The 57671-nt window shown below is 45.0% G+C and carries 53 protein-coding genes and 2 other annotated features (1 of these 55 running past the window's edge); of the genes, 42 read left to right on the forward strand and 11 right to left on the reverse strand.

Features of this window, described 5'->3' with window-relative positions; genetic code table 11:
- Positions 1-149: 149 nt before the first annotated feature.
- The 5 genes from TV75_RS21170 (at position 150) to TV75_RS09560 (ending at position 7656) form a co-directional block, all read left to right on the forward strand.
- Positions 150-2591, forward strand: a complete 2442-nt coding sequence (locus TV75_RS21170) for a PAS domain-containing protein (protein ID WP_172655692.1) — start codon at positions 150-152, stop codon at positions 2589-2591.
- 281 nt (positions 2592-2872) lie between these two features.
- Entirely contained in the window at positions 2873-4189 is a 1317-nt protein-coding gene (locus TV75_RS09545; RefSeq protein ID WP_044338538.1) for an FAD-dependent oxidoreductase, read from the forward strand.
- Positions 4186-5175 carry a class I SAM-dependent methyltransferase gene (locus TV75_RS09550; RefSeq protein ID WP_044338539.1) on the forward strand — a complete coding sequence of 330 codons (990 nt, stop codon included), beginning with the start codon at positions 4186-4188 and terminating at the stop codon, positions 5173-5175. The genes TV75_RS09545 and TV75_RS09550 overlap by 4 nt, the downstream gene beginning before the upstream one ends.
- 575 nt (positions 5176-5750) lie before the next feature.
- Entirely contained in the window at positions 5751-7058 is a 1308-nt protein-coding gene (locus TV75_RS09555; protein ID WP_253275506.1) for a lysine N(6)-hydroxylase/L-ornithine N(5)-oxygenase family protein, read from the forward strand.
- 82 nt (positions 7059-7140) lie between these two features.
- Positions 7141-7656, forward strand: a complete 516-nt coding sequence (locus TV75_RS09560; RefSeq protein WP_044338541.1) for a type 1 glutamine amidotransferase domain-containing protein — start codon at positions 7141-7143, stop codon at positions 7654-7656.
- An 83-nt stretch (positions 7657-7739) separates the two neighbouring features.
- On the opposite strand, the gene TV75_RS09565 is transcribed toward TV75_RS09560, so the two are convergent.
- On the reverse strand, positions 7740-7961 hold the full coding sequence (locus tag TV75_RS09565) for a DUF1128 domain-containing protein (RefSeq protein WP_044338940.1): 222 nt from the start codon (positions 7959-7961) through the stop codon (positions 7740-7742).
- Positions 7962-8127: 166 nt separating this feature from the next.
- Here TV75_RS09565 and TV75_RS09570 point away from each other — a divergent pair, with 166 nt between their 5' ends.
- The 12 genes from TV75_RS09570 (at position 8128) to TV75_RS09615 (ending at position 19736) form a co-directional block, all read left to right on the forward strand.
- Positions 8128-8622 carry a low molecular weight protein-tyrosine-phosphatase gene (locus TV75_RS09570; RefSeq protein ID WP_044338542.1) on the forward strand — a complete coding sequence of 165 codons (495 nt, stop codon included), beginning with the start codon at positions 8128-8130 and terminating at the stop codon, positions 8620-8622.
- Positions 8609-9028, forward strand: a complete 420-nt coding sequence (locus TV75_RS09575) for a hypothetical protein (protein WP_044338543.1) — start codon at positions 8609-8611, stop codon at positions 9026-9028. The genes TV75_RS09570 and TV75_RS09575 overlap by 14 nt, the downstream gene beginning before the upstream one ends.
- Before the next feature lie 17 nt (positions 9029-9045).
- On the forward strand, positions 9046-9888 hold the full coding sequence (locus tag TV75_RS09580; protein ID WP_044338544.1) for a YihY/virulence factor BrkB family protein: 843 nt from the start codon (positions 9046-9048) through the stop codon (positions 9886-9888).
- Positions 9889-10006: 118 nt separating this feature from the next.
- Positions 10007-11746: a sensor histidine kinase gene (locus TV75_RS09585; RefSeq protein ID WP_044338545.1), complete on the forward strand. Its 1740-nt coding sequence runs from the start codon at positions 10007-10009 to the stop codon at positions 11744-11746.
- Positions 11743-12465: a LytR/AlgR family response regulator transcription factor gene (locus tag TV75_RS09590; protein ID WP_044338546.1), complete on the forward strand. Its 723-nt coding sequence runs from the start codon at positions 11743-11745 to the stop codon at positions 12463-12465. The genes TV75_RS09585 and TV75_RS09590 overlap by 4 nt, the downstream gene beginning before the upstream one ends.
- A 274-nt stretch (positions 12466-12739) precedes the next feature.
- Positions 12740-14188 (forward strand): carbon starvation CstA family protein, encoded by a 1449-nt coding sequence (locus TV75_RS09595; RefSeq protein WP_044338547.1) that lies wholly within the window; start codon positions 12740-12742, stop codon positions 14186-14188.
- A gap of 347 nt (positions 14189-14535) precedes the next feature.
- Positions 14536-14733, forward strand: coding sequence for a hypothetical protein (locus TV75_RS09600; protein WP_044338548.1), 198 nt, complete (start codon positions 14536-14538; stop codon positions 14731-14733).
- Between the two features lie 203 nt (positions 14734-14936).
- Positions 14937-15188: a binding site (T-box leader), on the forward strand.
- 62 nt (positions 15189-15250) lie between these two features.
- On the forward strand, positions 15251-16474 hold the full coding sequence (locus TV75_RS09605) for an MFS transporter (protein ID WP_044338549.1): 1224 nt from the start codon (positions 15251-15253) through the stop codon (positions 16472-16474).
- Positions 16475-16644: 170 nt separating this feature from the next.
- Positions 16645-16849, forward strand: a binding site (T-box leader).
- 343 nt (positions 16850-17192) lie between these two features.
- Positions 17193-18623 carry a proline--tRNA ligase gene (gene proS / locus TV75_RS09610; protein ID WP_044338550.1) on the forward strand — a complete coding sequence of 477 codons (1431 nt, stop codon included), beginning with the start codon at positions 17193-17195 and terminating at the stop codon, positions 18621-18623.
- Positions 18624-18718: 95 nt separating this feature from the next.
- Positions 18719-18892: a hypothetical protein gene (locus TV75_RS21815; RefSeq protein WP_156142375.1), complete on the forward strand. Its 174-nt coding sequence runs from the start codon at positions 18719-18721 to the stop codon at positions 18890-18892.
- Between the two features lie 104 nt (positions 18893-18996).
- On the forward strand, positions 18997-19146 hold the full coding sequence (locus tag TV75_RS21820; RefSeq protein ID WP_156142377.1) for a hypothetical protein: 150 nt from the start codon (positions 18997-18999) through the stop codon (positions 19144-19146).
- Positions 19147-19175: 29 nt separating this feature from the next.
- The gene (locus TV75_RS09615) at positions 19176-19736 is read left to right on the forward strand and encodes a GNAT family N-acetyltransferase (protein ID WP_044338551.1); all 561 of its coding nucleotides are present in this window, start codon (positions 19176-19178) and stop codon (positions 19734-19736) included.
- 39 nt (positions 19737-19775) lie between these two features.
- Here TV75_RS09615 and TV75_RS09620 read toward each other — a convergent pair whose 3' ends face one another.
- Complete coding sequence (locus tag TV75_RS09620) at positions 19776-21455, reverse strand: UbiA family prenyltransferase (protein WP_044338552.1); 1680 nt, start codon at positions 21453-21455, stop codon at positions 19776-19778.
- Between the two features lie 178 nt (positions 21456-21633).
- Between TV75_RS09620 and TV75_RS09625 the strand changes: the two genes are divergently transcribed.
- Both TV75_RS09625 and TV75_RS09630 read left to right on the forward strand, forming a co-directional pair.
- Complete coding sequence (locus TV75_RS09625; RefSeq protein WP_044338553.1) at positions 21634-22659, forward strand: LacI family DNA-binding transcriptional regulator; 1026 nt, start codon at positions 21634-21636, stop codon at positions 22657-22659.
- A 155-nt stretch (positions 22660-22814) separates the two neighbouring features.
- Positions 22815-25775, forward strand: a complete 2961-nt coding sequence (locus TV75_RS09630; RefSeq protein WP_052504507.1) for a carbohydrate binding domain-containing protein — start codon at positions 22815-22817, stop codon at positions 25773-25775.
- Positions 25776-26101: 326 nt separating this feature from the next.
- Here the strand turns inward: TV75_RS09630 and TV75_RS09635 are convergent, their stop codons facing one another.
- From TV75_RS09635 to TV75_RS09650, 4 genes are all read right to left on the reverse strand, one after another.
- Positions 26102-26905 (reverse strand): endonuclease/exonuclease/phosphatase family protein, encoded by an 804-nt coding sequence (locus TV75_RS09635; protein WP_044338554.1) that lies wholly within the window; start codon positions 26903-26905, stop codon positions 26102-26104.
- Between the two features lie 3 nt (positions 26906-26908).
- Complete coding sequence (locus tag TV75_RS09640) at positions 26909-28543, reverse strand: PTS transporter subunit IIBC (RefSeq protein WP_044338555.1); 1635 nt, start codon at positions 28541-28543, stop codon at positions 26909-26911.
- Positions 28544-29028: 485 nt separating this feature from the next.
- Positions 29029-30945 (reverse strand): heavy metal translocating P-type ATPase, encoded by a 1917-nt coding sequence (locus tag TV75_RS09645; protein WP_044338556.1) that lies wholly within the window; start codon positions 30943-30945, stop codon positions 29029-29031.
- Between the two features lie 214 nt (positions 30946-31159).
- Entirely contained in the window at positions 31160-32344 is a 1185-nt protein-coding gene (locus TV75_RS09650; RefSeq protein ID WP_044338557.1) for an MFS transporter, read from the reverse strand.
- Positions 32345-32473: 129 nt separating this feature from the next.
- Here TV75_RS09650 and TV75_RS09655 point away from each other — a divergent pair, with 129 nt between their 5' ends.
- Positions 32474-32857 (forward strand): OsmC family protein, encoded by a 384-nt coding sequence (locus tag TV75_RS09655; RefSeq protein WP_044338942.1) that lies wholly within the window; start codon positions 32474-32476, stop codon positions 32855-32857.
- Positions 32858-33044: 187 nt separating this feature from the next.
- Here TV75_RS09655 and TV75_RS09660 read toward each other — a convergent pair whose 3' ends face one another.
- Positions 33045-33464 (reverse strand): pyridoxamine 5'-phosphate oxidase family protein, encoded by a 420-nt coding sequence (locus TV75_RS09660; RefSeq protein ID WP_044338558.1) that lies wholly within the window; start codon positions 33462-33464, stop codon positions 33045-33047.
- Positions 33465-33554: 90 nt separating this feature from the next.
- Between TV75_RS09660 and cax the strand changes: the two genes are divergently transcribed.
- The 3 genes from cax (at position 33555) to TV75_RS09675 (ending at position 35970) form a co-directional block, all read left to right on the forward strand.
- Positions 33555-34610, forward strand: coding sequence for a calcium/proton exchanger (gene cax, locus TV75_RS09665; protein ID WP_044338559.1), 1056 nt, complete (start codon positions 33555-33557; stop codon positions 34608-34610).
- A gap of 217 nt (positions 34611-34827) precedes the next feature.
- Positions 34828-35679: a YfkD famly protein gene (locus TV75_RS09670; protein ID WP_044338560.1), complete on the forward strand. Its 852-nt coding sequence runs from the start codon at positions 34828-34830 to the stop codon at positions 35677-35679.
- Positions 35680-35784: 105 nt separating this feature from the next.
- A complete protein-coding gene (locus TV75_RS09675) occupies positions 35785-35970 on the forward strand; it encodes a hypothetical protein (RefSeq protein WP_044338561.1) in 186 nt (61 codons plus the stop codon).
- 223 nt (positions 35971-36193) lie between these two features.
- Here TV75_RS09675 and yfkAB read toward each other — a convergent pair whose 3' ends face one another.
- Entirely contained in the window at positions 36194-37321 is a 1128-nt protein-coding gene (gene yfkAB, locus TV75_RS09680) for a radical SAM/CxCxxxxC motif protein YfkAB (protein WP_044338562.1), read from the reverse strand.
- A 115-nt stretch (positions 37322-37436) separates the two neighbouring features.
- On the opposite strand from yfkAB, the gene TV75_RS09685 reads away from it, so the two are divergent.
- The 8 genes from TV75_RS09685 to TV75_RS09725 all read left to right on the forward strand — a co-directional run bounded on the left by TV75_RS09685 (position 37437) and on the right by TV75_RS09725 (position 45310).
- Positions 37437-37619 (forward strand): SE1561 family protein, encoded by a 183-nt coding sequence (locus TV75_RS09685; protein ID WP_034761313.1) that lies wholly within the window; start codon positions 37437-37439, stop codon positions 37617-37619.
- A 165-nt stretch (positions 37620-37784) separates the two neighbouring features.
- Positions 37785-38231, forward strand: a complete 447-nt coding sequence (locus TV75_RS09690; protein ID WP_044338563.1) for a GNAT family N-acetyltransferase — start codon at positions 37785-37787, stop codon at positions 38229-38231.
- An 84-nt stretch (positions 38232-38315) separates the two neighbouring features.
- Positions 38316-39872: a fumarate hydratase gene (locus TV75_RS09695; RefSeq protein WP_044338564.1), complete on the forward strand. Its 1557-nt coding sequence runs from the start codon at positions 38316-38318 to the stop codon at positions 39870-39872.
- Positions 39873-39993: 121 nt separating this feature from the next.
- Positions 39994-40557, forward strand: a complete 564-nt coding sequence (locus tag TV75_RS09700) for a DUF4825 domain-containing protein (RefSeq protein WP_044338565.1) — start codon at positions 39994-39996, stop codon at positions 40555-40557.
- 260 nt (positions 40558-40817) lie between these two features.
- Positions 40818-41594, forward strand: a complete 777-nt coding sequence (gene pdaA / locus TV75_RS09705) for a delta-lactam-biosynthetic de-N-acetylase (RefSeq protein ID WP_044338566.1) — start codon at positions 40818-40820, stop codon at positions 41592-41594.
- A gap of 551 nt (positions 41595-42145) precedes the next feature.
- A complete protein-coding gene (locus TV75_RS09715; protein ID WP_052504508.1) occupies positions 42146-43540 on the forward strand; it encodes a glycosyltransferase family 2 protein in 1395 nt (464 codons plus the stop codon).
- A gap of 53 nt (positions 43541-43593) precedes the next feature.
- Positions 43594-45018, forward strand: a complete 1425-nt coding sequence (locus TV75_RS21175; RefSeq protein ID WP_052504509.1) for a DUF1510 family protein — start codon at positions 43594-43596, stop codon at positions 45016-45018.
- A 103-nt stretch (positions 45019-45121) separates the two neighbouring features.
- The gene (locus TV75_RS09725; protein WP_044338568.1) at positions 45122-45310 is read left to right on the forward strand and encodes a hypothetical protein; all 189 of its coding nucleotides are present in this window, start codon (positions 45122-45124) and stop codon (positions 45308-45310) included.
- 73 nt (positions 45311-45383) lie between these two features.
- Here TV75_RS09725 and TV75_RS09730 read toward each other — a convergent pair whose 3' ends face one another.
- Positions 45384-45827: a DUF4362 domain-containing protein gene (locus TV75_RS09730; protein WP_156142381.1), complete on the reverse strand. Its 444-nt coding sequence runs from the start codon at positions 45825-45827 to the stop codon at positions 45384-45386.
- A gap of 155 nt (positions 45828-45982) precedes the next feature.
- On the opposite strand from TV75_RS09730, the gene TV75_RS09735 reads away from it, so the two are divergent.
- Both TV75_RS09735 and rlmD read left to right on the forward strand, forming a co-directional pair.
- Positions 45983-46852 carry a DNA-3-methyladenine glycosylase family protein gene (locus TV75_RS09735; RefSeq protein WP_044338569.1) on the forward strand — a complete coding sequence of 290 codons (870 nt, stop codon included), beginning with the start codon at positions 45983-45985 and terminating at the stop codon, positions 46850-46852.
- A gap of 15 nt (positions 46853-46867) precedes the next feature.
- The gene (gene rlmD / locus TV75_RS09740) at positions 46868-48265 is read left to right on the forward strand and encodes a 23S rRNA (uracil(1939)-C(5))-methyltransferase RlmD (protein WP_044338570.1); all 1398 of its coding nucleotides are present in this window, start codon (positions 46868-46870) and stop codon (positions 48263-48265) included.
- A gap of 60 nt (positions 48266-48325) precedes the next feature.
- Here the strand turns inward: rlmD and TV75_RS09745 are convergent, their stop codons facing one another.
- A complete protein-coding gene (locus tag TV75_RS09745) occupies positions 48326-49099 on the reverse strand; it encodes a TerC family protein (RefSeq protein ID WP_044338946.1) in 774 nt (257 codons plus the stop codon).
- Positions 49100-49358: 259 nt separating this feature from the next.
- Between TV75_RS09745 and TV75_RS09750 the strand changes: the two genes are divergently transcribed.
- The 5 genes from TV75_RS09750 to TV75_RS09770 all read left to right on the forward strand — a co-directional run bounded on the left by TV75_RS09750 (position 49359) and on the right by TV75_RS09770 (position 53672).
- The gene (locus TV75_RS09750; RefSeq protein ID WP_052504511.1) at positions 49359-50057 is read left to right on the forward strand and encodes a YetF domain-containing protein; all 699 of its coding nucleotides are present in this window, start codon (positions 49359-49361) and stop codon (positions 50055-50057) included.
- 12 nt (positions 50058-50069) lie between these two features.
- Positions 50070-50783: a YetF domain-containing protein gene (locus TV75_RS09755; protein WP_044338571.1), complete on the forward strand. Its 714-nt coding sequence runs from the start codon at positions 50070-50072 to the stop codon at positions 50781-50783.
- A 326-nt stretch (positions 50784-51109) separates the two neighbouring features.
- Entirely contained in the window at positions 51110-52741 is a 1632-nt protein-coding gene (gene abc-f / locus TV75_RS09760) for a ribosomal protection-like ABC-F family protein (protein ID WP_044338572.1), read from the forward strand.
- Positions 52742-52948: 207 nt separating this feature from the next.
- A complete protein-coding gene (locus TV75_RS09765) occupies positions 52949-53212 on the forward strand; it encodes a hypothetical protein (RefSeq protein WP_044338573.1) in 264 nt (87 codons plus the stop codon).
- 133 nt (positions 53213-53345) lie between these two features.
- Entirely contained in the window at positions 53346-53672 is a 327-nt protein-coding gene (locus tag TV75_RS09770) for a YnfA family protein (RefSeq protein ID WP_044338948.1), read from the forward strand.
- Positions 53673-53740: 68 nt separating this feature from the next.
- Here the strand turns inward: TV75_RS09770 and TV75_RS09775 are convergent, their stop codons facing one another.
- Complete coding sequence (locus TV75_RS09775) at positions 53741-53932, reverse strand: hypothetical protein (RefSeq protein WP_044338574.1); 192 nt, start codon at positions 53930-53932, stop codon at positions 53741-53743.
- A gap of 654 nt (positions 53933-54586) precedes the next feature.
- On the opposite strand from TV75_RS09775, the gene TV75_RS09785 reads away from it, so the two are divergent.
- The 4 genes from TV75_RS09785 to TV75_RS09800 all read left to right on the forward strand — a co-directional run.
- Entirely contained in the window at positions 54587-55708 is a 1122-nt protein-coding gene (locus tag TV75_RS09785) for an NADH-dependent flavin oxidoreductase (RefSeq protein ID WP_044338576.1), read from the forward strand.
- Between the two features lie 248 nt (positions 55709-55956).
- The gene (locus tag TV75_RS09790; protein ID WP_044338577.1) at positions 55957-56385 is read left to right on the forward strand and encodes a DUF6526 family protein; all 429 of its coding nucleotides are present in this window, start codon (positions 55957-55959) and stop codon (positions 56383-56385) included.
- Between the two features lie 61 nt (positions 56386-56446).
- Positions 56447-57373 carry an ABC transporter ATP-binding protein gene (locus tag TV75_RS09795; protein ID WP_044338578.1) on the forward strand — a complete coding sequence of 309 codons (927 nt, stop codon included), beginning with the start codon at positions 56447-56449 and terminating at the stop codon, positions 57371-57373.
- Positions 57370-57671, forward strand: the start of a protein-coding gene (locus tag TV75_RS09800) for an ABC transporter permease (RefSeq protein WP_044338579.1). 790 nt of this gene lie beyond the right edge of the window; the window shows 302 of its 1092 coding nt (coding positions 1-302); the start codon lies at positions 57370-57372; the stop codon falls past the right edge of the window. The genes TV75_RS09795 and TV75_RS09800 overlap by 4 nt, the downstream gene beginning before the upstream one ends.

Genomic DNA, 57671 nt, shown 5'->3' on the forward strand with positions numbered 1-57671 from the left:
AAATCATTAGCGGTATTAAGAGCCTACACTGAAATAGTTCGTATCTACACGACTGTGTTTTACTTTGTCCCAAAATATATTGGACATTTATATGTAAGAAGAGGTAGGGTAAAATGGTGGTAAATAACGTTATAAAAAAGGAAGGTACTATGACTGATATGCAACCCTATCATGCATTGAGTGTTGATTCGATTCCAGTCCCGGCTGCAATAATAGATGTGAAAGACCATTTCTTTATCGAAGAGAATGAAGAATGGAAAGGATTGACCCTTCAAGAAGATAATCTTCTTCAGAGAATGGTAGAAAAAGAGGATTGTTCCATTCGCTTAAATCATTATACCTACAATGTTAAACGTAAACAGATAGATGAACAAAAAGAATTAGTGATGATTGTTCCAGAGGCCTGTGGAGAAAACCATGTTTCCCATGACTATACAAATAATTCCCGTTCGGCCATATACGAGTCTCTCATTTATAACACCCCCACTTGTGTATGTATCCTTGATAAAAGAGGGAAGGTAGTGGAAATGAATCAGTCCTTTCAGGAGCTGTTTCATATTTCCGATACCGTTCTGGGTGAGTCCCTGTGCAATCAAACCCCACTTCAGAATCAATCCTTTATCAATCTGGTGATGAACGGTTTAAAAGGCTTGAATATAACCGGGGAAGAAGTAACCTTCAAGATGAACAATCAAAGGAAGATCACCTGCAATATCACCATCTCTCCAGCAAATTACAAAAGTGACGGAACGGTAGACAGTGTAGGAATCATCCTGCACGACATCACGGAGAAGAAAAACTATGAAAACGAACTGGTCTCATTAAAAGCGGAACTTGAAAACACACTCCGTCTCCAAAAGACGATCACCTATAAGATCAATAAGAGAGACAACGAATTTGTGATCGAAATGGCAGCTGGAGAGCTATTAAAAAAACTAAACCTGACTCCTTCAAAGGTGATTGGTAAAACCATTGAAGAAGTATTTGATTCCCACCACTTAGGAAAAATCCAGCCGAAACTCCAGCACATCTGGGAAACCGGTGAAGAGTTGACCTATGAGGATGAATACAAGGATTTAGAATATATCGCTTCCATCGTTCCAGTTGTACAAGAGGGAAAAGTAGTGGAAATCATCTGCTCCATATCAGATATTTCCCTGATCAAAGATATTCAGAGAAAACTGATTGAAAGCGAGCAAAAGTATAAATCGATTGTGAAATACAGTCCTGATAATATTTATATGGTCGATACAAAAGGGATCATCCAGGAAGTGAACCCCGCTGTGAAAACGCAGTGGAATCATATATCTCCTCATATGATCGGAAGTCACTTCAGTGAATTCATCGCGGAAGGCAGCAGGCAAACAGCCGTCAATCACTTTGAAGTCGCCCTTAAAGGAGAAGCGTCAAGATTTGTCACTACCTTCGAAAATGGAGAAGGTGGCAAAAGCCATGTAGCGGTCACCAATATCCCGATCCGGGTCAAAAACAAGGTGATCGGAATTTATGGATTTGGTCAGGACATCACAGAAAAACTGAAGATGGAAGAAGAACTAAAGGAGGCAAAAGAATTACTCGAAGCGTACTTCGAGCATGCCGGCGACGGAATTGTCCTTTTAGATCCAGAGGGAAGCGTATTAAAGGTCAATCAGCAGTTTGAATCGATGTTCGGTTGGAATAAGGATGAAATTACAGGAAATAAAATCACCTTTATTCACCAAGAGGAACAGGTAGGACAATTCAAACAGAATTTAATGACCATCAAGGCCGGAAAGCGCATAAAGGATTATGAGACGGTGCGTTACCGAAAAGACGGCACGCCGATCGAAATCGCCTTTAACATGAACCCGATCTTAAATGATGAGGGAAATCTGATAGGTATTTCTGCCATCATCCGGGACTTGTCCGAGAAAAAACGAAATGAAGACTTACTGAAGAAATCGGAACAGCTAGCGATGATCGGACAGCTTGCAGCAGGAGTGGCCCATGAAATCAGAAACCCGCTGACGACGCTTAAAGGCTTCCTTCAACTGATGAAAGAAAATGCGAAGGATGACTTTTACTTAGGGGTCATCCAGGGAGAGCTCGATCGAATCGAAATTATCACCAATGAATTTCTGGCCTTGGCGAAACCTAGAGCGGTTCAATTTTCCCTGACGTCCCTGACTACACTCCTCACAAGCTCTGTTGAATTCATTAAGATGGAATGCCTGAAGCAAGGAGTCGATGTAAGGTTCTCTGTGGAAGAAGCGGAAATTTATTGTGACTCCCATCAAATGAAACAGGTCATTTTAAATGTCATGAAAAATGCTTTGGAAGCCATGCCAAGCGGTGGTGTCCTTAGTGCTCAACTTGAAAAAGAAGACGGTTATGCGAAAATCTCCATCCAGGACAACGGAAATGGAATCCCACCTGAGCGCATGAAGCATTTAGGTGAACCGTTCTACAGCACAAAAGAAAAAGGGACCGGTCTCGGACTGATGATCTGCCAAAAAATCATCAAGGAGCATCACGGCTCACTATCCATTCAAAGTAATGTAACGGAGGGAACGACCGTTACGATCTTACTGCCGATTGCAAAAGAAAAATAGAAAGAACTCCACATGGGAGAGGAAACTCTCATTGTGGAGTTTTTTTATTTCCTCAGCTATTGTCGATTTAACCAAGGGAATCATCCGACAAAAACTGTAAATAGTTCAAGGGTTAGAAGCTGCTAGCGCTGTTATTTTCCGGGAAATAGAACATTCTACAAATTTCTTCATTCTCTTTTCGTACCTAAGAACTTGTCTACTCATGGCGATTGGATGGGAGCACATCGCCACGTTTCAACATCCTGGAAAAAGGTTAAAGAGGAAGAAAGAGGTGAGGAGAGATGAAGACGAATGTCTTTATTAGTGGTGGAGGAATTGGCGGATTGACACTGGGCTTGAAATTGGCCCGGTGCAATATAGACGTAACGGTTGTGGAACGGTTACCAGGGCCAAGCTCCGTATACAAGGGAGAGCTCCTCCAGCCAAAAAGCTTGGAAATATTCGATTCATTGGGGGTCATTGACTCCGTATTCGAAAATGGCCACATCATTTCCGATTTGGAACTCATTGAATTGAAAAATGCGAAATCAAAAGCGGAGAACTCCACGATGAGCTACTCGATTCTTCCCAGTCGATACCCCTATTCATTGATGATCCATCATGAAACGTTAAAGGAACTTCTACGAAAAAAAGGGGAGGAATATCCAACATTTCATTATCGATCGAATACAGTTTGTAAGAATATAGATGGCCATACCGTGATCACCGAGGATCGCGAGACGAAAGAGGCTCAAGAGATTCATAGCGACTTTATTATCGGTGCGGAAGGAAGGAGCTCTGTCACACGTGACTATATGGAAGTGAATGTGAAGGAAAAAAAGTACAACCATCATTTCTTGACTGTGACATTTCCGAGGCCAAAGGAAATGGTGAAGGGACGTATCATTTCTACATATCAATCATTCCTGGGTCTATTCCCCTTACCAAACGATGAAGTACGATCCGTCTATCTCATTCCAGCGGGGGAATACAAGACCCTTCGGAAAAAACCGATTTCAGAATTTCATAAACTCTATATCCAAATGTGCCCGGATCTTGATGGGTATGTCAATCAAATAGAAGACTGGAAGAAGATCCAGCTGATGGTTCCACTCAAATATCATGCGGAAACCTATGTGAAAGATCATCTTGCCCTCATAGGCGACGCCGTCCACACGGTTCATCCCATGGCAGGAGAAGGAATGAATATGGCGATCCAGGATGGAAGCATTCTTGGAGAGTTACTGTGTGATATGTATTCGGCCGGTAAATTAGATCCCTCCAATTTGGAGTGGTACCCAAAGGTGCGGAAGAGAAGGGTTGCCCATCAAATGCATCTCAGTCATTTATCGGCCCTCGTTTATTCGTATCCGTACCGCCCGGTCGGCTGGCTTCGAAATAAGAGCCTTCAACGAATGGAGAGGGATTCGATTTCCCATTACAAGCAGATGCTGAACATATCCGGCCTCGGCATGTGGAGAGAAACCCTTTACGACCGGATGGTCCAGGGGGGAGTGCTCCCGATCAGAAATGATTCGCTGACTGAAGAAGAGAAATCTAACACTAAATTTAAGGAAATCCAGGATTATCCTTGGAAAGGAAAGGAGGCACTACGATGATCGGAGAAATGGTGAAAGTATGGCGGGCAAGAACATGGATGAAAAAGAATGTCCCATTTCTGTACAGCTGGCATGCCTATGTAGGGTACGAAATGGATTTGTTTGATCGTTTTACAAATCCTGCCTCGATTCAGGAAGTGGCGCTTGAAAAAAATATCGAAATGGACCTCCTTGAACAGTGGGTAGAGGTCGGCATCACCATTAAGCATTTGAAACGTGTGGAAGATGAGAAAGTGACAACGAAGAACCGCTGGAAGCTGCCGACTTCAAAAAGGGACCCTCATTCCTCAGGTATTTTACTGAAGGAAATGATGGAACTTCACATACCTGCACTGTTATCGTATCCTCAATTATTGCGCAATCAAACGAAGCAGCATTTCAATTCCGATGTCCATGGCTCGACTGTAGCCAAAACGTCGATCCTGTTAGAACGCTTTGCCTTTCCAAAGGTGCAGAAAGCGATTAAAAAATACAATGTGAATTCAATATTGGATCTGGGCTGTGGGGAAGGCGGGTATGTGAAAAGAATAGGAGATCGCTTTCCTGATAAGAGAATGGTAGGGATCGAGATTCATGAAGCTGTCGCAAAAGCTGCAGAAGAGTCGCTTAGTGACTATGAAAATATTGAAATCCTCTGTAAAGACCTGCATGAATATGAGCCCGGACAACAATTTGACATGATCATGGCCAATAACCTCTTTCACTATATCGATCCGTCCGAGCGCCTGCAATTCTTTGAAAAAGCATCGACGTGGCTGGAATCGGAAGGCTTATTCTTTGTCCTGACCCCGATGCAAAAATCAAAGCATGGGCAGCAATTTTCCAGTGCCTTCAACAGCTTTTTCATGACATTTCAGAACCTGTATCCGATACCATCGCAGAAGGAGATGGAGACATTGGCAGGTAAAACAAATTTCAAAGTGGAGTCCGTCGAACCGATCGTAAAAGAAGGCGGGTGGTATGTGATGATATTCAGGAAGAACTGATCCTCGTAGTGGGGATCGGTTTTTTTTGTCTGGGTCTGTAGTGCCGGGCGTGTGGCGGAGAAGGTGTTTGTCGGTTTGTGTCATTTTATGTTGAGTCGATAATAAAGGTGGCAAAGTCGATAATATATTCGAAAAGTCGATAATATAAGTGTCGAAGTCGATAATATATCTGGAAAGTCGATAATATATGGGGCAAAGTCGATAATATAATCCGAAAGTCGATAATATAGAGAGGAAACTCGATAATAAAGATCTCCCCACCCCCTTTGAAGCACCGCATCAAGACATGTTTTTCCCTTTTCCGAACCCAATATTCAATCGCTAATAATAAAAAACACCGTTGAGGGTGCAATTCTTAAGGTAAATCAATCTAAACAGTTCAGCAGCTGAATATCCGGTCTATTTTAACAGTCAAATTCCGATTGAAAATCAACTGTTAAATATTAAATGAAATTCAACAGTCAAATTAATCACCTACCACACATCCGTCACAATTAATTTCACTAAAGAGGGTAATCACCCATCGTTTTAGGGTAAAAATAGAAAAGATGATTACAGATGTGGAGGAGTGTCAATTGAGTAGACAGGATGTATATGATTGTATCGGTATTGGGATCGGGCCGTACAATTTAAGTTTGGCGGCGTTGATGGAGGAGAAGACGGATCTGAAGGTGAAATTTTTCGATCAGACTCCTGAGTTTCAATGGCATCCGGGGATGCTGATCAATTTGACGGATCTGCAGGTTCCGTTCATTGCGGATTTGGTGACGTTTGCGAATCCACAGAGCCGGTACAGCTATTTGAATTATTTACATACCCATAATCGTTTATATAAATTTTTCTTTTTTCAAAAGTTCGAGATGCCGAGGCAGGAGTACAATGATTATGCCCGTTGGGTGGTGAGTCAGCTTAGCTGCTGTCAATTTCATAGTGAAGTGATCGGGGTCACGGATGAGGGCGACCGCTATAAGGTTGTGATCGATAACCGGTTGACCGACGAGCGTGAGATTTATTATGCGAAGCATGTGGTGATGGGTACGGGAAGCAAGCCGTTGATTTTAGACGGAATGGATGGTCTGCCGGATGTGGATGTCCATCATACGAGTAAGTATCTGTTCCATAAAAATACGACAATGGAAGGGTCTGCGATTACAATTGTAGGTTCCGGACAAAGTGCTGCCGAGGTGTTCTTTGATTTATTGAAGGAACAGCAAAATCATTCATATCAGCTTACATGGCTGACCCGTTCTGAAGGGATCTTGCAGCTTGAGTCCTCAAAGCTTGGTCAGGAATTCTTTGCCCCTGACTATGTGGATTATTTTCATGGGCTGACGTATGAGAAGCGTGTGGAGGCCCTAGAAACATTGGATCAGCTGCGGAACGGAATTGATCCCGATACCCTCAACAATATTTACAACATCCTTTATAACCATTCGGTCAGTGCTAACTCGCCGGACATTACGATACAGCCGCTAACAGAAGTGAATAAGATCCGGAAAGAGGAGGATCAGTACGTCCTGAATTGCCGTCAATGGCAGGAAGAGCGTGATTTTTCATATCAGGCGGATAAGGTGATTTTGGCGACGGGTTATAAGCCGAATATCCCCGGATGGTTTTTTGAAGAGTTCGAGGACAAAATCGTCTGGGAAGATGATAAGAAATATAAAGTCTCCCGAAATTATAAGCTGGAATTTAAAGAGAATAGAGACCGGGATCATCATTTCTATACGGTCACGAGCCTGGAGCATTCTCATGGTGCAGGGGCAACGAACTTAGGGCTGGCTGTGGACCGTAATATTCAAATCATCAATGACATCGTGGGTGAAGAAGTGTATGAAGTACAGAGGAACACGATTTTTTCTCAATTCACGATGGATAAATAAGGGAGTCGTGTTTGAACTTATGTACAAAGGGTAAAGTACACCTGTGATAAAAAACAAACGATAACTGGGAGTGTTTCATTTTATGGCTAAAATAGCAACGTTAATTACAGACATGTTTGAAGACGTAGAATTTACAGATCCTGAAAAAGCGTTTAAAGAAGCAGGACATGAAGTTGTGACGATTGAAAAAGAAAGAGGAAAATCAGTCAAAGGGAAGCAGGGCGATGCAACAGTCAAGATTGACGAAAGCATCGATGACGTCAACCCTTCAGACTTCGATGCCTTATTATTACCAGGCGGATTCTCCCCGGATCAGTTGCGTGCAGATGACCGTTTCGTAAAATTCACGAAGCATTTCATGGATGAAAAGAAACCGGTATTCGCGATCTGTCATGGTCCACAATTATTAATCACGGCAAAAACACTGGAAGGACGCAAAGCGACAGGCTTCAAGTCCATTAAAGTAGATATGGAATACGCAGGCGTTACGTACGAGGATAAAGAAGTCGTCGTATGCGGCAATCAGCTTGTGACAAGCAGGACACCGGATGATCTTCCGGCATTCAACCGTGAATCACTGGCGCTTCTTTCTAAATAGGACAAGTAAATGAAAGGGGACATTCCCCAAGGTATTTTGTACCTTAGAGGGAATGTCCCCTTTTTACATATCGGGATTGCCTATTATTTACGGAGGTTACCCATTTCTTCAATGATCGCAGTCATTTCACTAGGGCTGAATCTGTCCTTGCGATCGACCATTACATAAAGGTCGTGAAGGTCTTCATACATTTCCTCATTGAAATCTTCAGGCTTTACGGCACCGGCATTGACAATTTTTAATTTTTCTTTAATGGCAGTGACCATGAACTCAATATTTTCCGTTGTGTTTTGTGATAAATCCATTTGAAATCGTCCTTTCTGACGTGCATTCATTACATTTATCTTTCCATGATTCCTCCACCCTGTCAACATAACTTCAACCCGGAAAGGATTTTTTTCGGAGAATGTTTTACACTATTAAGGAATGGGAAATGAGTAGGTAAGCTAAAACGTAAGGAGAGGCACGTTCATGGTATCTGTGTTGTTTGTATGTTTGGGAAATATTTGCCGGTCCCCTATGGCGGAGGCAATCTTCAGGGCAAAGGTTAAAGAGGCGAATCTTGAAGGCGTGATTGAGGATGACTCTGCAGGCACGGGAGATTGGCATGTCGGGAAGAAACCTCATGAAGGAACTTTAGCTATTCTTAGAGAAAATAATATAAAGAGTGATGGCTTGCTCGCCCGACAATTTCATGGTGAAGATAAGAGGTATGATTACATCGTGGCGATGGACGCTTCCAATGAACGAAACATGAAGAAGATCCTTGAAAGGGAACATCACGGAAAGGTCTTCAGGCTTTTGGACTTAGTGGAAGAAAGCCGGGAGAAAGACGTTCCTGATCCTTACTACACGGGGAATTTTCAAGAGGTGTATGATTTAGTGGAGTCCGGCTGCAGCCAATTATTAGATAAGATTAAAAAGGACAATCATTTGAAGGAGGGTAATACATATGGGAAGCAATAAATTTTTTAAAGGGGTTCTGTTAGGTGCCGCAGCAGGAGGTCTGCTTTCCCTGCTGGATAGAACGACACGCCAGGAAATGGGGACATCTTTAAAGAACAGTGGGAATTATCTTTCAACGTACTCAAAAAATCCTCAAAGACTGGTCGAGTCATCGAAGGAAGTGTATGAAAAATTACGTACGACAGCCGAGCAGGTAAGCAGGGATATTCAATTCATCAGTGAAAAAGTAGATGAAATCAAGGGGATGACCCCACAGGTGAAAGAAATCATCGAGGAGACGAAGGAAACCTTTGAAGACTCTTCGGAAACCTATAAAGAAACGTTTTTAGATAGGGAAACATCCAACGAACTGTCAACTCAGGATGAAGAAAATCAACCGATTGCTTCCTCATTCAAGGGTTACTAACGAAACGAGGTGAGAATATGCCGGATGAGACGGTCAAAGGAGGATGGAAAGGATTTTCTAAAAGTCTTTTCTCAAATATCAGTGCGAATGATGTAACTGGCCTGGCCGCACAAATTGCCTATTACTTTCTTTTATCCCTCTTTCCACTGCTGATTTTTATCGTAACACTCTTGCCATACCTTCCCGTCGAGCAGGGGGACATATTGGGTCTGGTCAGGGATTTTGCACCAGGGGAAACGATGTCCATGATCGAGGAAACGCTGCAGGACGTCATGTCGAACCGGAATTCCGGTTTACTGTCAGTCAGTATCATCGCCACGATCTGGTCGGCTTCCAACGGGATGAATGCCATCGTGAAAAGTTTAAACCGTGCCTATGATGTAGAGGAAACCAGATCATTCATTGCGACCCGCCTCATGTCTATTTTATTGACATTTGCCATGATTCTAGTATTTATCGTAGCTCTTTTACTTCCGGTATTCGGAAAACAGATCGGCCTATTATTATTTTCTCAATTCGGATTTTCAGAGCAATTTTTAACGATATGGAACGGGATTCGCTGGGCGATCAGTCCCATCATTCTCTTCATCATTTTCGTAGGGTTATATTACTTTGCTCCGAGTAAACGGATCAAATGCTTAAGTGCTTTCCCAGGGGCGATCTTTGCGACGCTTGGATGGGTACTGGCTTCCTTGGCATTTTCTTATTACGTAGGAAGCTTCGGGAATTATTCAGCCACATATGGCAGCATCGGAGGGATCATCGTCCTCATGATCTGGTTCTACTTAACGGGAATCATCATCATGATCGGCGGAGAAATCAATGCACTCGTGACGATTAAAGACAAGGATTCATGTTAAAATAGGGGAAATCACCCCCGGACATAGTACAGGTCAAAGTAGGGGAAGATTCTATTAAACATTCGTGTTTAAGGGGGTCTTCTTTTTTTGATGTGAAATAGAAAGCGAGGTGGAGCCTATGTTGATAGCTGCGATGGTGGAGAGGCTTGGTATCATTGTGACGATAGCCTTTGTCATGACGAGGATCAGTTTCTTCCGTCATTTAATCGAGAAGCGGACCCATGTGAAGAAAACCCAGACACTGCTCCTCATCCTGCTGTTTGGTTTCTTCGGGATCGTCGGTACATATACAGGATTGATCGTGAATCCGTTTCAAGAGGAATACACGAAGTGGCAGTGGCATCTTCAACAGAATGAAGCAATCGCCAACTCAAGGGTTATCGGTGTCGTGGTCGCCGGGTTACTGGGTGGTCCATGGATCGGACTTGGAGCAGGATTGGTCGCAGGGGTCCATCGGTATTTTCTTGGAGGCTTCACGGCATTCTCCTGCGGGATCTCGACGGTGTTAGCGGGATTACTGGCGGGATGGATCGGGAAGCGTGAAAAGAAGAACAGGCTTGTTTCCCCTCAAAAAGCGTTCGTGGTTGGTTTAGTGGCAGAAGGTATGCAGATGCTTCTCATACTTCTATTATCCAAGCCATTTGATGATGCCTATTTACTCGTTTCCGACATAGGCTGGCCGATGATCCTTGCAAATGGAGTCGGGACCGGAATTTTTCTGTTGATCATCAAAAGTGTTTTTTATGAGGAAGAGCGGATGGGAGCGGATCAATCCCAGAAAGCCCTGCGATTGGCTGATAGCACGGTGAAATATATGCGAAAGGGATTGAATGCAGACTCTGCACAGGCAACGTGTGAAATCCTGATGAGAGATGTGAACGCGTTGGCGGTTTCCATCACGAACACTTCCCACATCCTGGCTCATGTCGGATTAGCCTCGGATCATCACCAACAAGGACGCCCGATTCAAACCGAAGCGACAAAACGGGTCATCGAAACGGGAGAGCTCATGAAGGTGGGAAGAGAGGATATTCAATGCGACCGGAATGGATGTCCATTGGGAGCGGCGATCATGGCGCCTCTTTTAAAAGGGGATGAAATTGTCGGGACGCTTAAATTCTATTTTCATTCGGAAAAAGAGATCTCGCCGATCCTGATGGAATTAACGAAGGGAATTGCGACCCTGCTTAGCCATCAGCTTGAACTGGCAGAAATCGATACCCATAAAGAGCTTGCGAAAGAGTCGGAAGTAAAGGCGCTGCAGGCACAGATCAATCCACATTTCTTATTCAATACCATCAATGTCATCGTGTCGTTGACGAGGATCAATCCAGATAAGGCGAGGACCCTGCTGATTTCACTCTCCCAATTTGTCCGTCAGAACCTGACAGGAAGCACGAAATCCACCTCGACCCTTAAAGAAGAAGGGCAGCATGTAAAGGCTTATCTTGCCATTGAAGAAGCCCGATTCTTTGACAGGCTCGAAGTGGTGTATGAGATTGACGAAGGTGCCCTGCAGGCGAAAGTCCCTTCGATTACCCTTCAGCCTCTTGTTGAAAATGCGATTAAGCACGGGATGAAGAATGTGGAGGAAGGATTTGTATTGAAGATTTCGATTGCGTTGAATGGTGATGAGGTGATTGTCCGTGTTGAGGATAACGGTGCGGGGATCGATGAAGAGAGAGTGGAGAAGCTTTTACTTGAGCCTGTAGAATCACTCTCCGGTACAGGAATCGGCCTCTATAACGTGAACAAGCGATTGGAAATGATGATGGGGAAAGAAGCTGGTCTATCAATCACTTCATCAACAGGAAACGGGACCACCGTTGAATTTACGGTAAGGAGTGAGAAAGAATGAAAGTCGCCATTATTGATGATGAGCCCTATAGCCGGGAAGAAATGAAGCATCTATTAAGCGGTTATTCATGGGTGGAAGTAGTCGGGGAAGCAAGTTCTGCTGAAAAGGGATTGGAAATCATTTTAACAAAAGAACCCGACGTCTTATTTCTGGATATTGAGATGCCGGGCATGAGCGGGGTCGACTTAGCGGAAGCCCTTCAAAAAATGAAGCACAAACCGGAAATCGTCTTTGCCACTGCATATCCGGACTATGCCCTTAAAGCCTTCCGTGTGGAAGCCGTCGACTATTTATTGAAGCCATTTGAAGAAGACCAGCTCAGGCAAACGATGGAGCGGCTGAAGAATCTTTTGAAAGTGGGAGTGAAAGAGCAGAACGAAAGCCCGTCGATGGGGAAACTAGCGGTTCAGGATGAGGACAAGATTGTCTTCATCAGCCCGAAAGACATTCAATATATCTTCCGTGAAGAGCGGGAAACATTTATTTGTACGGAGAAAAAGAAGTATACGTGCCGCCTGCCGATCAAGGAATTGGAAGCGAAGCTCAGTACCTATCCATTCTTCCGGGTCCATAAAAGCTACCTCGTTCAGCTGACCTATGTGGAAGAGCTCATCCCTTGGGGCAGCGGAGTGTATCAGTTGAAGGTTCATGGAGCGGATGAGGCGATTCCGGTGAGCAGGAATTATGTGAGGGAATTGAGGGAGCGGTTGGAGTTGTAATGGGGGTGGTTTTTTTATTGTACCTGGTACAGATGAGGGGAATTGTACCTGGTACAATTTTGACTTTAAGGGCCAGGCACAAACGGAGCATTCGTTGCCTGGCACTAAACCGACTAATAGTGCCAGGTACCCTTCATTTACACCATGCACATTAATCCCCCCTCAGAACACCTTAACCCCGATTTTCGACATCTTGAACAGAATGTGACGAAAATGTGAATATGATTGCTATAATGAAAGCGTATTCATAAATGAGCGAAAGGGGATCATAAGCATGGTTACATTTCTGGTCTCGATTGTTGTATTAATTATCGGTTATTTCACATATGGAAAATTGATTGAAAAGATTTTTGGAATCAATGAAAGTCGTTCGACTCCTGCTTATGCGAAGGCGGATGGAGTGGATTATGTACCAATGAAAACGGGTAAGAACTCCATGATCCAGCTTTTGAATATCGCAGGTGTCGGGCCCATTTTCGGTCCGATCATGGGAGCACTTTATGGACCGGTCGCATTCCTTTGGATCGTACTTGGTGCGATTTTTGCCGGAGCGGTTCATGATTACTTAACGGGAATGATATCGATCCGTAACGGTGGAGCTCATTTACCGGAGCTTGCAGGACGATTCCTTGGTAAGACGATGAAGCACGTGGTGAACGCATTCTCGATTCTGTTACTCGTGCTGGTGGGTACGGTTTTCGTCACAGCACCTGCTGCATTGATCGCGAACCTGACGCCAGCCTGGATTTCATTAGGTGTCATTATCGCCGCAATCTTTATTTATTATATTGTCGCAACCCTATTACCGATTGATAAAATCATCGGTAAAGTATATCCGCTTTTCGGAGCACTGCTAGTAGTGAGTGCAGTTGGGATCGGTGCCGGATTAGTGATTACCGGGGCGGACATTCCTGAAATCAGCTTAACGAATATGCATCCTGATTCAGTAGCCATTTTCCCATTATTATTCTTAACGATTTCGTGCGGGGCACTTTCAGGGTTCCATGCCACACAGTCACCAATCATTTCAAGAACGACTCAAAATGAAAAGAACGGACGCAAAATTTTCTACGGTATGATGATTTTAGAAGCAATCATTGCGATGATCTGGGCGGCAGCTGCCATGAGCTTATTCCAGCCGGGTGAACTGAATGCCATCCTGAAAGAAGGCGGACCGGCAGCGGTTGTAAGTGAAGTATCGATCCTTATGCTTGGATCAATCGGTGGAACACTTGCCATTCTTGGAGTTATTGTATTACCAATCACTTCTGGTGATACATCATTCAGAAGTGCGCGTATGATCATTGCTGACTATATCAAAGTAGGACAAGTGAAAATCTCAAGCCGCCTTTGGATTGCGATTCCATTGTTCGTGATCTCAGTTGTGCTTACACGAATCGACTTTAACCTGTTATGGAGATACTTCTCCTGGGCGAACCAATCGACAGCAATGATTGCCCTTTGGGTAGGTGCCATGTATCTGGCCCTTCAAAAGAAACCGCACTGGGTCGCAACGATCCCGGCGATCTTTATGACGATGGTGACATTCACGTATATCCTGAGCGCACCGATTGGTTTCGGTTTATCGATGGGTACAGCGTATATGGGTGCAGCAATGGTAACGGTTGCAGCTATCCTGGCTTTTATTTACACATTAAGAAAGCGCTTAAACGATGGGTCCATCATTCAAGTCGACGAAGACGTTCCTCAATCAGCAGCCTGATGTGAAAGGAGTTTTCCGGTAATTACCGGGGAACTCTTTTCTTTTTTTGCACAAAATAAGAGTGGTTCAAAAACCACAAGTTTTCTTGATGACGACTAATTATTAGGAGTGATTCAGAATGACAAAGAAAACGAAAAAAGACGGCGGTACAAAACAAAACAGCAATCACAAACCGAAACAGAAAACATCCGGTTCTGCAAACGGGCAGAATGGATACCACTAGAAATGACGGCCAATCCTTTACGGGTTGGCTTTTTTATTTGGAGCTTGAGATGTTTTCTGGTGGAGGATGTATTATAATAGAGGTAGTTTAAAAAAATTTAGTTGTCTCAAAAGGAGATCCCATCATGTCTAATAATGATCAGCAAATACAGCCAGAAAAGAAAAAAATCAGCTTGCAGGAAGCGATGAAGCAGCAGCTGGCAAAGAAAAAGGAAGCACAAGCCGGTGGCAAACAAGCAACAGGCGGTTTAGCATCGAATCAACGTATGCAAAGTCAACAAACGAAGAAGCCCAGCAATACTCGTCGTAAGATGGGGAGCTAATGGGGGAGAGCGCTCGGGAATTGGGAGTGCTCTTTTTTTTGTGCTGGTGTTGCTATTGGGGTCGGTTTGGCGATAAACGACAGCAGCCACTAGGGAACTCGACGACTCCGCGAACTTATGATTAATATCATTAAACAAAAATGACCATGTAAATATTCCATTTACTTCCTCCAAAAATCATGCTATCATAATAAAAATTTCAATTAAATGCCATGAAGAGAAGAGTAGATATCCGAATTCTTTAACAGAGAGCTCCGGCAGCTGAAAGGGAGCAAGAGGGACGGTATTGAACCAAGACTCTGAGCAGTGCACCGGAACCGGGCAATGGGGATGGTGTGACGGGAGCTCCCGTTATCGGGCTAGGGTATAAGCCGGTTGGCCGTACCCGAAAAGGTTAGTATGGCGACATATTAACGAACTGGGGTGGCACCGCGATAGATAATCTCGCCCCCAAGATCAACGTCTTGGGGGTGGGATTTTTTTGTTTCATAAAACATATCGCGGGGAGGAATAACCAATGAGAAAGTGGAAATATCCTTTGTTGCTGCTGACAGGCATCGGGATTTCGAATGTTGGAGGGTGGATTTATTTAATCGCCCTTAATTTGATTGTTTTAGACGAGTGGGAATCACCTCTAGCCGTGGTGATATTATATGTATTGAAGCCTGTGGCTGCCCTTTTGACGAATGCCTGGGCCGGGAGTTTGATTGACCGGGTCAACAAGCGGAATCTGATGGCGGGGCTTGATTTTTTCAGAGGGGTGTTGATTGCGGTACTGCCTTTTCTTTCGTCGAGTTGGTGGGTGTATGCGGTTGTGTTGATCATCAATATGGGAAGCGCCATGTTTTATCCGGCGTCCATGGCGTACATCACGACCTTCATCCCACGGGGGAACAGACAGCGATTCAATGCTCTCCGGGGGCTTGTCGGATCGGGTGCGTTTCTCATTGGACCGGGAATTGCCGGGCTGATGTTCATGATGGGGACACCGACGTTTGCCCTTTATATGAATGCACTGGCCCTCTTTTTATCTGGCGTGATCACCCTCTTTCTTCCGAAGCTTGAGGATGGGGTCCCCGTTGATACAGGTGATACCAAATGGGAAGTCATCAAAGAGGACTGGCGGGTGGTGTGGGGATTCAGCCGGAGTGCTACGTATGTGATGGTTCTTTACGTCTTGTTCAGCAGCCTGCTCGTGATGACGGCAGCCCTCGATTCCCTTGAGGCCGCATTTTCTAAAGAGGTATTGCAGCTTTCGAACAGTACGTATGGATATCTTGTAAGCATTGCAGGGGGTGGATTTGTACTGGGGTCGATCCTGAACGCGTCACTATCCCATAAGCTTCATCACATGCATCTTCTGGGATTTGGTTCCCTGCTCGTTTCCGGAGGATACCTGATTTATTCTTTCTCAGATGGATTCTTATCAGCGGCAATCGGATTCGCTGTTTTATCCTTTGCCCTGGCCTTTGCGACGACAGGGTTTGAAACCTTTTATCAAGAACATATCCCCGCCAAGATCATGGGGCGGGTAGTCAGTATTTACGGATTGCTGGAAGGGGTATTGGTCGTCCTTTCCACGGTGCTTATTGGAGTGGGAGCCGAACTGGTGTCGATCCGATTTGTTGTGGTTGCGGGATCAATGGTCATGCTTGGGGTCACGATGATTTTATTTATAAGCACAGCCAGGAATTCATGGGGAAAAATAAATGAAAATGGCACAGAGGGGGTCAGTGGATGAAGATGACGGCTGATCAATACGGGGCTTGACCGGGGACGGACCTTCAAGGGAATCCGGGCTTTAGAGTAGAGCCATTCATCAAGCCAGGGGCGTGATGTGGCACCGGTAAGAACAAAAAAATAAAATTAAATTGACACCCCCATCAAATCTCTATATAATCATCTAAAATAACTGAAACATTGAAGAGGATCAGTAAAGGGATCTTGTCTTTTCAGAGAGGGAGCGGTTTGGTGAAAAGCTCCTATGGATGAACCTTTGAACCTGCCTCTAAGTTCTGTATCGAATGAAGATATCAGCGGTCCGATACCGTTATCATGGAATGAGTGTAAAGCTTTGCTTTGAATCAGGGTGGTACCGCCAGAAATGGTCCCTGATGAGAAGCGGGGCTTTTTTTGTTTTAGGTGTTATTGGCGGTTCGCTGATATATTTGGGATTCGGCTGATAAAATAGATTTTTCGCTGATATATTCTGGATATCGCTGATAAAATGGGGATTTCGCTGATAAATCTCGGATATCGCTGATAAAATGGGGATATCGTTGATAAATTCCGGATATCGCTGATAAAACGGGGATTCGGCTGATATATTCCGGATATCGCCGTTAAAATGGATTTTTCGCCGTTATATTCTGGATTTCGCCGTTAAATCTAACATTTCGCCGATAAAATCAAAATTTCGCCGTTAAAAACAATCCAACAATAAAATGAGGTGCTCTCGAATGGCAAAAGAATTTGTAAAAGATGTTACGGGCATGGATGAAGACTTTGCACAGTGGTATACGGATGTTGTTACGAAGGCGGAACTGATCGATTATTCCAGCGTCCGCGGGTCGATGATCATCAGGCCTTACGGCTACGCGCTTTGGGAAAATATCAAAGATGCGCTTGATGCAAAAATAAAAGAAACCGGGCATGAAAATGTGTATATGCCACTGTTCATACCGGAAAGCCTCCTTCAGCGGGAGAAGGATCACATCGAAGGCTTCGCGCCTGAAGTGGCATGGGTGACTCATGGAGGGGAAGAGGAGCTGGCGGAACGGTTATGTGTCCGTCCGACTTCAGAGGTATTGTTCGGGGAGCATTATAAAAACATCATCCATTCCTACCGTGATCTGCCTAAGCTCTACAACCAATGGGCCAATGTTGTTCGCTGGGAAAAGACCACGCGTCCATTTCTGCGGACATTGGAATTCCTATGGCAAGAGGGGCATACATGTCATGAAACGGATCAGGATGCTCATGATGAGACGGTGAAAATGCTTGAGGTGTATGCAGAGCTTTGTGAGGAGCTGCTGGCGATCCCGGTCATCAAGGGTCAGAAAACCGAAAAAGAAAAGTTTGCCGGTGCGAAATATACGTACACGATCGAAAGCTTGATGCATGATGGGAAAGCATTGCAATCAGGTACATCTCACCATTTAGGTGATGGATTTGCAAAGGCATTCGGCATCCAGTTCACCGACCGCGATGGAAAGCTTCAGCATGTGCAGCAAACATCCTGGGGATTCACAACGCGGATCATCGGTGCCATGATCATGGTACACGGGGATGACCGCGGCCTGGTCGTTCCACCAAGGATCGCGCCGACTCAATTGATGATCGTGCCGATTGCCCAGCACAAGGAAGGTGTCCTTGATTTTGCCTATAATCTGAAAAGTCAGCTTGCAGGCGTTGCTCGGGTTGACATCGATGCGAGTGATAAGAAGCCGGGCTGGAAGTTTAATGAATATGAAATGAAGGGCATTCCACTTCGATTGGAAGTCGGTCCAAGGGACATTGAGAACGGTCAGGTGATTTTGGCAAGACGAGATACAGGTGAGAAAATCACGGTAGCCATGGAAGAGCTTGGGGGGAAAGTCGCAGAACTTCTAGAAGACATTCAGCACAATCTTTTAGAAAAAGCGAGAGCTCACCGCGACGAGAAAACCACGGTAGCGAAAACCTTTGAAGAATTCAAAACGACGATGAATGAGAAAGGCGGATTCGTCAAAGCCATGTGGTGTGGAGACCGTGCCTGCGAAGATAAGGTCAAAGAAGAAACGGGTGCTACATCACGATGTATGCCATTTGAACAGGAGCAGGTGTCGGATACGTGTGTGTGCTGTGAAAAAGGTTCAAAACACCTGGTCTATTGGGCGAAAGCGTATTAAGAGACAAAAGAATGGTTCTTCCGTCCTTTTTCTTGCAAAAGCCTTCTTTTTCCCGTGTTTGATTAATAAACATAGGTAAAGGAGGCGTCGATTAGATGGAATTTGAACTCATCCTTGTTTTATTCATGGCAGTCGTGGTAATCAGCCTTTGGGTCGTGCATACCAAGCTCAACCGTATCACGGAGCATGTGCAGCAAATGGATGAAGAATATTTATCCGATGAGCAAATCGAAAAGGAATTAGAGGAAGAATGGAATAATGATAAGTAAAGGCTAAGGCGTTTCTCAGCAGAGGGACGCCTTCCGTTTTTTTGAAAAAAGACTACCATTCTAAATGTCCGGTTGATACTATTAAACGATAAGGGGTGAGAGTAGTGGGGGCTTTTGTCATCATTCTGGTCATCGTGCTATCACTATGGTCTATAACGATAACAATCGAGAAGCAAACAAGCAGACTGGTGGAAAGCCAGCGTGAGCAGATCGAATGGTTAAAAAAGATACAATCAAAATTAGATGAAAAATGACATATATAAACGGAAAGGGTGGGGCAAAGATGAAGTATAAGGACTTAACCATCGAAACACCCCGGTTGGTCATTAGACCCTTCGTGAATCGAGATTATAAAAACTGGCTAAGGGAACATCTGAACAGGCTTCCGTCACAGCATAAATACGACGTCGGATATCAGGATATGAGTGAATGCACGGAGTTCTGGTTCCGTGAGATGCTTCTGAAGCATGATGAGATGATGGATCGGGATCAGGTCTATATTCTGGGTATCTTTCTTAAAGATGGGGGTGCCAATATTGGAACCATCGACTTTTCCACTCTGATGCGGTACAACTTTAACTGGGGAAGGGTCGGTTATACGGTACATAATCGCTACTGGAGTCGTGGATACGGGAAGGAAGCGGTGAAGGCAGCCCTTCAACTGGCCATTGTGAAATTGAATTATCACCGGATCGAGGCTCATATCAATCTGGATAATACGCCTTCGATCAGGCTTGCAGAAAGTGTAGGCATGCAGTATGAGTGCACCCGGAAAGGATTCATTTATGAGTTTGGGAAGTGGACGGATAATCTGGTGTATTATGTGAATGCCGGTGAATCATAAAAAAACGATGAGAGCTTATGTGCCCTCATCGTTTTTTTATTATAATCCTTCGATGGTCAGTTCTTTCACCGGCAGGAACTCTTCGCCTGTATCCATGTACGTCACGTTCACCATGTCATTTTCTTTCAGGTAGATCGCAAGTAAGCTGTTTTCGGAAGAGACGATATAGTTTTTGCCGTTGTCGAGTAAGAATGATACGACCGTGTAGTCGCCTGACTTTTCTTTATAGACACGGATGACTGTACCATTTGTCTGTTTCTCCTCGACCTTTGAAGTTCCGTCCACACTGCCGCCGCCACGTTGAAGGGCGGTTTTGTATTGCTTCAATGCCTGGTTTGGCGTATTGGCATAGGCTGATATTTCAGGGTTGGCTGCCGAGACGATGAAGTAGTTTTGTAAGAAACCATTCGCATCGAGCACCGGTGTCAGCCAGCTTGCTTCTCCGTAAAAGTTATAGAGCACCGGCATTTCCCCGTCCCATTTTTTCTCGATGAATTTCTTCTGGATGATCTGCAGGGCTCCCTGGGAATCCATGTAGGACTCTTCAAGATTTCCGGTATAGAACGTCGCTTCTCCCGTTCTTGAATTCGTCAGAGAGTAGCCGAGCATGGAGTCGACTCCCTCTTTTGGCGACGTGAAATCGGTGAAGTAGTACATGTCACCATTTTCGTCAAAAATAGGGCTCACATTGGCTTCGGTCCCTTCATCTGAAGGAAGCTTGACGTCTGATTTACCGAAGCGGCTGTTCCAGAAGCCTTGAACGTAGTTACCAAAATAACTGTTTTGGAGGCTGACGGTTTCCGGTGAAATCGCTCCGTCAATGAAATCCGGTACGTCATCGATTTTGTATGACTTGGTATCACCGGATTTAGGATCGACCATGACGATTCCTTTTGCTTCAAAACCGTTACGTGCAGAAATGAACTCTCCGTACGTCCGGATATAGAATGGCTTTCCTTCGTCATCGATTTCAAGCTGAACATCACCATTGAAGATCTGCTTCGGATAGTTCAAGCGGATGTGCCGTTCGATTTTTTTATTAAAGAAGGCAGATGGTGTGTAAACCATTTCTTCTTTGATGAATTTAGGGTTTGCTGATGAATCGGTGGCACTTAGCGTGAAGTAACCAGGTGTTTCATCCCCTTTGAACCATTTGAAGAATCCAGAGAATTCAACCGGTGCAATGTAGACGTACTCGCCATTGACCTTTTGAATCTGCAGTCGTCCAAGCTCATAATAACTCGTATTCGGTACCTGACCGAATGCTTTCTTCATTTTGTTACGGGCGAATTGTGGAGGGACGCTTGCCGGCGTTTCCTTTTCATCAAACGCTTCGATCTCCGTTTTCACGTCCATTTTAGCGGATTCATATTTCTCATCGGCATTGAACACAAAGGCGGTCAGGAAGTAGGCCCCAACGAAGAGACTTCCAAGGAACAGTGAACCCTTCACCTTGCGTTCGGTCCCGGTTGCAAGTGTGGCGCCGAATCCTGCGGCTACGATGAGCAAGATCCACATGCTCGTAAAGTTTTGATCAAGATTCGTAATGTAATAGAAGACGAATACAATGATAGTCGTGATAAGGAGGGTGGCTCCAAACAGTGCTGCGAATGATGGATATCCCTCTTTTTTATCCTGCTTTTTCATGATTGCCATCGGTACAACGAGCAAGGCCATGACCAATCCGACAATGACTGAAAATAGTAATATATTTCCCATAGTGTTCCCCTTTCAAGGTTGCTTTTCTATTTATAGTGTATATACGGATGAAGGGACGGGGTGGTTTCATTTGATTTTTGGGGGGAACTTTGAAGGTTCGATCGTCCAGTCACAGCAATATACCCAACCCATCTATCATCCGCTATAATAGATAGAAAGAACCATTCAGGAGGATTTTATGGATATATTTGATATTGCGAGGATTGCGGGGGTATCACGGAAGACGGTGCAGCGGGTGCTGAACGATTCGGAGCAGGTGAAACCCGAAACACGCGACCGCATCCGGAAGATCATGGAGGAGCACCACTATCAGCCAAATGTTTCAGCGAGAAGGCTGGTGAAGAAGAAAACGCACACGATCGGACTTTTTATCATTCAGGATCCTTCGAAGTATCGTATTTATTCGGATGACCTTTTTTACAGTGTGGTGATCGGGGCCATGATCAATGCCTGTTCAGAGCGGGGGTATAATATGCTTGTGAACATGACGGATCTGAACGATGCATCCCCCGTTTTAAAACTGTACCGTGAGAAGAGCATCGATGCGGGTATCATCATCAGCTGGAGCAACGTCCAATCGATTGTTGATCAAATCACTTCAGCGGGCTTCTTTGTCGGGGTCTTCGATCAAAATAATGTGTCGAGACGGACTTCATCGGTTCCGATGCCTGTGTTACTGAACGAAGAGAGTGCGATGGAGGCGACCAATCATTTCATTGGGCTGGGTCATCAGGAAATCGGGATCGTCACGGGTGATGAAGATAATCCGGCGGCAATGGAGCGTCTGAGCGGCTATCAAAAAGCAATGGAAGCGGCAGGCATCCCCCTTAATCAGGAATACATCTATAAAGGCAAGTTCATCGAAGAATCAGGCCGGGATGCCATCAATCATTGGATGGGGCAGGGAAGTCTTCCTACTGCCATCGTTTGTTCGAATGATCGTATTGCATTCGGTGCTCTGAAGGCAATAAATAAGGCCAACCTGAATGTCCCTGATGATGTGTCCCTCATTGGGTTTGATAATCTATTGCTTACGGAATATACATCCCCCGCATTGACGACCATGCACGTACCAAGGGTCGAGATGGCGGTGGCTCTGGTGGAGCGGATGATTCAGCGGATTGAGGTGCGCCCATATGAAAAAATGAGTCCGTTTCAAGCTACACTTGTCAAACGTGATTCATGCAGTCAAAAAAATAAATAGAAAGCAAAGTGCTATATTCCCAAGGGAGTTAGCATTTTTTTTTAGTAGAAAAAGAGATTGTTATTGTAAAAAAATGTTGTCAAAGGGTGATGTTGGTTTTATAGTTATATACAAATGTCCCACGTGAGACATAAACGAAAACAGGAGGCGTTCCAATGTTAAAAAAAGCAGTCACCTCTTTTACCGCTGCATGTCTCATCATGAGTCTAACACCAGGAAACATAGGGAAAGCAACGCAGAAAGAAAAGCCTTTTCACCTCAAAGATTCGACAATAATTGATAAAACGATTGAAGGCGACCTGGTGATCACACCTGATGCCGGAAAAAACATTACCCTAGAAAACGTGACGGTTCACGGGAAGACCATTATCAAAGGGGAAGCGCCTGATACCCTTCAGCTGTCCGATTCGGAGTTACGCAATCTATCGGTTCAAGGACCTGGTCACCCTACCACGATCACCGTCTCTGGAGAATCGATCGTCCAAGAAGCCGTTTTGGATGGAAATGTATTGCTGGAAGAAAGAGAGATTACCTCCGCTGGATTCCAGGACGTAACCGTATCGGCATCCACGGTCAAAACGAAGAGAGCTGATTTGAAAGGCGAGTTCGAAACCATTACAACCTCTGGTAAAAAAGGAGAGTCCCAAGTAGAGCTTGACGGCGTTGCAGAGCGGATGGAATTGAACGCGCTTTCATCCGTCAATCTTGCTACGGATGCGTTAGTAAAGGAACTGACTGTATCGGCGTCCGGTAAAGGATCGGTCATCGATGGAGAGGGTAACGTTGAGAAAGCAACCTTGAACGGCACCATTACCTATAAGGGAGAAGAAACAAGTGATGCCTCTTCGTTTGCTTCTCCGTGGTCCCTCGTATGGAATGATGAATTCAATCAGGCCGAGATCGATCGTGGAAAGTGGACGTTCGATATCGGCAACGGTTTTACCGATGGAAGCGGTGCGTATGTTCCAGGATGGGGGAATAACGAAAAACAATATTACACGGACCGTCCGGAAAACGCGAGGACAGAAGATGGAAAGCTGTTGATCACGGCAAAGAAAGAAGAATATGAAGGTTTTGCCTATACGTCGGCACGCTTAAAAACAAAGGGCCTTTTTTCAAAAGCATTCGGGAAATTCGAAATGAAGGCCTCCCTTCCAGTCGGGAAAGGCTACTGGCCGGCGTTCTGGATGCTCCCGGAAGATGATAAGTATGGCGGATGGGCAGCCTCCGGGGAAATCGATATTTTAGAAGCCCAGGGAAGCAATCCACATGAAGCGATCGGGACGATTCATTACGGTGAAACGTGGCCGAATAATAAGTATACCGGCGCACACTATGCCTTTGAAGATGGCTCGACGATTGCCGACGAACATGTTTATTCAGTTGAATGGGAGCCGGGGGAAATCCGCTGGTATGTGGACGGGAAGCTCCGCCAAACCCAAAACAATTGGTATAGCAAAGGTACAGGCAATGCGGCCAACTTCACGTATCCTGCACCATTCGACCAGCCTTTCCACATGTTGTTGAATGTTGCGATCGGCGGGAATTTCGATGGTGAACCGACAGAGGATACGATGTTCCCTCAGTCCATGGACGTTGACTATGTGAGAGTGTATGATCTGACGGGAAGACCGTATCAAACTCCGGAGCTGCCTGTATTCGAACAGCAGCCATTACCGGAAGAGGCGAAACAACCCCTTGAAGACGGTAATCTCATTTACAACAATGGATTTAATCAGGAATGGGAAGACGTTGAAGGGATTGCAGGAGTACCGAATACAGATCATTGGTATTTCTTGACTGTGGCTGATTTTGGAGGGAAGGCGAATGTGTCCCTTGATCAGGTAGAGGGAAGGAATTTTGCTAAAGTCGATGTTGAAGACGGTGGAAGCCAGCCTTATTCGGTACAGCTGATCCAGGACGTCTCCCTTGGCAAGGGCCGGTACTACCGTGTGTCCTTCGATGCAAAGTCGACCGGATCACGTCCGATCAATGTAAAAGTTGGAGGAGGGGCAGACAGGGGATATAGTGCCTATTCAAACAGCGAATCATTTACACTCAAAGACGGGGTGGAATCCTATGAAATGGTATTCCAGATGACCGAGGAGACGGATCTTGCAGCACGTGTGGAGTTTAATCTCGGCTTGTCCAAGCTCCCTGTTTGGCTCGGAAATGTCCGGGTGGAAGAAATCCCTCCGGTCCAAGTGGATCCGGATGCTTCGAAGCCAGCCCTTCCAAGCGGGAACCTGATTTATAATGGAACGTTTGACCAAGGATTCCCTGATCGTTTGCTTTATTGGAACTTGGTAGATTCCGAGAATGCTGCATCCATGGGAGTGGATCCCGAGGAGCGGGTATTTTCGGCCAAGCCTTTAAATGAAACGGACAATACTGGATTAGTACAAAAAGGCGTTCAGCTTAAAGCTTTAAATGAATATGAATTGACGTTTGACGGGGCGAGCGAAAGTTCACGTGATATCCAGGTCGAGATGAGAAGTAAGGACGGGGACGTCGTCTATGCAACAGAGACGATTTCTCTGACTGCTGATTGGAAAAGTCATGCTATGACGTTCACGATGCCGGATGTAACGGATTTGGAATCGCAGCTGGTCATCCTTGTGGGGGGTAGCACTGATGAGGTGAAGCTTGATAACGTAAAGCTCAAGAAAAAAGCGGGACCATCGGGTGCAAATGTCATACAAAACGGATCGTTTGATACCGATTTAGAATCCTGGGGCAATTACGTCCATTTTGATGCCTCAGCTGGTATTTCTTCTGAAGATGGACAGGCGAAGATATCGATTGGGGAGGAAGGGAACGAAACCTGGAGTGTTCAGCTTTTTCAGGAAGGATTGAAGCTTGAGGGGGGAGTGGAGTACACGCTTTCCTTCGATGCGAGTTCGACGGTGGACCGGACCATGGAGGTTACGGTTGAAAACGCCGCGTATACACGATTTTTATCAGAAGTCGTTCATCTTGATGGAGATAAGACCCGTTATGAATATACGTTTACAATGCCGGTAGGTGACTCAACAAGCCTTAAGTTCCTGCTGGGTAAGGCCGAGTCGTCGGTTGATGCCCATGATGTAGTCATTGATAATGTGGAGTTGAAGTAGGAAATAAAGTACAGCGCCTTTGGGTGCTGTACTTTTTTTGGGCTTTGAGTGGGGGGGCGGATGAGGTAGGGACCGATTGACCTTTTGACTGAGCGTTCAGTCGAGTAGTGCAACTTTGCGTTTTTTGTCGAGAGATGTAAAATGGCAGATAAAATGAGATTTTGGCAGGTAAATTCCTAGAATGGCAGATAAATCTCATAGCGCAAATAACCACCCAACCAAAAACTACTCTCAAACCCATCACACACCCATTTCCCACCCAAACTCCCCGAAAAACAACCCCCAACCCCAATCAAAACCACACAAAAAAAGCAGCCAATCCAAGATCAGCTGCCTACCCAATCACCCAACACCACTTCAACCCCGAAGTGATCCGAAACAACAGGCTTATTCACATCATTAAAGATGACCCGGGACGACCGGACATCCACTTTCTCACTGGATAACACAAGATCAATCCTCAAATCGACCTTATTCTCATCCCATCCGGCAATCTTCCCTTCAACGGTGACACCGCTGTCCCGTTCATCGGCTTCATCAAATGTGTCCAGGAGCCCTTTTGAAAGAAGATAATCATACCCTTCCTCACGAACCCATGCATTATTATTGAAGTCGCCCATTAAAAAGAAGGGGGATTCAGGAGTGAGTTGCTCGATCAATGAGTCAACCTGAAACTTGAACGGTTCTTCTTCATCCGTCCACCAGCCGAGGTGGCAGGAGTAGAAGGTGAGGGCCTTTCCTTCATATGAAATCGTGGCCCCTACGATTTTACGGGTTTTCCAGTAGGATTGGTCATGACTTTTTGAGATGAAGAAGCGGTGTTCTTCAACGACCGGGTGCTTCGTTAAGATGGCGACACCTTCTTCATAGACGTCGTACCCTATATGAGCGAAGTCCCATACGAGTGAATAATCCGTCACGCCAAGTTTCTCCAGTTCCCCAAGAAGGACAAGGGCAAAATTGTCTTTTTTAACTAAGCCCTCCACTGGTTCACTTTCGATCAGCTGACTGACTTCCTGGAGGGCGATGACATCGTAGGATTTTTCCGCGATGTCATGTGCCAGGATCGAGATTTTCCCGAGTTGGTTGTCTTCTTGCCATGAGTGACAATTCAACGTGAGTAATTTCATGTATTACGCTCCCAACAGATCTTGAATGTCAGACTTGATGACGTCTGCTTTAGGACCATAGATGGCTTGTACGCCTTTGTCTTTCAGGATCAGTCCCAGTGCTCCGTTTTTCTTCCATTCCTGTTCAGTTCCAACAAGGCTTGTGTCTTTTACAGTTACACGAAGGCGGGTCATACATGCATCGACGTCTACGATGTTGTCTTTTCCACCAAGCATGGCAACGACTTTCGGTGCGATGGAATCTTTACTTACAGTGCCGCCGCCGGTAGTTGCTTCATCTTCAATGTAGTTTCCGTTACGACCCGGTGTCGGGAAGTTGAACTTTTTGATTAAGAAGTTGGCAACCGTGAAGTTAAGACCAAAGAATACGATACAAGCAATCACAAAGTTCACAAGGTCGACCCATAGGCCGGCTTTGATGATCATCGGAACACGAGTCAATAGCTCGATGGATCCAAATGAGTGAACGCGGATGTTGACGATATCCACAATCGCGAAAGCAAGTCCCGTCATGATGGCATACACCACGTATAAAAGTGGGGCAGCGAACATGAACATGAATTCGATTGGCTCTGTAACACCTGTTAAGAATACAGCTAAACCAGCTGATAGGAACATAGATTTGTATTTTTTCTTCTTATCTTTATCCACATTGCGGTACATGGCATAAGCGATACCGATTAAAGCAGCTGTGGATAAAATCATTTGACCTACTTTGAAACGTGCAGGTGTAACGTCATTTAATAATTGTTTGTAGCTTTCTGTATCTCCTGCAGCCAAGAAGTTATTTAAGTCGGCGATCCAAGCTAACCAAAGTGGATCTTGACCGGCAACTGTGGAACCTGCACCTGAACCAGTCAGGATCTTGTACGTTCCGCCGAGTTCCGTGTAGTTGATTGGAACCGTTAGCATATGATGCAAACCGAATGGTAATAATAGACGCTCTAACGCACCGAAAATGAATGGCGCAATGATTGGTGCTGTGTTACGGGATGTTGCGATCCATTGACCGAAGTCATTGAGCAGTCCTTGGATGAATGGCCATACAATAGACATCACGACAGCGATTACAACAGAACCTACAATAACGACGAATGGTACGAAGCGTTTTCCGTTAAAGAAGGAAAGGGCATCCGGCAATTTATCGTAGTTATAATATTTGTTGAAAAGGTTGGCCCCTAAGAAACCTGAGATGATCCCGACGAATACACCCATGTTTAAAGCAGGTGCACCAAGAACCGATGTGAAATAATCAGAAACAATTAATGTTTGTCCAAAAAGGGAAGAGACCGTTGCTTCGGGATCCCCAAGCATATCTCCATTGACTCCGAAGATCGCTCCGGTAATACGGTTGATCAGAACGAAGGCGATCAATGCAGCGAAGGCACCGCCCGCACGTTCTTTCGCCCACGAGCCACCGATGGCTACTGCGAACAGGATGTGAAGATTGGTGATGATTCCCCAACCGATATCCTCCATAACTCTTGCAATCGTTTGCACTAAAGTGATGTCTCCACCCATCATTGCAATCAACTTACCGATGGAAATCATGATTCCTGCAGCTGGCATGACGGCCACGACCACTAGCAATGCTTTCCCGAACTTCTGCCAAAAATCAAACGACAATAAATTCTTCATAAACCCGTTTCCTCCTTTAAGATCAATCTATTTGTCTATATCTTTTACATTGAATGACATGTGTGCGTTTACATTTCATATTAAAAGAAATGCTGATTGGTGCGTCTTGATCATTAGAGTGCTATGTAACATGAAAATAGATGCAACCGTTTGCACTAACTAAACACATTTTATGATATCCCTTTCAAGAAAGCAACAACAAAATATTATTTTAGTAAAATATTATTAGTTGGAGGGACGGACCTTGGTAGGGTAGGGGTTGTTCCAAGGGGTGTGGATAACTATTCTGGTTGTTTAGTAGTGGGAGGATTAAAGGGAATCATTCGGTGTGGATTGTGGATAATGTTCAGGAGGTGGAAATGGTTGATTTGTTTTAGGGTGAAATGAAATAGGGGTGTGGATAAGTGTCAGAAAATCGCTGGACTGACACTAAACAATTTCACAATAAAAGCACCCAATCCCTAAAGATTGGATGCTTATCAACATTATTTCAACAATCGTAACCCATTCAAGATTACCAAAATCGTGCTACCTTCATGGCCGATCACACCATAGGGCAGATCCAGGATTTGCAGGAAGTTCGATGCAATCAACAACATGATCACAGCGATGGAAAAGACTACATTTTGCTGGACGATCCGCTTCATTTTTTTCGAGAGCTTAATGGCTTCAGCAATACGGGTAAGGTCATTTTTCATCAGCACGACATCGGCTGTTTCCAGGGCGACGTCGGTTCCTTCACCCATGGCGATGCCTACGTTGGCCGTTGCAAGTGCCGGCGCGTCGTTGATTCCGTCACCGACCATTCCGACCGTACCGAATTGGCGTTTCAGCTTTTTCAGTTCGTCTACTTTCGTTTCCGGCAGGCATTCGGCAATGAAAGAGGCAACTTTGGCTTCTTCGGCGATGGCACGGGCCGTTTTTTCATTGTCACCCGTCAGCATGATGGTTTGGACGCCTTCATCTTTCAGGAGTTGCAAAGCTTTAATGGTTTCTTTACGCACAACATCTTTCAGTGCGATCAAAGCGACAATTTCATTCTCTCTGGCGACGAAGACCGTTGTTTTTCCTTCCGAAGCGATTCGTTCAAAGGCACCATCCATAAATTGTTCTGCTAACACTTTATCCACAAAGTCTGCTTTCCCGATCTTCCATTCGGCTCCGTCAACAAGCGCTTTGACTCCCCATCCGGATACGTCTTCGAGGGAATCGGGCTGGAAGATTTCCAGTTTTAACTCGTGTGTTGCGTGGCGAACGATGGCTTGAGCGAGTGGATGATTGGACTGATTTTCAATCGAAGCAACGGCCTTCAACACTTCACGCTCATCCACATGATCCGCAACCACTATATCCGTCACAACTGGTTTTCCATTCGTCAACGTACCCGTTTTATCAAAGGCAATCGCTTTGATGTTGCTCAGGTTTTCCAAGTGGGCGCCGCCTTTAAAAAGGATTCCATGACGGGCACCGTTAGAAATCGCCGATAAACTCGCCGGCATGATCGCGGCAACCAGTGCACAAGGAGAAGCGACCACGAGCAGGACCATTGCCCGGTAGAATGTTTCCGTCCAGCTCCACCCGAGGAAGAAGTGGGGAAGGAACATCATCAGGAAGACAACGGCAAGCACGACTTTTACATAGGTTCCTTCAAAGCGTTCGATGAACTGCTGTGAAGGCGATTTCTCGCTTTGGGCGGATTGCACAAGATCAATGATTTTTTGGAATAGGGTTTCGCTGCTCGGCTTGGTCATTTCAACCGTGATGGCCCCGTTGATGTTGACGGTCCCAGCAAAAACTTCATCTTTTTGACCTTTGGTGACTGGGACGGCTTCGCCTGATATGGCTGCTTCGTCAATGGAAGTCGTGCCCTTAACGACAACACCGTCCGTTGGCACGCGTTCACCTGGTTTAATTAAAATATGGTCGCCGATTTCAAGACTTGAAACGTGGACTTTCTTTTCACCAGATCCTGTCACGAGCCATGCTTCTTCAGGCTGAAGCTGCATGAGTGCTGAGATTTCCTTCTGACTTTTGTTCATTGTATACGTTTCAAGTGCGCCGCTGACTGCGAAGATGAAGATGAGGATGGCGCCCTCTGTCCAATAACCGATGATGGCAGATCCCACTGCGGCAAAAATCATCAACATTTCTACATTCAGTTCTTTGTTTTCAATGGTTTCTTCTATTCCTTCTTTGGCTTTGGCGAACCCTCCGATGGCAAAGGCAAGGAGATAGAAGATGATGCTTAAGGTGGAGTCGTCGTTTGACGTCAACCATCCCAATAAAATAAACACACCACTGACCAGTGCTGCGATCAGTTCTGCATGAGGCTTTATTTTTTCAAAGAAGTTTATTTTTTCATTTGGTGTCCCCATGGATAAGGCTTTGGATTGTGAGCTCATAGCGTATTCCTCCTTTTTGTTAAATGAAAATACGAGATTCTCATTGAGAATAATAATCAACGTCATTACCCCTATAAAACGACGAAAGCTGCCACCGGTGAAAGGTGACAGCAAAAATGCACGTGCTCTTAGTTGATTTTATATGAAGTTAGTAATTTATAATTATTATAATCTAATCCTATCACAAGTATATGAGAATGGAAAGAGTTTTGTGCTAATTATTCTGGGTTATTTCTCCACGTCTATTTTGAAGGGAGAAGACGAGTAAGCTCACAAAAATCATTAGCATCATGCATGCGATCAGATAGAAAAAACTTGAGCCTTTGAACCAGTCGATGGTGATTCCGCCAACGAATGGACCGATCATGCTTCCAAAGCTGAAGAAAATCCCGCACATGATGTTTCCGGCAGGAAGTAATTCTTTTGGCAAAAGATCCGTCATATAACTAATACCGAGTGAAAAAGTCGATCCGACGGCCATCCCGGCTAACGTAAAGCAGATGAATAAGCCCAGAGTGGACTCTGCCACGATTCCTGCAGCGGAAAAACAGAGGAAGCCGATCATCATGACGATAAGCAGGACATTTTGTCTTCCGTATTTGTCACTAAGAATCCCGAGTGGGACCTGTGAGATGATACTTCCCACTGCAAATGCAGGCAGGAGGATGGCGACGGCTTCAATGGAAAGGCCGTTTCGCAGGGCGAAAACAGGGAAGTTCCCATTTAATGAAGCTTCCAGGAACCCGTATCCCAATGGAGGCAGCAGGGCGACCCATGCATATTTGAGAACCTTTCCGAAGCGCTGGAACGATCCAAGGAACGAGGCACTGCCGATATTTTGCTGCTCGGGAAATTCGTTTTGTAATTTAAAGACGAACATCCACACCGTCAGGCTTAATAAAGAAGAGATGATGAATGGCAGTGCTTGATGGATGGTGATGAGCTGTGTCATCATCGGTCCCACGGCAAAACCGACTCCAAAAGAAACCCCGTAGATCGATATGTTACGTCCGCGATGTTCTTTCGGTGAAAACGATGTGATCCAAGTCTGGGTGGCGAAGTGCAACATGTGATCGCCGACTCCGATACAAAGACGAAGGAAGAACCAGAACCAGAAGGATTTCCAAACCGGGAATAGCAGGAGTGATGCTGCAACCACGATTCCCCCGATGATGATCATCGGTTTGTATCCGATTTTCTGAAGTGGTCTTTCCATTAAAGGAGAGGCAAGTAAGATTCCTATATATAATGCGGTTGCGTTCAATCCGTTCAGGGAGGAAGAAACGCCGTCCTGTTCGAATATGATGGCGATTAACGGCAGGAGCATCCCTTGTGAGAATCCGGAAATCGCGACGATTCCGACAAGGACCCAAAAACGGAAGGTTAGTGTTTGATTCATTTGTAAAAACTCCCAATCGTTTATGATTACTTCTTAGATGGTACCCCCAATTTGAATGTTTGGCAATACGAAACGAATAGAGTAAAATCAAAACATCTACTAACATAATAAGGAAGGAATGAAGTGAAAATGGAATTTAACATGCAAGAAGGCGGATTTTACACAGATTTAGGGTTTGGGAAGCTGGAGGTTTCGGGTAACGAAGAGTATGGCTTTCGTCCATTCCAATTATTGGTTTCATCCGTAGCCGTATGCAGCGGGGGAGTGCTCCGCAAAGTACTGGAGAAAATGCGCATCGAATTCGAAGACATACATATCAAAGCCGACGTAACCCGTAACGAAGAGGAAGCAAACAGAGTCGAAGCGATCTCCCTTCACTTCACCATCAAAGGGACGGACCTTAATGAAGCAAAAATCGAAAAAGCCATGAAGCTCACCCGAAAAAACTGCTCCATGGTCCAATCCGTTCAGGACAGCATCAAAATCGAAGAGACGTTTGAGTTGGTGCAGTAAGATTTTGAGGGACGGACCTCAAATCAGTTTAATCCCTATTCTATCAATACTTATAACCAGATGAAGGTCCGTCCCTCAACACAGTAAACGATTAAAGGACGGACCTCCAAATCAGCATAAGTCCCATCAAACAAGGTTCTTATCTGATTGAAGGTCCGTCCCTCTTCTGGTACTCTTCAGGTGGCCTCTACAGGCTTAGTTCCTGTGGTTCTTTGCCTGTTTTTTCGTAGTAGAGGATGGTTTTGGGTGTGAGTTTGAGGAGCATGTATTCCGGGTCGTCGGGGCTTGCGATCCAGGATTTGAGTTGGTCGTTCCAGAATTTTTCTTTCAGCTCTTTGGATTCTTCGACGCTGGCCTCTGCTTCGATTTCTACATAGTGCTCATGATCGGAATCGCGGTCATGACCGAGAAGAATATGAACATGAGGGTTTTGTGCGATGTCTTCCGCTTTGTGTGCATGCTCATTGGTTGCGGTGTAAAGAGTAAGGTCTTCATGGTAGAACTTCATAAAGCGTGAATACGGCTTGTTGTCTCGAATCGTGGCAAGGGTGCCCGTTTTATGGTTGGAAAACAGCTCAACGATCTTATCTTTTAAGTTTTGTGCCATGGATGGTACCTCCTAATTGGGTTCTATCTATAATGTGTCTAATCTCACTTGATTTAAACAAATTTTCTTTGAGAAAGAAGGATCTTACACATGAACAAAATATTTGCACTGCTTGTATTTGCAGGAGTGCCGATCTCAGTCATCGGTTCACTGCTTCATTGGCCCAATGTGATTATGTTCGTGATTTACTGTGTGACGATCATTGCCCTTGCTGCCTTCATGGGAAGATCGACGGAGAGCTTGGCTGTGGTATCGGGACCCCGTATTGGGGGATTACTGAACGCGACCTTTGGAAACGCAGTTGAACTCATCATTTCTATTTTTGCGTTAAAAGCTGGTTTGGTCGGCGTCGTGCTGGCGTCCTTGACTGGATCCGTGCTTGGAAATCTACTCCTCGTTGCAGGGTTGTCCTTTTTTGTAGGGGGGATCAAGTTCAAACGTCAGAAGTTCAACGTGTTTGATGCCCGGCACAACTCGGGGCTGCTCATGTTTGCAATCATCGTGGCTTTCGTCATTCCTGAAGTATTCGCCCAGGATATGAACGAAGCGAAGACCATGTCCCTTTCGATTGGTGTGTCCGTTATTTTAATCGCTCTCTATTTATTTGCCTTATTCTTTAAATTAGTGACTCACCGCGGGGTGTATCAGCATGAAGGCGAAGAAGGTGCGCACGCTCATGAAGAGCCGGAGTGGAGTAAAGGGAAAGCATTGCTGATCCTTGCCGCCTCTACAGCAGCCGTCGCCTATGTATCGGAACGCCTCGTCCATACCTTTGAAGAGGTCGGGAACACATTCGGCTGGAGCGAGCTCTTCATCGGGGTCATCATCGTAGCCATCGTCGGAAACGCTGCCGAGCATGCGTCGGCGATCATTATGGCTTATAAAAATAAGATGGATATCGCTGTGGAGATTGCAGTCGGATCGACCTTGCAGATCGCGATGTTTGTAGCGCCGGTACTGGTATTGATTTCACTGTTTTTTGAAACGAGCATGCCGTTGGTATTTACATTACCGGAACTTGTGGCCATGGTATCAGCGGTACTTGTCACGATCGTCATATCCAATGACGGGGAAACGAACTGGTTTGAAGGACTGACACTACTTGCAGCCTATTTCATCATGGGAATCGGATTTTATCTACTATAATAAAAAGCAGCGGAGTTCATGATTGAACTCCGCTGCTTTTTTAGGGAATGTAGGAATGATTGAAAACGGTCAGTATGCCCGACTGTTTTCTTTTCAATCATAGTATAAATTAATATTTGAATTTTGTAAATATTCTTTCAAATAAAGTTTTTGGGATAAGCTATTTCAACTAGGAAAAACTAACGGCAAACCCTAAAGCTTGAAAGGAGTTAATTTTATGAAAATCATGCGCACTGTCCTTATGATCATTCTCGTATTTTTTGTTGCAACAACTGGTATCCATGCTGAAAATAGCCCTAAAAAAGCAGATGACAAAGCACCGAAAACAACGGAGAAAGCTCCGCAAGCAAGTGAAGATACCAGTGTGAAGGTCCCGAATTCGGTTTTAAATATCGCCAAGGAAAATACGTATCCCAATTCTACACAGGATCAACCGTATCTTCAACCGAGCGAATGGTCTCAGGAATTAATTGAAACATCTAATGTCAAAATTGAAAATCCGAACCTGATTCGCATTCTTAACGAATCCACGATGAATAAAGCACCGACGATTGGATTACGTGCAACCATCTATTTAGGTGAATGGCCATTAAATTATGCCTCAACGGAGACTTCTCCAAATTGGGAGTATCAGAAGGTCAACACGAACTATTTCGATAATCGTGGCGGAAAATCCAACTATCAAATTCATTACGTTCAAGAAGCACAAAAAGTTGTGAAGGGCGGGCTCACGGCAAAAGTTCCGCATGCAGAAGATGTGGAGAAAATGATGCTCATCAAAGCCATGGATAAATCCAAACTGCCACTCGCATTCCAAACCATCGTTGGAGCAGGAACGAAGAAGGATCAGGTGTACAATATTTCACCGAAACGACTTGGTTACCTATACGCCTATGCACCGGCGATTAATGAAAAAGGAAAAGTAACCTACGGTGAAGTGTTCCTTGTGATGAAGGGTACAAAACGCTCCATCGTCGTGAAAAACGTAACTTCCCAAGGAGTCGGAGCGTTTATTCCCATCCAGGATCACGTACATTTCGGCTTCATGGCAAGCGAAACACCTAGATAAATGTTTGAAGAAGAGTGAAGTGGGGTAAACCTTAATTTCACTCTTTTATTATTTTCTTTGATATGTTATAATAATTAGAATATTCAGAATTGAAGGAGGGATATCATGGAGTATCTACTTATTTTTGGTGGGATCCTGATTGCGTACACGGCAATGAGAATTTGGTTCGGAGCGAAAAGGGCTAAAGTATATGCCGAAAGCCTCAAAAATCAAAACTATAACTCAATGGACCCAGTACTACAGAAGATTGATCAACCCGTGAAAGAAAATAACCGCGGCCCAATCGGATAAAAGCACACCGGATGAATGTCCGTTGTGCTTTCTTTTTTTTGTTTGGAGAGGGACGGACCTTGGGTTTGGGAATGTGATATTTAGGGACGGACCTTGTGCTGGGGAAGAAGGGCTATTTTAGTGGCATGTTTGAAATGGGTATTTGGTGTAATGATAAGAAATCAGATCCCGGTTTTCATAAAAAAGCCCAAATCCATAATAGATTTGAGCTTTTACACTGTTTTTATCGGGAAATCTTCGCTTCACGCTTCGAAAAGTCAACATCTTCATAGTACATAGACTTCACCAGGACGTTCGGTCCAAGGCAGCGGGCCATAGGGCAGTGACAGTTCAACTCTTTCGCAAGAGGCTGTTCTTTCCACTTTTCAAAAATGGCAGGAAGCGCATCCTTTGTTATATTTCCAAGTGGTGGTGTGTCGCCGAAGTCAGTGACGATGACATCACCGGTGAAAATATTGACGTTTAGGCGGGAACGGCCGTCGGGATCATTACGGACGCTGACATTTTTAGCGGCATAGAGTTCCGTCAGAAAATTCAAGTCTTCTTGTGAAGAGCTGCATGGATAAAATGGCAGTGTTCCAAACAGCATCCACACATTTTCATCACGATAGGACAGAATATTTCTGATTGCTTGCCTGGTTTCTTCCAATGAAAGAGTTTCAAGGCTTGACGCGAAATCCGACGGGTACATTGGGTGAATTTCGTGACGGCCACACTTCATTTCGTCTACTACCTGACGATGGATTTTCTCCAGGTAGGGCAGGGTGTTTTTATTCAACATGGTTTCGGCCGATACGAGCACTCCCCGCTCAGATAGGGCGCGGCTGTTTTCAATCATGCGGTCAAAGAGTTTACGGCGCTGCTCCCTCGTTGGCTTCCGTTCCATATTGGCAAAGCCGACATCGATGAACTCATCAATCGTTCCCCAGTTATGTGAGATGTGCAGGACATCCAGGTAAGGGGCAATCAATAAATACCGGTCCAGATCCAGAGTCAGATTGGAGTTGATTTGGGTATGTACGCCTCTCGCATGTGCATACTTGAGTAAGGGCATTACATAATTTTCAACGGATTTCTTGGACATCATCGGCTCTCCGCCGGTAATACTAAGGGAACGAAGTGTTTTAATATCGTCGAGCTTCTCGAGAATCATTTCAATGGGAAGGGCGCTTGGATCCTTCGGCGAGAGGGTATAACCGACGGCGCAATGTTCACATCTCATGTTACAGAGCGTTGTGGTAGTGAATTCTATATTGGAAAGCGTGATATCACCATGCTGATCCACATCTAAGTAAGCCTCCCAAGGATCATGGTCAATCGACATTTTCTTGGAGAGAAGGTCAGTTTTCATTCGTAAAAGCTCCTTTATGTTTAAGTCACCTATTCATTATTGAGAAACGCCCAGCCCTTGTCAATCCGAAAGTTATTGGTTACCATAGTAAACGTATTGAAAGGAGAGAGAACTCTTGGGTAAAGCTATCAACGATAAAGACTCACAAGTGAGCTATTTAAAACAGCGCCTTAACCTATTCGTCGACGTTCTGGACTCAATCGATCCCGAACAAGCTGACATTGACGATATCGATCGCCTGATCGCCATGATCGATGATATAGAAGTGAAATGCGAGCAATTTAAGAAAAGTGAGTAGGAGTCCTGGATGGGGCTCTTATTTTTTTGAGGGACGGACCTTCCTTGGAAGGTCCGTCCCTCCATCTTATGCAGTCAATAAGACAAGCATGCACAAGCAGGAAATCTCCGCTTAAACGTCAAACTTTAATAAAAACATCCATTGTTAAAGGAGCGACTCATCCCCATGATCATCACACCCATCGAAAAACACCAATGCGAGCAGGCCAAAGACGTGATCCTGTCCGGCTTCCTTGAACGGTTCGGCTTCATCGATCACACCTTGAATCCCGATATTCATGACATATCCGTAGAGTATGACGGCACGCAGCATCATTTTTTTGTAGGAAAAGAGGGCGACGACATCATCTGTACAGGAGCGATTCGAAAAGAATCAGACGAGACGTATCAGATTGTAAGAATGTCAGTCCAATCCTCATACAGGAAACGCGGTCTCGGCCGCATCATGCTTAAATTTCTGGAAGAAAAAGCTTATTCTCTCGGTGCACGCACACTCATTCTCGAAACCAACAAGCACTGGGCGGATGCGATTCGATTTTACCAAAAGAACGGATATATCCATAAGGAAGAAGATGAGGTTTCCTGTTATTTCGAGAAGGAAATTCCATTGTGAAATCCCTTTCAATCTTAATCTTATAGGAGTATAATGATGTATGAAAATTAAGACTGTTTTTGAGATCTTTAGAGGGGGAGAACGATGAATAAAGAGACATTACAGCAAAGTATGTACGATTTGATTGTGGAAACTTCCACGAACCTGCCAAAGGATGTACGACGTGCGATCCGCTCGGCGAAAGCCCGTGAGAACGCTGGAACACGAGCGGCGATGAGTCTGGACACGATTTCAAATAACGTAAAGATGGCGGATGACAATGTATCACCGATTTGTCAGGATACAGGACTTCCGACTTTTAAAATAAAAACACCCGTCGGCGTGAATCAGCTTGAAATCAAAGAAGCGATCTATGCTGCCATGGTACAGGCGACGAAGGACGGGAAGCTTCGTCCAAACTCCGTTGATTCATTGACTGGGGCAAACTCTGGAGACAATCTTGGCTTAGGGACTCCGGTCATCAAGTTTGAGCAGTGGGAAAAGGATTATATCGATGCACGCCTGATCTTAAAGGGCGGCGGTTGTGAAAATAAAAACATTCAGTACAGCCTTCCGTGTGAGCTAGAAGGACTGGGCCGTGCCGGACGTGATCTGGACGGAATCCGTAAATGCGTGATGCATTCTGTTTATCAGGCACAGGGACAAGGCTGCAGCGCCGGATTCATCGGAGTTGGAATCGGTGGGGACCGTTCTTCGGGCTATGATCTGGCAAAAGAACAACTATTCCGTTCCGTTGATGATGTGAATGCGAATGAAGATCTTCGCAAGTTAGAAGAGTATGTAATGGAAAATGCAAATGAGCTTGGAATCGGAACCATGGGATTCGGCGGTGAAACGACGCTTCTTGGGTGTAAGGTTGGAGTGATGAACCGTATTCCTGCAAGCTTCTTCGTATCCGTTGCGTATAACTGCTGGGCATTCCGTCGCTTAGGTGTGAAGCTTGATGTGAATTCAGGTGCGATCGACGAATGGTTCTACCAGGAAGGCGAAAAGATCGACTTGACGCAAGGTTCTGAAGCTGAGCTTGAAACGGCAGCAGCTTCATCCGGTGAACAGCCAAACGTTGTGGTACTTCAAGCTCCGATCACGGAAGAGAAAATCCGTGAGCTGAAAGTGGGAGACGTGGTTCAAATCAACGGCCGCATGTACACTGGACGTGACGCGATACACAAACACTTGAGTGAGAATGATGCGCCAGTGGATCTTGATGGACAAGTCATCTATCACTGTGGTCCGGTCATGCTGAAGGACGATGAAGGGAACTGGCACGTGAAAGCTGCCGGTCCGACGACATCGATTCGTGAGGAGCCTTATCAAGGGGATATCATGAAGAGATTCGGCATCCGCGCCGTCATCGGGAAAGGCGGAATGGGTCCGAAAACACTTGCTGCCCTGAAAGATCATGGCGGTGTTTACCTGAATGCAATCGGTGGAGCGGCGCAGTACTACGCAGATTGTATCAAGGGCGTAGACGGTGTGGATCTGATGCAGTTCGGTATTCCTGAAGCCATGTGGCACCTGAATGTGGAAGGCTTCACGGCCGTTGTGACTATGGATTCCCATGGTAACAGCCTTCATGAAGAAGTGGATAAATCGTCATTGGAAAAATTAGCTCAGTTTAAAGATCCTGTTTTTAAATAAATGAAAAGGGACCACCTCGTTATGATGCGGGGTGGTTTTTCTATTGGGTATTTATGTTAAAATATGAAACCATAAAGACATGGTTTTCGTATTACATACAAACAGGATCTGGAGGGCTACGATGATTTTCAATAAATTAGTGAGCATGTTGTTTCTTTCCTTGATGATGTTCTTAACAGGATGTGCAAGCACTGGTGAAAAGTCGAATATCACTTCAATAGAAGATGTGAACGTTGATACGTTAAAAGAAAACAGCGGAACCTATGTCGGGGATAACTCCAAGGTCAGTGCGATCCTTCAGGAATTGCCCGGTGGAGAAACCATTCAGGAAATCGATCTTTCAGGAGAAATGGTGAAGGTGACCTATGGAAAAGAAGGGAGCCTTTCTCAAAATGACGTGGATGAATTTTGGTTTGATGGTAACCATGCCGATAAGAAGAACTTTTATTACAACGCCATCTACCTGACCCTTCTCGTTCCGAATGCCCAAGAATATCACTTTCAAATAGACGAATCCTTGGTATCCGTCTCAAGGGACAAAATGGTCAAGAACCTCCAAGATGAATTTGAAGAATTCCCAACGGGAGAGGCCATCTGGGACAAAAAAGCCGTATCTGAATTTATCGATGAACATAACGGAAAACTAACAGAAATGGCAACGAAGTATCAGACGTTTTTTGAGTAGAGGGACGGACCTTTAGAGCGGATTTGTTCACAATTTTTGCGCAAAAAAGTAATGGAAGTTATGCGAAAACTGTTAATAGTAAGTTTTGATGATGCCGCAACAAACATTATAAAGTGCCGCACTAAGCCGTATTAACCACCAAGAAGGCGATACCAAGAGAAAATCCATATATTACATCCATTTATGGATACTTTTAGTACACATGAATCCTCCACGTTCTCAAAAACTAAGGGAAACGGATGTGAAAGAAGGGTTCAATATTGCGAAATACACTAAAAGTGTTACTTATAGCTTCAATCTTAGTATTGCTCATTCCAGCACAAGCCTATGCAGTTTCAAATAACCCGATTGGCTGGGGATTCAAGAAGAGCCAGAATGAAGTCCCTGCAGAAGCAGGTGCCCAGCATGATCAACTCCTTGATAAATATGATGCGTTTTACAAGGGATCACCGGATAAAAAAATCCTGTATCTGACCTTTGATAACGGATATGAAAATGGCTACACAGGGCAGATCCTCGATGTGTTGAAAAAGGAAAAAGTACCAGCCACCTTCTTTGTGACGGGTCACTACTTACTTAGCGCTGAAGACCTTGTCAAGCGAATGGTGAAAGAAGGGCATATCGTCGGGAACCATTCCTGGCATCACCCGGACTTTACGGCAAGCTCCGATCAGAAAATCCGGGAAGAGCTTCAAAAAGTAAAAGTGAAAACAAAGGAACTGACCGGACAAAAAGAAATGAAATATTTGCGGCCGCCAAGAGGTGTATTCTCTGAACGCACGCTGCAAATTGCGAAAGAAGAAGGGTACACCCACGTTTTCTGGTCCCTCGCCTTCATCGATTGGAAAACCGATCAGCAAAGAGGCTGGCAATACTCCTATGACAACATCATGGCCCAGGCCCATCCAGGTGCCATCATCCTTCTGCACTCCGTCTCCAAAGACAACGCAGACGCCATGGAAAAAGCGATAAAAGACCTCAAAAAAAGAGGCTACACCTTCAAAAGCCTGGATGAGCATCCAATGATGAAAAAATAGGAGGGACGGACCTTCATTCCTAGTACCTGGTACTAGGAATTGAGGTCCGTCCCTCAGTACTCTGACAAAGGACATGCTCAATTTTCCTTACAAGGCTGCTTTTGATGTATGATGGAAACCCTATCATTAAAGCATTGTGAGTACGAAGTAACATATGCACACCTAATCACAGAAAGAATAGGAAATGAAAACAGCTTCAACCTTCAATATTTCCCCTAATACAGTATTTGATTCCAATTCTAAAGAATGAAGTAATGAGAAATGCCTACGGTCAGTGGGTGAAAAGGAAAAGCTTACCTTGATTTATACAGTTTGTACTAGGTATGGGGAGTATTTTTTTTAGATCATTCTACTGTATTGGTTCAACTCCATAGTGTGCTATCATTTTAATAATGATACATATTCGTCCTCCTTTTAGGAGGGCGTTTTCTTTTTTATTAAAGGGTGAGAATGTACGTGTATGTGAATCCTGGCATACTTTTTTTATAAGTTCCCGATCGTTGTCTGTTGGGAAATCAGACTGCATTTTGGGTAAAGGAGGAGTGTTTTTTTTGGAAATAGCCATCATCGTGTTTTTCTTTTTAAGTGTGACGTTCCCGGTGCTGCATTTATATCATTGTCTACCATTGTTCCGTGATCCCGATGAAAGGTCGAGGCGAAACCCTGCTCTGAAAAAGTGGATGATCGATCATGGGCATGAAGATGAAAAGGGAATGAGCATTTTGATTCCCTGTTATAACGAAACGGGTATTATCGACACCTCCATTGAGAGCATGAAATCAATGCCTTATTCTCAGATGGAGGTTGTGTATATAAATGATGGTTCAACGGATGATACAATGGTTTACTTGAATGAACGGCTCAAGTTGAATTCATGTTCCATTGAACCAATCGGTAAGTTGTCTTATGAAAAAGTCAAAGGGGTTTACCAATCGGAGCTTTATCCTGATTTCTATGTGGTTGATAAGGAGAACGGGGGAAAAGCGGACGCCTTGAATGCCGGTATCGAATACGCGAGCCATGACATCATCATCACATTGGATGCTGATACGATTTTGGCCGATGAAGCATTATCGGCTGTCAATGATGCGTTCGAAGATAAGAATGTCGTTGCGGCAGGCGGTATGGTACACGTTTTGCAGGCAAAGACGAATGAAGAATCGAACCGTTTATCTTTAAAACATACAAATATGCTATTGAGGGTGCAAGTGCTGGATTTCCTTAAAGCCTTTTATATTTCAAAACTATCCCTTGTACGCTTCAGAGCTTTAGCCGTCATATCCGGGGCATTCGGCATTTTCAGGAAGCAAGCGTTACTCGATGTAGAGGGTTATCGCAAGACAATAGGAGAGGATATCGACATCACCCTCCGTATCCATAGACTAATCGCAAAGCATAAAAACTTAAGGATCAAGTTCATTTCCGATGCAGTCGGGTACACCGAACTTCCAGAAACATGGAGGGACTTAACCAAGCAGCGGTTACGCTGGCAAAAAGCCTATATCGACTGCATCATTCATTTCAGTTCCTTCTTTGGAAAAACGTTATTTACGAAAACCGTTTCTTTCTTTTATATATTTGAAGCGTTTCTGATCGGCACACTTGCTTCTTATATCATGACAGGAATCGTGATCTACAATATGATCTACGACCCTCAGAATACGTATGTGGATTATCTGTTTTTTTATTTGTTTTGGATATTCTTATTTGGTTTCATGTATGACGTGGTCGCGATCCGCCAAGGGAAGCGGTACGGTTTCACCTTCTCTATAAAGGATCATTTCCGCCTGTTTTTTGCGATCCTATTTGATATTTTCATCTACCGATTTGTCACGATGTATTTTGTCATGTATGGAAGTATCTCCTATTTCTTCAACAAAAAATGGAACAAGGTGTCCCGGACAGGACGGAATTATCATCAGGAAGGCTCTAAACCCGCGGCATAGTCCCAGGCGCTTTTGGAGCCTTGGTGAGCAGGCTTAAGTGTGGAGGACAGATAATGGGTAAAAAATTTCTGCTATTCAGTTTAACCTCTGTGACAGTATTGATTCTGGGGGTAATCAGCTTTACATTTCAATTTGTCACGTCGATCGGAGCCAGCATGGACGAAGAGGTCGACAGGAAAACCTCCTTTGAGGAACATGTGGAAACAGTCGACTTGAAGGGTGGGGACCCGATCTCGATTCTCTTGATGGGAGTCGATACGAGACCGGGGGAAGAGGGCGGTCGAGCCGATACCATGGTTCTCTTAACGATCAATCCCGATTCCGAATCGATGCATATGGTCAGTATCCCCCGTGATACGTATGCCCATATAGAAGGCGGATTGAACAAAATCAACAGTGCTTATCAAGTAGGAGGGCCGGAGGAGACCATCCATTCTGTTGAGAACCTCCTGGATGTTCCCGTGGATTATTTTTTACAAATAAACATGGAGGGCTTTGAAGGCATCATTGAAGCGTTTGGCGGGGTGAAAGTCAACAATGATTTAGAGTTCACTGACAAACATGTCCACTTCCCGGAAGGTCAGATTCGATTGGATGGTAAAGAGGCATTGATCTATGCCAGAATGAGAAAGAAGGACCCACGGGGAGACTTTGGCCGTCAAATACGCCAGCGCCAAGTCATTGAAGCTCTGATGCAAAAAGGGGAGAATATATCCTCAATCACGAAATTCGGTGAAGTCGTCAAGGTCCTTGAAAAAAACGTCAAAACAAACATGTCCCTGATCGAGATGTGGAATATTCAATCCAATTATAAGGGTGCTAGGGAAAACATCATGGAACACAAAATCGACGGAAAAGACAAAACCATGGAGGGTACGTACTATTACATGCCCGACAAGGAAAAGCTCCATGACATTTCTGATCAGCTTAAAAAGCACATGGAACTTGAAAGTGATCCAAAACTGTCAGAAGAGAATCCAAAAACAAACGGCTCGGATGATAAGTCCGAGCAGGTCAAGAAAGAAAACGAGAAGACCTTGAAGCCAGATGAGGGGTCACACGGAACGCAAAAAGAAATTCCAAGTGATGCCGCCAAGGAAGAGTCGGATAAACATAAAGAAAAGAAAGATTCTGATGGGACGACCATCCAGAATAGCGACGAACCGAACGTCGATAAAGTCATCACGAAAGATTGGCAGGCAGTACCTACCCATCAGCAAAGCCATACAAGAGTCACCTTGGATGAAGGTACCCTTGATTGGGAGGAGATGAAGACCGCCATATCAATAGGCGCTGATTTATCAAAAGAGGATATGATTCTCTGGTGGGTGGAAAGTGATCGTACTGATCGTGCCATTGCTACTGTGACGAATAAAGCACAAACAGAAACGTACCGGGTTTACGTATCATGGCTGGACGGGGCAGGTTATGCACCGACCAAAGTAGAAGTGCTGCATGTCAATGATCAAAAGCAGTGAAGCATTGTACGGAACTTTAGAGCAAGCATTCCAAAAAAAAGGGGGACATGTCCCTCTTTTTTTGGTTAATAGAATGAAAAGAATATAGAGGAGAGGCTTATTGATGGAAAACACAGTCATACTAACAGCAGTCATAATCGTATTGGCAGGTATCATTTTTGGGCTGCTATTATTCATAAAGAAGAAAACGAGGACGTACGAAGAGCGAATGATAGAATTTGAAACGGAAGCCCTTGCCAGTTTAAATAGGGTGGAACATAATCTTACTTTTAAAAGAGAGCAAAAAGGGTGAGATCCTTCTTAGTAAAGTAGGGTCTCAGCCTTTCCTTGTTCAGCCGGGAAGGAAGGTCCGTCCCTCCGAATAATCAATACCAAAGCACACTAACGTCGACATCATTCTTGTTACAGTCAGACAGGTTAAACATATTGTTTGCCATCGTTCCATCTTCGACATGCTCTATCTTCTTGCATGTCATTTCTACGTTTTCACCGTTGCCATATGTATCGCGACGGGAATCGCGTACTGAATGAATCAGTGTTCCATCAAACGCCAGGTCATGCAGGATTGGATCGCCTTCTTCCGTGTAGCTGACAATTCGGACACGATCCTCAACGCCATTTTTCACATTATCGTAAAACTCTTCAAAACGATTGAGATTCTGTACATCGCCGTGTGTATTTACAACATCTGTCTCCACAGGCTCATAATCCGCCACTTCCTTACCCAAACCAACCTCAACCTGATCTCCACGCTCATCACAGCCAGCGACCAGCACAAGGAGCAAACCAGCCATCATCAACCTCTTCACCCAATCATCCCTTTCAGAGATCCATGAGGGACGGACCTCTACTTTTAGAGGTCCGTCCCTCTCTCCTGATGTATTAGACGAACGACAACGTTGAAGTGTTACACTCCCGTTATGCTATAATACACATACAAGTTTTGTGCGGAAGGATGAGGACGATGGTGATAAGGAATGTTAAGATTGAAGGTCCGTATGATTTCGACAGGGTACTGGAGCGGCTGGCGCTGGACCCGTTGAATGCGGTAGATCAGGAAGATCGTAGTGTGAAGGTTCCGTACTATCTCCCGGATGGGAACGGCGAGGTCATCAAGGTTCAGGCGACAGGCACCACGGACAAGCCTGAGTTCAGCATCACCTTTGAAAATGAAGAGGACCTTGAAGTGAAGGAGAACCGGATCTCGGACATTTTTCAGTGGCACACCGGTCTTCATGAGATGCATGAACATTTCCTGCAGACCGACCTGAAGCCGATTTTCGAAGAGCATATCGGCACACCCATCATCCTGGAGTTCGACCCGTTTGCCACAATCGTCAAAAGCATCATCCACCAGCAGCTGAACCTGAAATTCGCTTTCACCCTGACCCATCGCTTTGTCACCAAATATGGCTGGCAAAAAGACGGAGTGTGGTTCTATCCATCACCGGAAAAAGTATCGGGTCTTACGGTGGAAGAACTGCGGGAGCTGCAATTCAGTCAGCGGAAAGCGGAGTATGTGATCGGGATCGGACAAAAGGTCTCTGACGGAGTACTGGACCTGGAAGAATTGGCCCGTCAGTCAGACGAAGAAGTCATCAAGGAACTCACCAAAATCCGCGGCATCGGTCCTTGGACTGCCCAAAGCTTCCTGTTATTCGGGCTTGGCCGACCGAATCTCTTTCCGAAAGCGGATATCGGCATCCAAAACGCCATTAAGCTCCTTTTCGGGATGGATCAGAAACCGACCATGGACGAACTGGACAAATTCAGCTCGGACTGGCATCCTTATCTAAGCTATGCATCCTTGTATTTATGGAGAAGTATCGAATAGAACGGACGTGAACCAATGAAAAAGCAATACGCAAAAAAACAGCACAATGAAGTGAAAATCGAGTTGAAACAACAGTTTCCTCTGACCATAAAAAAAATCGGTATCAATGGTGAAGGAGTCGGCTTCTTTAAACGAAAGATCGTCTTCGTACCGGGTGCTCTGACGGGAGAAGAAGTAGTCGTCGAGGTAACCAAGGTCCACCCGAAATTCACCGAAGCCCGCATCAAAAAGATCCGGAAGAAGTCACCACAGCGCACCAAAGCTCCCTGCCCGGTCTATGAGCAGTGCGGAGGCTGTCAGCTTCAGCACTTGTCATACGAAGGGCAGCTGGACGCGAAACGGGATATCCTGCTTCAATCACTCGAGCGTCATACGAAGCTCAAATTAGAAGACCTGGACATCCGTCCGACAATCGGGATGGACAACCCATGGCACTACCGGAACAAAAGTCAATTCCAAGTGGGAACCCAGAACGGGAAAGCTATCGCAGGTCTCTATAGCATGAATTCCAACAAGCTCATCGACATCGATGAGTGTATCGTACAGCACCCGCTTACGAATAAAGTCACAACCGAAATCAAACGCATCATCAACGACTTCAACATACCTGTATTTGATGACAAAAAGAAAAAGCCGATTCTGAAAACGATCGTCACCCGTGTCGGCTTTGAAACAGGTGAAGTACAAGTCGTACTCGTAACGACGGAGAAGAAAATTCCCCGCAAGGAATTGCTGATTTCGGAAATCCAGAAACGTCTTCCGGAAGTTGTTTCGATTGCCCAAAACATCAATCCAAAGAAAACGGCACTCGTATTCGGAGACGAAACGATCCACCTTTCAGGTAAAGAAAGCATCGAAGAACGCCTGGAAGAGTTCACCTACGAGTTATCCGCCCGTGCTTTCTTCCAGCTCAACCCGATCCAGACGAGCAAGCTGTATAATGAAGCGAAAAAAGCAGCCGGCCTTACAGGTGAAGAAAAAGTGGTCGATGCCTATTGTGGAGTCGGAACAATCGGGTTATGGCTTGCTGACGGAGCAAAAGAAATCCGAGGAATGGATGTCATCAAGGAAGGGATCGATGACGCAAAGAAGAATGCGAAGAAATTCGGAGTCGATCACGCCGAGTACTTTGTCGGGGGTGCGGAAACGCTCATGCCTCATTGGAAAAATGAAGGCTGGCGTCCGGATGTCGTGGTAGTCGATCCTCCTAGAACAGGTTGCGATGACAAACTGCTTGATACACTAAAAGAAGTAAAGCCTAAAACATTCGTGTATGTATCCTGTAACCCTTCCACTCTTGCGAAGGATATTGATTATTTGAAGAAGCACTATCGCGTGGAGTATTTGCAGCCTGTGGATATGTTTCCTCAGACCGCACACGTGGAAGTTGTGGCGAAGCTGGTCCTAAAATAATGAAAACGGAAAAATCCCTGTGAACCCTCACAGGGATTTTTCTTATTGAATACTCGTTGATCAGCCATTGCTATGCTGAGATTGCTTATTCCCAGGTGCAAACCACCCAAATAAAGCAATCCCCACAAGAACACCATAGAAAGTGAGCGTCCAACCAGTACTGTGAGGAAAATCATGATCGAGCAAGCCGATATCCTCATGTGCCAGTGTAATGACCGCTAACTTCACCCCGACCCAGGCGACGATCGCATAGGCGGTCGTTTCTAAAGCAGGGCGCTTTTCCAGCAGCTGCACGAACCAGGTTGCCGCATATTTAATCAAAATCAGCCCGGCGATTCCTCCAAGGACAACCACGATAAATTGTCCACCATCCATCCCGCCGAAATCCCCCAGTGGAGAATCGGGCAGGCCAAGTGCAAGGGCTACGGCAGCGAGGATCGAATCTATTGCAAAGGCAAGGTCAGCCAAAGCGATTTTCCCGACAGTCGGCCAAAAGCCTTTCCCTTTAGCTTCTTCTTCTGTGTCTTCCCGGATATTTTCGTTTTCTTTCCCGAAACGTGCTTTGATGACATGCTTTAAGCCCAGGTAAAGAAGGTAGGCTGCTCCGATCGCCTGGATCTGCCAGACGTTCGCGATAAAAGATATCGCGAAAAGGGCAACGAAGCGGAAGGCGAAGGCCAGAAAGATTCCGTATTTGATGGCCCTTTTCTTTTCATCGTCAGGCAGATGTTTGGCAATGACGGCGAGGACAAGGGCGTTATCTGCTGATAATAAGCCTTCAAGGCCGATCAGGATCAGTAATGTCCATCCGTATTCTAACCAGATTGATTCCAAACGTAAAACTCCTTCCTTAGTGAGTATGCAAACCCGATACGGGGCATTCTTTTTGAAGATAAGTCCACCATTTTTAGCTTCCCACTTATTTTGCATCTGATACTTTAATGACAACAGATTTTTCGATACCCCATTTGAGGGGAATGTCACTTGAAGGTAATGGTAGTCAGGTCGCAGGTATTCTTTAAAGAGTTGAATCAAATACTAGTAACCATCCCCTATTGATTAATCATCTTGGGAATATAAGGAGGTGAGTATCTTGGAGTGGAAAAGTATACTTTTTGAAGCGGAAGACCTTAATTATCTGGAATTATTTCTACGTACCACCATCTTGTATTTTGTCCTGTTTTTAGCAGATAAATCGTTGGGTTTTCGGCAGCCAGGTATTGTCACACCTTATAATTTCCTGGTGGGTGCAGGTATTAGTCACATCGCCGCTTCCCGAATGGTGCAGCCTGCGTCACAGCCTATTGATGCGATTGCGATCATATTTGTTTATATCCTGATCATCTTATTGATTTCTTATAGTTACATAAAGTTATCACCAAACATTGCCTCAAAAAGGCAGATTGTCCTTGTGAAAAAGGGGAAAGTGGATAAAGGGAATTTGAGGAAATCCATGCTTACCCTCGATAATTTGTTATCTATTGTAAGAAAGAAGAATGTCTTTGATCTGCAAAATGTCGATTACGTTATTTCAGAGCCGAACGGAGATTTCAGTGTGGCAAAAAATAGCCATTCTTTACCGGTCACGAAATCCACTATGAATATTCCAATGACCACGAAAGAACTCACTAAAATTTTGATTTATGATGGTAAGGTTGATAGAAAAATAATGAAGGAGAAACACCTGAATATAGACTGGGTATACCTTCAGTTAAAAGAACAGAATGTAACGGATATTGAAGATGTCAATCTTGGTCTTATAACTGAACAGAATGAATTATTCATTCATTAGGGGGGACATCCATTGCCTGATGTATTTGGAGTAATCGAGGAAATTTCATTAGGGGGATATTTAATCAGAACCCTGATTGTCGGTGTTGTTGGGTTCTTTGTGGGTAGATTGGTTTCAAGGCGGGCTATAAGTCAAATGACCACATATGATTTTGCCCTCATTTGGATACTGGGTGCCATTACGGTATCTCCCTTGTTGGATGGAAAGGTATCATTCACATATATGCTGGTTCCGTTGTTGACTTTATTCTTTTGGCATATCGTGTTCAGCCTGATTTCATTGAAAAATAGAAGGTTCGGCTTTTTCTTTAATGGGAAGCCAGCCATCCTGATCGATAATGGAAGGGTTGTCCTGAAGAATCTAAGGAGGCAATTTATCAATGTCGAGCTGCTCCTATCTGAACTCCGGGTGAACGATGTCTTCGATGTAAGTCAGGTCAAATATGCCATCTTAGAGCCTAATGGGTTTATTTCCGTTATGAAATACGATCGGGAATCCCATGTCACACCGAAGGACATGAATCTACCTGTAAGTGCAACCGAGATTCCACTCGTCGTCATAAATGAAGGTCATATCGTGCATGAGAACTTAAATAAGCTTCAAGTAGGCGAAGGATGGCTAATGAGTCAGTTGACGAAAGAAAACATTACAGATATCAATGATGTTTTTTTGGGTACTATGAATAAATCGAAGAAAATGTATGTATTAAAGAATGACGAAAAATAACGATTTGTTTCCCTTTTCAATACAGGTATGGGAACTGGTATTGAGGGAGCTCAAATTCCTTTTGTCATCACGGGCCATTCCGTGGTATAGTTAATTTACTAATTATGACAGGAGTGATGGGTGGACGATGAAGAACTAATCTTATTTTCGCGACGTTTGAAATTCCATATTTCAAATCAACCAAAATAGGATTAGTCTGCCCATTTTTATAAAGTGACCTGAGCTGTGGAAACAGCTTTCTTTGCGCGCATTACAGGTACGGCTAATCCTTCCAGAGAAATGGGGAGGATTTTTTTGTTCTCCCTTTGATGAGAGGGGAAGATCGTATGAGAGAATTAATGAAATTAGTGAATATAAGTTATGAAATCATGGATCAGAATATTTTTGAGGGCGTAAAAGCGAGTGTGCAGGAAGGGGATGTCATCGGGATCATCGGGCAGAATGGTGCGGGTAAATCGACACTGCTGCAATTGATTCACGGGGATTTAGTACCTTCCGAAGGCACAATCCAATGGTTGCAACAGGACTTGATCATCGGCATGGTCGAGCAGGAAACCGAATCCTATTCCCTTGATGGCACGACACCTTACGAATCCAGGTTACTGGAAAAATGGCAGGTTCCGGACCATGATTTTAGGCTTTTGAGCGGCGGTGAAAAGCTGAAAGCGAGGCTTGCAAAAGGTTTTGGGAAAAACGCAGACCTCCTACTAATGGATGAACCTACGAATCACCTGGATCACGGGAGCATGGAGTTCCTGACGAAACAGATCAACGAGTATAAAGGGACGATCATTCTCGTGTCCCATGACCGGTATTTTTTGGATGAATCTGTAACAAAGATATGGTCGATCGAAGGCAGAAAGCTCATGGAGCATAGAGGGAATTATTCAAGCTACATGGAGGCACGGAAACAGAAGCGGCTGACCCAGCAGCGTGAATATGAAAAGCAGCAGAAGATGGTGGAGCGGATCGAAAGCCAGATCAGCGAGCTCAATTCCTGGTCACAAAAAGCGCATGCCCAGTCCACGAAACAGGAAGGATACAAAGAATACTACCGGGTAAAAGCAAAGCGGACGGACAGCCAGGTGAAATCGAAGCAGAAGCGTCTTGAGAAAGAGCTTGAGAGGACAAAGGTGGAAGCGGTTGAGGAAGAACATACTGTACGGTTTTCCCTTCAGACCACCCATAAGACAGGAAAGAGGTTCCTGGAAGTGAAGGATCTGACGAAAGTGTTTGACGGACGAATCCTATTCAGAAACGCCAATTTCACGATCCAGCATGGAGAAAAGGTGTCGATCATCGGACCGAATGGCAGCGGGAAGACGACATTGATAAAGGTGATCATGGGGCAGGAGACCGCAGACGGTGATGTATGGGTTTCACCATCTGCCCAGATCGGCTATCTGACGCAGGAAGTGTTCGACCTTCCTCTTGACGAAACGCCCGAACAGCTTTTCCACAAGGAAACATTCGAGGAAAGAGGGAGAGTCCAGACGCTCATGAAGCACTTGGGATTCCAGACGGCCCACTGGAGGGAGCCGATCAGAAATATGAGTATGGGGGAGCGTGTGAAGTGCAAGTTGATGAAGTATATTTTAGAAGAAAAAGATGTGCTGATCCTGGATGAGCCGACGAATCATCTCGATTTGGCATCGCGTGAACAGCTTGAGGATACCCTCGCGCACTACAGTGGAACATTGATCGTCGTGTCCCATGACCGGTATTTTCTTGAGAAAACGACGAGTACCAATCTTGTGATCGAGAACGGCGGGATTCATAAATGGCTGAATGAAAGTGCTCCAGAACGGGATGAGCACGAGGAATTGAGGCTGAAGCTCGAGACGGAGAGACAGGATGTGTTGGGGAGGCTCAGTTTTATGATGCCGGGTGATAAAGAGTATGCTGAATTAGATAGGAAATTCATAGAGCTTACGAAGGCGATAAATGGGTTGAAGTGATAATTCTTGTGAAAATGAATAGGACCGAGTTTGATGACAGGCTCGGTTTACTAATTGATTGAAATGCGAAGTTGTACAATCCATCATTCAATTTTGTAAAGTGGTTCAATCATTTCAGTCGTCAATTACACCGCAACTCTAAGGCTCTGCATGTTGTTCCTTGTATTGGGGATAAACTAACGTATACCTACAATGAGGAGTGAGATTATGTTCTTGCAAGGGACAATTATTGCAGGAGAATTTGATTCATCTACCAATGAATTCTCTATACAGAAAGTAAAGGATTTCGATACAGAGTCGGTCCTCAAAAAGAATCAGATCGATACGATCTATCACTATTTGAAAAGCCATCAGCACGAAGGAGACGGGCAAATTATTACTTTGAATGATCAAATGCCTGTACGCTTATCCCAGATTGAAATGAATCAATTAATTAGTGATGTAGAGAAGGTGCTTTCCATGTATCACTGAATAGGATGGTTGTGTACAGGGGCAGAAACTACACGAGTTTGAATTGACTCCTAAAGGGGCGATTGCACTTCAACAATACAGGTAAAAGGTGTTAAAGTTATATGTAACAATAGAATTCTGGGAAGTGACGGATATCCTTTATGCAACGATTTTATTTATATGTGCAGGTATAGCTGAAATTGGTGGCGGGTACCTTATATGGCTTTGGTTAAGAGAGGGAAAGCCTGCTTATCTAGGGTTATTAGGAGGGCTCGCTTTAGCTTTATATGGTGTCATTGCCACGTTTCAAACCTTTCCTTCGTTCGGCAGGGTGTATGCAGCTTATGGCGGAGTCTTTATTGTCCTCTCTGTTTTATGGGGATGGGGAATTGATAAAGAAACACCTGATTTATATGATTGGGTTGGTGCCGGTATTTGCTTGATCGGGGTATCGGTCATGCTATTTGCACCCCGGCAATGATGAACAAATCCCATGGGAAAAGGCTCAGAGTTTTATTCTGAGCCTTTTTCCATATTGCGGGGTTCCGATCAATTACCACCCGTATACCATTTGTGCTGATTGGATCCTGCGCGGCATTCCGTGTTATATCCCTCGCTCTTATGGGTGTCGTAGCAATCACCTTTGAGGTAGCCTTGGGAAAAGTATTTGTCTTTGATCATGCCTCCGATTGCTACCGCAGCCATGAAAGAGATGGGAATCAGGACGAATAGCCAAACCATTTTAAAAACCTCCATTTCGACTGATTTAAAAAGAAGATGATTAAATGGGACATGGGACCTGTCCCAACTACCTTCCGCCAGTCCAGCCTTTCAAATGATTGGACTGCCCCTGGCAATAAGCGTTATACCCATCACCCTTGTGCGTATCATAGCAATCACCTTTGAGGTAGCCCTGGGAAAAGTAAGTCTCTTTGATGCTGCCCACGATTAAGACTCCAACCATGAAAGAAAACGGAATCAGGACAAAAAGCCAAACCATTTTGGAAAACCTCCTTTTTAGGTAAAAGCAGGTGAACATCATCCTGTAGGTGTAGCTTCTGCTACCATCTTACCATTAAGTATATGGAAAAATATAGATAATATTTCTGTGTGGAAGTGGCGGGGCTCATTATGGGTTGCCACTCCTTATTTTGTTACGGCAAGCAAGGGTTATTTATGAATGGGTACCAGGTACAAAAAGGTTGAATTGTACCTGGTAAAAAAAGACAGTTTGTACCAGGTACAGATGATCAGATTGGCAGTTGGAAGGGATTGCAGTCAATTGTTTGAGATTTACAGGAATCAACCACCGCACATTCCACAAGCAGATTAATGGTCAAACCATCTTTATATCTACTATGATATCCCTTGAACAACAAGAAGGAGGCAAAACCCATGAACAAAAAGTATGAAGATTTATTTACCCCATATAGATTCAAAAATGGAATTGAGCTTAAAAACCGCATCATCATGGCACCGATGACGAACTTTTCATCAGATGAAAAAGGAAATGTAACGGATGCAGAGGTAGACTATTATGCCCGCCGTTCGAAGGGTGTCAGCATGGTTGTCACGGCTTGTACGTATGTGACACCGAACGGTAAAGGATTCCCTGGTGAATTTGCCGGTGACACGGATGACATGATCCCAAGTCTTGAGCGACTGGCGGGAGCAATCAAAGATCAGGGTGCAAAGGCGATATTGCAGATTTTCCATGGCGGGGTGCAATGTCCTCCTGACCTGGTTCCGGATGGGGACGTCGTCAGTGCGAGTGACGTGATGGGAGACAATCAAGAGAAGAAAGCAAGAGCGTTAACGGAGGCTGAAGTCGAGGAAATCATTGAAGCTTTCGGGGAAACGACCCGCCGTGCCATCGAGGCTGGTTATGACGGCGTCGAGATTCACGGGGCGAACGGTTATTTGATCCATCAGTTCTTTTCTCCCATGACGAATCAGCGTGAGGACCGTTTTGGAGGCAGCTTGGAGAAACGGATGACATTCCCGATGGCAATCGTGGATAAGGTGAAGAGTGTGGTCGATGAGCATGCGAAACATCCATTCATCGTCGGCTACCGTTTTTCACCTGAAGAGCCTGAGGAGAATGGCTTCTCCATGGGGGATACCCTTACCCTGGTGGACGCATTGGCGGATAAAGACCTTGATTATCTGCATGTGTCCCTATTCGATTTCTTCTCGAAGCCAAGAAGAGGCGTAGAGGATGTAGAGAAAACGAGAATGGATCACCTTCTTGAAACAATTGCTGATCGTACTCCACTGATCGGTGTAGGCTCCATTTACTCTGCCGCAGATGCCCGTAAAGCATTTGATACAGGGGTTCCTCTATTGGCACTGGGACGCGGTCTCATCATCGATCCCGATTGGGTACAGAAGCTTGCTGACGGCAGGGAAGATGAAATTGTGACGGAGATCGATAAGGAAAAGCAGAAGGAGTTAGTGGTGCCGGATCCTTTATGGAATGCCATCATCAATACGCCAGGGTGGTTCCCGGGAGTATAAGGCCACGGGTTTAATGAAGGAATCCTAAAGGCAACTGTCTTAAGTGGCAGTTGCCTTTTCTGATGACAAAGAATACATTTTTTCATTTAATGAGTGCTCGCAGAGGTCCCATGCTGCACGAGCCATTCATAACCACACACATCTCAGAATATGATTTCTAAGTGTTCTATTACGAGTGGGACACTAAACCTGTCCCCCTGTCCCGCACATCTGGTATATAATGAATCTATAAACCTTTGGAGGTACATATGAAACAGCAAAATTATGAGAATCACAGTAAGATCGATCCGTTGTATCATTATGGGATTTCACTTTTATCGATTGTGACGTTGATTTTATCCATTACGTTTTTCGTGAAGAATGTGGGGACTGAGCCGCTGCTTAGTTTCATTGTGCTGTTTGCTTCGATTACGTTCCTATTTATAGCCGTGAAGCTGCGATTATATGCACTCCAGCTTCAGGACCGGATCATTCGAAATGAAGAAAATTTCCGTTATTTTCGCTTAACGGGGAATCAGTTAGACCCTAGACTTTCTGTGAAGCAGGTGATCGCACTACGGTTCGCACCTGATGAAGAATTTCCGGGATTAGTGGAACGGGCGCGCTCAGAGGATCTATCAGCCAAAGACATAAAAAAAGCCGTACAGAATTGGCGTGCAGATCATCACCGCGTATAAACATCTAAAGAACGGACCGCTCACTCATGGGCGGTTCCATTTTTGTCAAAGGAGGCTCGTTATGACGAACGAAGTAATGGTAGATGTGAATGGTCTTGTGAAAAAATATGGTTCATTCACTGCGGTGAATGGAGTCCGGTTCCAGGTAGAGAAGGGGGAAATCTTCGGATTGCTCGGTCCGAATGGAGCAGGAAAGACGACGACGATCGAAATGCTCGTGGGACTCCGGAAGCCGGATGAGGGGACGGCAAGCTTAGCCGGCTACGACGTGCGCAAAGACGTGAATAAGGTGAAAGAGGTGATCGGGGTTCAGCTTCAGTCGACCTCGCTGTTTGAACTCCTCAAGGTGGAGGAGATCCTTCATTTGTATGCGAGTTTTTATCCGAGTCATGTGGACATTGACCAGTTGATCGATGAGATGCTCCTGACTGAGAAGCGAAAGGACCGGATCAAGGGACTGTCGGGCGGTCAGAAGCAGCGGCTCGCGATTGCCCTGGCGCTGATTCATGATCCGGAGATTGTGTTTCTGGATGAGCCGACGACGGGACTGGATCCCCAGGCAAGACGGACGCTATGGGACATTGTGCTGCGGTTGAAGGAGCGGGGGAAGACGGTCATTTTGTCCACGCATTATATGGATGAAGCCCATGTGCTCTGTGACCGCATCGGCATCATGGATCAAGGGGAGTTGATTGCCCTCGACACGCCTCCTAATCTTGTGAAAACCCTGCAGTCCACGAGTACGATCGAATTCCATCTAAACAATCCGCCTGAAGAGGAGTGGTTCATGCAAATGGATGGAGTGGAAGAAGCGGCCATCAAGGATTCCTTCGTCCAGTTGTATACAGATGAGCTTCAGCTGGCACTGACCTCCCTGATTTCCGTGTCGACGGAACATCATCTGAAAATCGAGGATCTTCAAACGCGGCAAGCGACATTAGAGGATGTCTTCATTCATATGACAGGAAGGAGGCTGCGGGAATCATGAGAGCTTATTGGCAGTTAACCCTGGCACAATTACGGATCTTTGCCCGGAACAAGCAGGTCCTGTTCTTTACATTACTCTTCCCGGTCATCCTGATGGTGGCCATCGGTTCATTTGCAGGCGGGGGGGATTCACTCTCGTTATCAGTGGGGGTGATTGACGGTGATCAATCCAATTCGTCGAAGGACTTAAAGGACTTATTTTATAAAAATGAGGGAATTGAGACAACGAAATTCGGGAGTGTCAAAACGGGGAAAGAAGCCGTTGAGAACGGAGACATCCAGCTTCTCATCGAAATCCC

Source organism: Rossellomorea aquimaris (assembly GCF_000935355.1).
GTDB classification, from domain to species: domain Bacteria; phylum Bacillota; class Bacilli; order Bacillales; family Bacillaceae_B; genus Rossellomorea; species Rossellomorea aquimaris_B.

What these genes read in the sequence shown, in the direction of transcription:
- TV75_RS09605 (WP_044338549.1), top strand. Translation starts at nt 15,251, where the DNA reads ATGAGAAAGTGGAAATATCCTTTGTTGCTGCTGACAGGCATCGGGATT.
- TV75_RS09695 (WP_044338564.1), top strand. Translation starts at nt 38,316, where the DNA reads ATGAATAAAGAGACATTACAGCAAAGTATGTACGATTTGATTGTGGAA.
- TV75_RS09675 (WP_044338561.1), top strand. Translation starts at nt 35,785, where the DNA reads ATGGAGTATCTACTTATTTTTGGTGGGATCCTGATTGCGTACACGGCA.
- TV75_RS09640 (WP_044338555.1), bottom strand. Translation starts at nt 28,543, where the DNA reads ATGAAGAATTTATTGTCGTTTGATTTTTGGCAGAAGTTCGGGAAAGCA.
- TV75_RS21170 (WP_172655692.1), top strand. Translation starts at nt 150, where the DNA reads ATGACTGATATGCAACCCTATCATGCATTGAGTGTTGATTCGATTCCA.
- TV75_RS09775 (WP_044338574.1), bottom strand. Translation starts at nt 53,932, where the DNA reads ATGGTTTGGCTATTCGTCCTGATTCCCATCTCTTTCATGGCTGCGGTA.
- TV75_RS09590 (WP_044338546.1), top strand. Translation starts at nt 11,743, where the DNA reads ATGAAAGTCGCCATTATTGATGATGAGCCCTATAGCCGGGAAGAAATG.
- TV75_RS21175 (WP_052504509.1), top strand. Translation starts at nt 43,594, where the DNA reads ATGGGTAAAAAATTTCTGCTATTCAGTTTAACCTCTGTGACAGTATTG.
- TV75_RS09645 (WP_044338556.1), bottom strand. Translation starts at nt 30,945, where the DNA reads ATGAGCTCACAATCCAAAGCCTTATCCATGGGGACACCAAATGAAAAA.
- yfkAB (WP_044338562.1), bottom strand. Translation starts at nt 37,321, where the DNA reads ATGAAAACTGACCTTCTCTCCAAGAAAATGTCGATTGACCATGATCCT.
- TV75_RS09620 (WP_044338552.1), bottom strand. Translation starts at nt 21,455, where the DNA reads ATGGGAAATATATTACTATTTTCAGTCATTGTCGGATTGGTCATGGCC.
- TV75_RS09565 (WP_044338940.1), bottom strand. Translation starts at nt 7,961, where the DNA reads ATGGATTTATCACAAAACACAACGGAAAATATTGAGTTCATGGTCACT.
- TV75_RS09615 (WP_044338551.1), top strand. Translation starts at nt 19,176, where the DNA reads ATGAAGTATAAGGACTTAACCATCGAAACACCCCGGTTGGTCATTAGA.
- proS (WP_044338550.1), top strand. Translation starts at nt 17,193, where the DNA reads ATGGCAAAAGAATTTGTAAAAGATGTTACGGGCATGGATGAAGACTTT.
- TV75_RS09635 (WP_044338554.1), bottom strand. Translation starts at nt 26,905, where the DNA reads ATGAAATTACTCACGTTGAATTGTCACTCATGGCAAGAAGACAACCAA.
- cax (WP_044338559.1), top strand. Translation starts at nt 33,555, where the DNA reads ATGAACAAAATATTTGCACTGCTTGTATTTGCAGGAGTGCCGATCTCA.
- TV75_RS09795 (WP_044338578.1), top strand. Translation starts at nt 56,447, where the DNA reads ATGACGAACGAAGTAATGGTAGATGTGAATGGTCTTGTGAAAAAATAT.
- TV75_RS09690 (WP_044338563.1), top strand. Translation starts at nt 37,785, where the DNA reads ATGATCATCACACCCATCGAAAAACACCAATGCGAGCAGGCCAAAGAC.
- TV75_RS09655 (WP_044338942.1), top strand. Translation starts at nt 32,474, where the DNA reads ATGGAATTTAACATGCAAGAAGGCGGATTTTACACAGATTTAGGGTTT.
- TV75_RS09765 (WP_044338573.1), top strand. Translation starts at nt 52,949, where the DNA reads ATGTTCTTGCAAGGGACAATTATTGCAGGAGAATTTGATTCATCTACC.
- TV75_RS09550 (WP_044338539.1), top strand. Translation starts at nt 4,186, where the DNA reads ATGATCGGAGAAATGGTGAAAGTATGGCGGGCAAGAACATGGATGAAA.
- TV75_RS09735 (WP_044338569.1), top strand. Translation starts at nt 45,983, where the DNA reads ATGGTGATAAGGAATGTTAAGATTGAAGGTCCGTATGATTTCGACAGG.
- TV75_RS09785 (WP_044338576.1), top strand. Translation starts at nt 54,587, where the DNA reads ATGAACAAAAAGTATGAAGATTTATTTACCCCATATAGATTCAAAAAT.
- TV75_RS09630 (WP_052504507.1), top strand. Translation starts at nt 22,815, where the DNA reads ATGTTAAAAAAAGCAGTCACCTCTTTTACCGCTGCATGTCTCATCATG.
- TV75_RS09725 (WP_044338568.1), top strand. Translation starts at nt 45,122, where the DNA reads ATGGAAAACACAGTCATACTAACAGCAGTCATAATCGTATTGGCAGGT.
- TV75_RS21815 (WP_156142375.1), top strand. Translation starts at nt 18,719, where the DNA reads ATGGAATTTGAACTCATCCTTGTTTTATTCATGGCAGTCGTGGTAATC.
- TV75_RS09570 (WP_044338542.1), top strand. Translation starts at nt 8,128, where the DNA reads ATGGTATCTGTGTTGTTTGTATGTTTGGGAAATATTTGCCGGTCCCCT.
- rlmD (WP_044338570.1), top strand. Translation starts at nt 46,868, where the DNA reads ATGAAAAAGCAATACGCAAAAAAACAGCACAATGAAGTGAAAATCGAG.
- TV75_RS09625 (WP_044338553.1), top strand. Translation starts at nt 21,634, where the DNA reads ATGGATATATTTGATATTGCGAGGATTGCGGGGGTATCACGGAAGACG.
- TV75_RS09650 (WP_044338557.1), bottom strand. Translation starts at nt 32,344, where the DNA reads ATGAATCAAACACTAACCTTCCGTTTTTGGGTCCTTGTCGGAATCGTC.
- TV75_RS09660 (WP_044338558.1), bottom strand. Translation starts at nt 33,464, where the DNA reads ATGGCACAAAACTTAAAAGATAAGATCGTTGAGCTGTTTTCCAACCAT.
- TV75_RS09700 (WP_044338565.1), top strand. Translation starts at nt 39,994, where the DNA reads ATGATTTTCAATAAATTAGTGAGCATGTTGTTTCTTTCCTTGATGATG.
- TV75_RS09545 (WP_044338538.1), top strand. Translation starts at nt 2,873, where the DNA reads ATGAAGACGAATGTCTTTATTAGTGGTGGAGGAATTGGCGGATTGACA.
- TV75_RS09600 (WP_044338548.1), top strand. Translation starts at nt 14,536, where the DNA reads ATGTCTAATAATGATCAGCAAATACAGCCAGAAAAGAAAAAAATCAGC.
- TV75_RS09575 (WP_044338543.1), top strand. Translation starts at nt 8,609, where the DNA reads ATGGGAAGCAATAAATTTTTTAAAGGGGTTCTGTTAGGTGCCGCAGCA.
- TV75_RS09580 (WP_044338544.1), top strand. Translation starts at nt 9,046, where the DNA reads ATGCCGGATGAGACGGTCAAAGGAGGATGGAAAGGATTTTCTAAAAGT.
- TV75_RS09790 (WP_044338577.1), top strand. Translation starts at nt 55,957, where the DNA reads ATGAAACAGCAAAATTATGAGAATCACAGTAAGATCGATCCGTTGTAT.
- TV75_RS09595 (WP_044338547.1), top strand. Translation starts at nt 12,740, where the DNA reads ATGGTTACATTTCTGGTCTCGATTGTTGTATTAATTATCGGTTATTTC.
- TV75_RS09585 (WP_044338545.1), top strand. Translation starts at nt 10,007, where the DNA reads ATGTTGATAGCTGCGATGGTGGAGAGGCTTGGTATCATTGTGACGATA.
- TV75_RS09560 (WP_044338541.1), top strand. Translation starts at nt 7,141, where the DNA reads ATGGCTAAAATAGCAACGTTAATTACAGACATGTTTGAAGACGTAGAA.
- abc-f (WP_044338572.1), top strand. Translation starts at nt 51,110, where the DNA reads ATGAGAGAATTAATGAAATTAGTGAATATAAGTTATGAAATCATGGAT.
- TV75_RS09670 (WP_044338560.1), top strand. Translation starts at nt 34,828, where the DNA reads ATGAAAATCATGCGCACTGTCCTTATGATCATTCTCGTATTTTTTGTT.